The organism is Clostridium sp. J1101437_171009_A5, assembly GCF_015547905.1.
GTDB classification, from domain to species: domain Bacteria; phylum Bacillota; class Clostridia; order Oscillospirales; family Oscillospiraceae; genus Pseudoflavonifractor_A; species Pseudoflavonifractor_A gallinarum.
In genome coordinates, this window is sequence record NZ_JADMVY010000010.1 from 1 (window position 1) to 55,338 (window position 55,338).

General features: G+C 60.2%; 58 protein-coding genes, 1 tRNA gene, 2 rRNA genes and 1 other annotated feature (1 of these 62 only partly in view). Of the genes, 32 read left to right on the forward strand and 29 right to left on the reverse strand.

Annotated elements, in window-relative coordinates:
* Window positions 1–186 precede the first annotated feature (186 nt).
* From rrf (I2C21_RS12825) to I2C21_RS12865, 9 genes are all read left to right on the forward strand, one after another.
* A 5S ribosomal RNA gene (rrf, locus tag I2C21_RS12825) occupies window positions 187–302 on the forward strand.
* Window positions 303–345: 43 nt separating this feature from the next.
* Window positions 346–461 (forward strand): 5S ribosomal RNA (rrf, locus tag I2C21_RS12830).
* Between the two features lie 69 nt (window positions 462–530).
* Window positions 531–1,223, forward strand: a complete 693-nt coding sequence (sfsA, locus tag I2C21_RS12835; protein WP_195279446.1) for a DNA/RNA nuclease SfsA — start codon at window positions 531–533, stop codon at window positions 1,221–1,223.
* A gap of 17 nt (window positions 1,224–1,240) precedes the next feature.
* The gene (locus I2C21_RS12840; RefSeq protein WP_195279447.1) at window positions 1,241–1,972 is read left to right on the forward strand and encodes a M15 family metallopeptidase; all 732 of its coding nucleotides are present in this window, start codon (window positions 1,241–1,243) and stop codon (window positions 1,970–1,972) included.
* A 109-nt stretch (window positions 1,973–2,081) separates the two neighbouring features.
* Window positions 2,082–2,405, forward strand: coding sequence for a PadR family transcriptional regulator (locus I2C21_RS12845; protein ID WP_195279448.1), 324 nt, complete (start codon window positions 2,082–2,084; stop codon window positions 2,403–2,405).
* A 59-nt stretch (window positions 2,406–2,464) separates the two neighbouring features.
* A complete protein-coding gene (locus I2C21_RS12850) occupies window positions 2,465–3,655 on the forward strand; it encodes a DUF2812 domain-containing protein (protein ID WP_195279449.1) in 1,191 nt (396 codons plus the stop codon).
* 4 nt (window positions 3,656–3,659) lie between these two features.
* Window positions 3,660–4,832: a DUF2812 domain-containing protein gene (locus I2C21_RS12855; protein ID WP_195279450.1), complete on the forward strand. Its 1,173-nt coding sequence runs from the start codon at window positions 3,660–3,662 to the stop codon at window positions 4,830–4,832.
* Window positions 4,833–4,837: 5 nt separating this feature from the next.
* Entirely contained in the window at window positions 4,838–5,443 is a 606-nt protein-coding gene (locus tag I2C21_RS12860) for an FMN-dependent NADH-azoreductase (protein ID WP_193538158.1), read from the forward strand.
* Entirely contained in the window at window positions 5,440–6,447 is a 1,008-nt protein-coding gene (locus I2C21_RS12865) for an asparaginase (RefSeq protein WP_195279451.1), read from the forward strand. The genes I2C21_RS12860 and I2C21_RS12865 overlap by 4 nt, the downstream gene beginning before the upstream one ends.
* Window positions 6,448–6,549: 102 nt before the next feature.
* On the opposite strand, the gene recR is transcribed toward I2C21_RS12865, so the two are convergent.
* From recR to ilvA, 3 genes are all read right to left on the reverse strand, one after another.
* Complete coding sequence (gene recR, locus I2C21_RS12870; protein WP_101691571.1) at window positions 6,550–7,152, reverse strand: recombination mediator RecR; 603 nt, start codon at window positions 7,150–7,152, stop codon at window positions 6,550–6,552.
* Between the two features lie 27 nt (window positions 7,153–7,179).
* The gene (gene rpe / locus I2C21_RS12875) at window positions 7,180–7,824 is read right to left on the reverse strand and encodes a ribulose-phosphate 3-epimerase (protein WP_101691570.1); all 645 of its coding nucleotides are present in this window, start codon (window positions 7,822–7,824) and stop codon (window positions 7,180–7,182) included.
* A gap of 246 nt (window positions 7,825–8,070) precedes the next feature.
* Window positions 8,071–9,282 carry a threonine ammonia-lyase gene (ilvA, locus tag I2C21_RS12880; protein ID WP_101691569.1) on the reverse strand — a complete coding sequence of 404 codons (1,212 nt, stop codon included), beginning with the start codon at window positions 9,280–9,282 and terminating at the stop codon, window positions 8,071–8,073.
* A 282-nt stretch (window positions 9,283–9,564) separates the two neighbouring features.
* Between ilvA and I2C21_RS12885 the strand changes: the two genes are divergently transcribed.
* The 6 genes from I2C21_RS12885 to I2C21_RS12910 all read left to right on the forward strand — a co-directional run bounded on the left by I2C21_RS12885 (window position 9,565) and on the right by I2C21_RS12910 (window position 15,884).
* On the forward strand, window positions 9,565–10,254 hold the full coding sequence (locus I2C21_RS12885) for a 5-bromo-4-chloroindolyl phosphate hydrolysis family protein (protein WP_101691568.1): 690 nt from the start codon (window positions 9,565–9,567) through the stop codon (window positions 10,252–10,254).
* A 44-nt stretch (window positions 10,255–10,298) separates the two neighbouring features.
* Window positions 10,299–11,495: a toxic anion resistance protein gene (locus I2C21_RS12890; RefSeq protein WP_101691567.1), complete on the forward strand. Its 1,197-nt coding sequence runs from the start codon at window positions 10,299–10,301 to the stop codon at window positions 11,493–11,495.
* A 3-nt stretch (window positions 11,496–11,498) separates the two neighbouring features.
* A complete protein-coding gene (locus tag I2C21_RS12895; protein ID WP_195279452.1) occupies window positions 11,499–12,572 on the forward strand; it encodes a TPM domain-containing protein in 1,074 nt (357 codons plus the stop codon).
* Between the two features lie 117 nt (window positions 12,573–12,689).
* Window positions 12,690–13,361, forward strand: coding sequence for a response regulator transcription factor (locus tag I2C21_RS12900; RefSeq protein WP_195279453.1), 672 nt, complete (start codon window positions 12,690–12,692; stop codon window positions 13,359–13,361).
* 2 nt (window positions 13,362–13,363) lie between these two features.
* Window positions 13,364–14,992 carry a sensor histidine kinase gene (locus I2C21_RS12905; protein WP_195279454.1) on the forward strand — a complete coding sequence of 543 codons (1,629 nt, stop codon included), beginning with the start codon at window positions 13,364–13,366 and terminating at the stop codon, window positions 14,990–14,992.
* Between the two features lie 55 nt (window positions 14,993–15,047).
* On the forward strand, window positions 15,048–15,884 hold the full coding sequence (locus tag I2C21_RS12910; RefSeq protein ID WP_193538171.1) for a DUF975 family protein: 837 nt from the start codon (window positions 15,048–15,050) through the stop codon (window positions 15,882–15,884).
* Window positions 15,885–15,930: 46 nt separating this feature from the next.
* On the opposite strand, the gene I2C21_RS12915 is transcribed toward I2C21_RS12910, so the two are convergent.
* The 3 genes from I2C21_RS12915 to ilvD form a co-directional block, all read right to left on the reverse strand.
* Window positions 15,931–16,308 (reverse strand): DUF2752 domain-containing protein, encoded by a 378-nt coding sequence (locus I2C21_RS12915; RefSeq protein WP_193538174.1) that lies wholly within the window; start codon window positions 16,306–16,308, stop codon window positions 15,931–15,933.
* Window positions 16,308–16,649, reverse strand: a complete 342-nt coding sequence (locus tag I2C21_RS12920; protein WP_101691561.1) for a DUF4234 domain-containing protein — start codon at window positions 16,647–16,649, stop codon at window positions 16,308–16,310. The genes I2C21_RS12915 and I2C21_RS12920 overlap by 1 nt, the downstream gene beginning before the upstream one ends.
* Window positions 16,650–16,759: 110 nt before the next feature.
* Window positions 16,760–18,421, reverse strand: a complete 1,662-nt coding sequence (ilvD, locus tag I2C21_RS12925) for a dihydroxy-acid dehydratase (protein WP_101691560.1) — start codon at window positions 18,419–18,421, stop codon at window positions 16,760–16,762.
* A gap of 113 nt (window positions 18,422–18,534) precedes the next feature.
* Between ilvD and I2C21_RS12930 the strand changes: the two genes are divergently transcribed.
* A complete protein-coding gene (locus I2C21_RS12930) occupies window positions 18,535–19,215 on the forward strand; it encodes a FadR/GntR family transcriptional regulator (protein ID WP_101691559.1) in 681 nt (226 codons plus the stop codon).
* 43 nt (window positions 19,216–19,258) lie between these two features.
* Here the strand turns inward: I2C21_RS12930 and I2C21_RS12935 are convergent, their stop codons facing one another.
* Window positions 19,259–20,521 carry a GGDEF domain-containing protein gene (locus I2C21_RS12935; RefSeq protein WP_195279455.1) on the reverse strand — a complete coding sequence of 421 codons (1,263 nt, stop codon included), beginning with the start codon at window positions 20,519–20,521 and terminating at the stop codon, window positions 19,259–19,261.
* Between the two features lie 234 nt (window positions 20,522–20,755).
* On the opposite strand from I2C21_RS12935, the gene I2C21_RS12940 reads away from it, so the two are divergent.
* The 3 genes from I2C21_RS12940 to I2C21_RS12950 all read left to right on the forward strand — a co-directional run bounded on the left by I2C21_RS12940 (window position 20,756) and on the right by I2C21_RS12950 (window position 22,402).
* A complete protein-coding gene (locus tag I2C21_RS12940) occupies window positions 20,756–21,115 on the forward strand; it encodes a helix-turn-helix domain-containing protein (RefSeq protein ID WP_286167298.1) in 360 nt (119 codons plus the stop codon).
* A 94-nt stretch (window positions 21,116–21,209) separates the two neighbouring features.
* The gene (locus I2C21_RS12945; protein ID WP_195279456.1) at window positions 21,210–21,974 is read left to right on the forward strand and encodes a helix-turn-helix domain-containing protein; all 765 of its coding nucleotides are present in this window, start codon (window positions 21,210–21,212) and stop codon (window positions 21,972–21,974) included.
* A gap of 164 nt (window positions 21,975–22,138) precedes the next feature.
* A complete protein-coding gene (locus I2C21_RS12950; protein WP_195279457.1) occupies window positions 22,139–22,402 on the forward strand; it encodes a hypothetical protein in 264 nt (87 codons plus the stop codon).
* Between the two features lie 65 nt (window positions 22,403–22,467).
* Here I2C21_RS12950 and ilvC read toward each other — a convergent pair whose 3' ends face one another.
* The 4 genes from ilvC to ilvB form a co-directional block, all read right to left on the reverse strand.
* A complete protein-coding gene (gene ilvC, locus I2C21_RS12955; RefSeq protein ID WP_186963913.1) occupies window positions 22,468–23,487 on the reverse strand; it encodes a ketol-acid reductoisomerase in 1,020 nt (339 codons plus the stop codon).
* A 146-nt stretch (window positions 23,488–23,633) separates the two neighbouring features.
* Entirely contained in the window at window positions 23,634–24,086 is a 453-nt protein-coding gene (locus tag I2C21_RS12960; protein WP_193538178.1) for a GNAT family N-acetyltransferase, read from the reverse strand.
* A 207-nt stretch (window positions 24,087–24,293) separates the two neighbouring features.
* Window positions 24,294–24,857, reverse strand: a complete 564-nt coding sequence (gene ilvN / locus I2C21_RS12965) for an acetolactate synthase small subunit (RefSeq protein WP_101691554.1) — start codon at window positions 24,855–24,857, stop codon at window positions 24,294–24,296.
* A 15-nt stretch (window positions 24,858–24,872) separates the two neighbouring features.
* Complete coding sequence (gene ilvB, locus I2C21_RS12970; RefSeq protein WP_195279458.1) at window positions 24,873–26,582, reverse strand: biosynthetic-type acetolactate synthase large subunit; 1,710 nt, start codon at window positions 26,580–26,582, stop codon at window positions 24,873–24,875.
* A 51-nt stretch (window positions 26,583–26,633) separates the two neighbouring features.
* Window positions 26,634–26,873, reverse strand: a binding site (T-box leader).
* A 414-nt stretch (window positions 26,874–27,287) separates the two neighbouring features.
* Here ilvB and rsxC point away from each other — a divergent pair.
* The 7 genes from rsxC (at window position 27,288) to I2C21_RS13005 (ending at window position 33,545) form a co-directional block, all read left to right on the forward strand.
* On the forward strand, window positions 27,288–28,634 hold the full coding sequence (gene rsxC, locus I2C21_RS12975) for an electron transport complex subunit RsxC (RefSeq protein ID WP_101691552.1): 1,347 nt from the start codon (window positions 27,288–27,290) through the stop codon (window positions 28,632–28,634).
* Window positions 28,631–29,680: an RnfABCDGE type electron transport complex subunit D gene (locus tag I2C21_RS12980; RefSeq protein ID WP_101691551.1), complete on the forward strand. Its 1,050-nt coding sequence runs from the start codon at window positions 28,631–28,633 to the stop codon at window positions 29,678–29,680. Before rsxC ends, I2C21_RS12980 begins: the two co-directional genes overlap by 4 nt.
* Window positions 29,677–30,237: an RnfABCDGE type electron transport complex subunit G gene (locus tag I2C21_RS12985; protein ID WP_186963916.1), complete on the forward strand. Its 561-nt coding sequence runs from the start codon at window positions 29,677–29,679 to the stop codon at window positions 30,235–30,237. The genes I2C21_RS12980 and I2C21_RS12985 overlap by 4 nt, the downstream gene beginning before the upstream one ends.
* 14 nt (window positions 30,238–30,251) lie before the next feature.
* Window positions 30,252–30,899, forward strand: coding sequence for an electron transport complex subunit RsxE (gene rsxE, locus I2C21_RS12990; RefSeq protein ID WP_195279459.1), 648 nt, complete (start codon window positions 30,252–30,254; stop codon window positions 30,897–30,899).
* Window positions 30,899–31,489: an electron transport complex subunit RsxA gene (rsxA, locus tag I2C21_RS12995; protein ID WP_207730633.1), complete on the forward strand. Its 591-nt coding sequence runs from the start codon at window positions 30,899–30,901 to the stop codon at window positions 31,487–31,489. The genes rsxE and rsxA overlap by 1 nt, the downstream gene beginning before the upstream one ends.
* Before the next feature lie 15 nt (window positions 31,490–31,504).
* Complete coding sequence (locus I2C21_RS13000; RefSeq protein WP_193538184.1) at window positions 31,505–32,371, forward strand: RnfABCDGE type electron transport complex subunit B; 867 nt, start codon at window positions 31,505–31,507, stop codon at window positions 32,369–32,371.
* A 211-nt stretch (window positions 32,372–32,582) separates the two neighbouring features.
* Entirely contained in the window at window positions 32,583–33,545 is a 963-nt protein-coding gene (locus I2C21_RS13005) for a pyrimidine reductase (RefSeq protein WP_207730634.1), read from the forward strand.
* A gap of 80 nt (window positions 33,546–33,625) precedes the next feature.
* Here I2C21_RS13005 and I2C21_RS13010 read toward each other — a convergent pair whose 3' ends face one another.
* The 3 genes from I2C21_RS13010 to I2C21_RS13020 form a co-directional block, all read right to left on the reverse strand.
* Window positions 33,626–33,799 carry a DUF1540 domain-containing protein gene (locus I2C21_RS13010; RefSeq protein ID WP_101691546.1) on the reverse strand — a complete coding sequence of 58 codons (174 nt, stop codon included), beginning with the start codon at window positions 33,797–33,799 and terminating at the stop codon, window positions 33,626–33,628.
* Between the two features lie 69 nt (window positions 33,800–33,868).
* The gene (locus I2C21_RS13015) at window positions 33,869–34,642 is read right to left on the reverse strand and encodes a DUF2238 domain-containing protein (protein WP_243207995.1); all 774 of its coding nucleotides are present in this window, start codon (window positions 34,640–34,642) and stop codon (window positions 33,869–33,871) included.
* Between the two features lie 47 nt (window positions 34,643–34,689).
* The gene (locus tag I2C21_RS13020; RefSeq protein ID WP_193538191.1) at window positions 34,690–35,205 is read right to left on the reverse strand and encodes a gamma carbonic anhydrase family protein; all 516 of its coding nucleotides are present in this window, start codon (window positions 35,203–35,205) and stop codon (window positions 34,690–34,692) included.
* A 204-nt stretch (window positions 35,206–35,409) separates the two neighbouring features.
* Between I2C21_RS13020 and I2C21_RS13025 the strand changes: the two genes are divergently transcribed.
* A complete protein-coding gene (locus I2C21_RS13025) occupies window positions 35,410–35,622 on the forward strand; it encodes a hypothetical protein (protein WP_193538193.1) in 213 nt (70 codons plus the stop codon).
* 51 nt (window positions 35,623–35,673) lie between these two features.
* Here I2C21_RS13025 and I2C21_RS13030 read toward each other — a convergent pair whose 3' ends face one another.
* Complete coding sequence (locus I2C21_RS13030) at window positions 35,674–36,222, reverse strand: putative ABC transporter permease (RefSeq protein WP_193538195.1); 549 nt, start codon at window positions 36,220–36,222, stop codon at window positions 35,674–35,676.
* Window positions 36,223–36,394: 172 nt separating this feature from the next.
* Here I2C21_RS13030 and pyrB point away from each other — a divergent pair, with 172 nt between their 5' ends.
* Window positions 36,395–37,453, forward strand: coding sequence for an aspartate carbamoyltransferase (gene pyrB, locus I2C21_RS13035; RefSeq protein WP_101691541.1), 1,059 nt, complete (start codon window positions 36,395–36,397; stop codon window positions 37,451–37,453).
* 45 nt (window positions 37,454–37,498) lie between these two features.
* On the opposite strand, the gene I2C21_RS13040 is transcribed toward pyrB, so the two are convergent.
* Window positions 37,499–37,858: an arsenate reductase family protein gene (locus I2C21_RS13040; protein ID WP_193538197.1), complete on the reverse strand. Its 360-nt coding sequence runs from the start codon at window positions 37,856–37,858 to the stop codon at window positions 37,499–37,501.
* 139 nt (window positions 37,859–37,997) lie between these two features.
* On the opposite strand from I2C21_RS13040, the gene I2C21_RS13045 reads away from it, so the two are divergent.
* Window positions 37,998–38,074 (forward strand) — tRNA-Arg (locus tag I2C21_RS13045).
* A gap of 148 nt (window positions 38,075–38,222) precedes the next feature.
* On the opposite strand, the gene ppdK is transcribed toward I2C21_RS13045, so the two are convergent.
* The 12 genes from ppdK to I2C21_RS13105 all read right to left on the reverse strand — a co-directional run bounded on the left by ppdK (window position 38,223) and on the right by I2C21_RS13105 (window position 52,898).
* Entirely contained in the window at window positions 38,223–40,856 is a 2,634-nt protein-coding gene (ppdK, locus tag I2C21_RS13050; protein WP_101691539.1) for a pyruvate, phosphate dikinase, read from the reverse strand.
* Between the two features lie 277 nt (window positions 40,857–41,133).
* Window positions 41,134–41,604, reverse strand: a complete 471-nt coding sequence (locus I2C21_RS13055; protein WP_101691538.1) for a DUF4358 domain-containing protein — start codon at window positions 41,602–41,604, stop codon at window positions 41,134–41,136.
* Window positions 41,605–41,653: 49 nt separating this feature from the next.
* Window positions 41,654–42,601, reverse strand: a complete 948-nt coding sequence (locus tag I2C21_RS13060) for a GDSL-type esterase/lipase family protein (protein ID WP_195279461.1) — start codon at window positions 42,599–42,601, stop codon at window positions 41,654–41,656.
* A 30-nt stretch (window positions 42,602–42,631) separates the two neighbouring features.
* The gene (locus tag I2C21_RS13065) at window positions 42,632–43,321 is read right to left on the reverse strand and encodes a YjjG family noncanonical pyrimidine nucleotidase (RefSeq protein WP_186963922.1); all 690 of its coding nucleotides are present in this window, start codon (window positions 43,319–43,321) and stop codon (window positions 42,632–42,634) included.
* 4 nt (window positions 43,322–43,325) lie between these two features.
* Window positions 43,326–43,802, reverse strand: a complete 477-nt coding sequence (locus I2C21_RS13070; RefSeq protein ID WP_101691534.1) for a threonine/serine exporter family protein — start codon at window positions 43,800–43,802, stop codon at window positions 43,326–43,328.
* Window positions 43,803–43,815: 13 nt separating this feature from the next.
* A complete protein-coding gene (locus I2C21_RS13075; protein ID WP_207724953.1) occupies window positions 43,816–44,604 on the reverse strand; it encodes a threonine/serine exporter family protein in 789 nt (262 codons plus the stop codon).
* A gap of 140 nt (window positions 44,605–44,744) precedes the next feature.
* Window positions 44,745–45,137 (reverse strand): DUF3783 domain-containing protein, encoded by a 393-nt coding sequence (locus tag I2C21_RS13080; RefSeq protein ID WP_195279462.1) that lies wholly within the window; start codon window positions 45,135–45,137, stop codon window positions 44,745–44,747.
* Window positions 45,138–45,195: 58 nt separating this feature from the next.
* A complete protein-coding gene (locus I2C21_RS13085) occupies window positions 45,196–46,524 on the reverse strand; it encodes a putative ABC transporter permease (protein ID WP_195279463.1) in 1,329 nt (442 codons plus the stop codon).
* A gap of 27 nt (window positions 46,525–46,551) precedes the next feature.
* Entirely contained in the window at window positions 46,552–47,238 is a 687-nt protein-coding gene (gene tsaA / locus I2C21_RS13090; RefSeq protein ID WP_193538210.1) for a tRNA (N6-threonylcarbamoyladenosine(37)-N6)-methyltransferase TrmO, read from the reverse strand.
* 13 nt (window positions 47,239–47,251) lie between these two features.
* Window positions 47,252–50,641, reverse strand: a complete 3,390-nt coding sequence (locus I2C21_RS13095) for a PAS domain-containing hybrid sensor histidine kinase/response regulator (RefSeq protein WP_195279464.1) — start codon at window positions 50,639–50,641, stop codon at window positions 47,252–47,254.
* Between the two features lie 98 nt (window positions 50,642–50,739).
* The gene (gene rlmD / locus I2C21_RS13100) at window positions 50,740–52,092 is read right to left on the reverse strand and encodes a 23S rRNA (uracil(1939)-C(5))-methyltransferase RlmD (protein WP_195279465.1); all 1,353 of its coding nucleotides are present in this window, start codon (window positions 52,090–52,092) and stop codon (window positions 50,740–50,742) included.
* Window positions 52,080–52,898 (reverse strand): DUF3298 and DUF4163 domain-containing protein, encoded by an 819-nt coding sequence (locus I2C21_RS13105; RefSeq protein WP_193538245.1) that lies wholly within the window; start codon window positions 52,896–52,898, stop codon window positions 52,080–52,082. The genes rlmD and I2C21_RS13105 overlap by 13 nt, the downstream gene beginning before the upstream one ends.
* A 160-nt stretch (window positions 52,899–53,058) precedes the next feature.
* Between I2C21_RS13105 and I2C21_RS13110 the strand changes: the two genes are divergently transcribed.
* On the forward strand, window positions 53,059–53,616 hold the full coding sequence (locus I2C21_RS13110; protein ID WP_186963927.1) for a DUF2284 domain-containing protein: 558 nt from the start codon (window positions 53,059–53,061) through the stop codon (window positions 53,614–53,616).
* Here the strand turns inward: I2C21_RS13110 and I2C21_RS13115 are convergent.
* Window positions 53,613–54,095, reverse strand: a complete 483-nt coding sequence (locus I2C21_RS13115; RefSeq protein ID WP_193538247.1) for a SprT-like domain-containing protein — start codon at window positions 54,093–54,095, stop codon at window positions 53,613–53,615. The two genes, I2C21_RS13110 and I2C21_RS13115, sit on opposite strands and share 4 nt — an antisense overlap.
* A 493-nt stretch (window positions 54,096–54,588) precedes the next feature.
* Between I2C21_RS13115 and I2C21_RS13120 the strand changes: the two genes are divergently transcribed.
* Both I2C21_RS13120 and I2C21_RS13125 read left to right on the forward strand, forming a co-directional pair.
* Window positions 54,589–55,044, forward strand: a complete 456-nt coding sequence (locus I2C21_RS13120) for a tripartite tricarboxylate transporter TctB family protein (protein ID WP_328821072.1) — start codon at window positions 54,589–54,591, stop codon at window positions 55,042–55,044.
* 16 nt (window positions 55,045–55,060) lie between these two features.
* Window positions 55,061–55,338 carry the start of a tripartite tricarboxylate transporter permease gene (locus tag I2C21_RS13125; RefSeq protein ID WP_101691524.1) on the forward strand. 1,252 nt of this gene lie beyond the right edge of the window, so only the first 278 of its 1,530 coding nucleotides appear in the window; it begins with the start codon at window positions 55,061–55,063; the stop codon falls past the right edge of the window.

A 55,338-nucleotide genomic window follows, 5' to 3' on the forward strand; every position in this document is an offset into this window, starting at 1 on the left:
CCCGTTGGTCAAGCGGTTAAGACGGCGGCCTCTCACGCCGCAAACATGGGTTCGATTCCCGTACGGGTCACCAATTTTCTCTTGACAAAGAGATGAAAATTGAATATAATAGCTTATCGTTGAGAAGAACGGTAAGGAGAAGAAATAGAATTTCTTTTGCTTACTTTTCTTCTCGGAGAAAAGTAAGTTGGTGTTGATTGCGGTGAGGGTCCACCCGTTCCCATTCCGAACACGGAAGTTAAGCTCACCTGCGCCGAAAATACTTGTCTGGAGACGGACCGGGAAGATAGGTAATGCCGACACAGAACTGGACAGTCGTAAGATTGTCCAGTTCTTTTCACCAGAGTTGGTGTTGATTGCGATGAGGGTCCACCCGTTCCCATTCCGAACACGGAAGTTAAGCTCATCTGCGCCGAAGATACTTGTCTGGAGACGGACCGGGAAAATAGGTAATGCCAACACATCAGGAACGGACAGTCCATGCGACTGTCCGTTTTTTGTTTATCCTCATTTCGATAGGGGGCATCCACATGCGCTACAAACAGGTGAAGAGAGGGATCTTTCTGGCCCGCCCGAACCGCTTCATAGCCCACGTGGAAGTGGACGGCAGCATGGAGGTCGTCCATGTAAAGAACACCGGCCGCTGCCGGGAACTGCTGGTGCCCGGGGCGGTGGTCTACCTGGAGAAGGCGGACCAGCCCAAGCGTAAGACACAGTTTGATCTCATTGCGGTGGAAAAAGGTTCCCTCTTGATCAATATGGATGCCCAGGCGCCAAACCAGGTTTTCGGGGAGTGGGCCAAGGCAGGAGAATGGGTTCCGGGCTTGACGCTCCTGAAACCGGAGACAAAATTTGGCCATTCTCGCTTTGATTTTTACTGGGAGGCAGAGGACTTTTCCACCAAACGGCGCGGCTTTGTGGAAGTAAAGGGAGTTACGCTGGAAGAAAACGGCGTGGTACTCTTTCCGGATGCCCCCACGGAACGCGGTGTCAAGCATATTGAGGAGTTGATTGCCTGCCATGCGGCAGGATACGAGGCAGCCCTCTGCTTTGTGGTACAGATGGAGGGAATGAGGTGTTTCCGCCCCAATGACCGGACCCACCCGGCCTTTGGGGAAACACTGCGGCGTGCCCGGGAAGCAGGGGTACAGATTTTTGCACGGGAATGCTTGGTTTCTCCGGATAGCCTGACGCTGACAGGAAATATCCCGGTAGAGCTCTGAACGAGGGGGGGAGAGAGATGGAACTGGACATGGAACGGGTATGGAGGGACCAGCAGAGGCCCATTCCCTGGGAAGAGGACCCGGACCTGAGCGATGTACCCGCCCCACAGGACTGCGGGGAAGCCCTTCTGGATGTGACAGACCTCCATCCCCGGATTCGATTTGACCGCGCTTACCAGAAGCGGGGACTTCGCGGGGCCATGGACCGGTGTCTTATGCGGGAGGGGGTCTGGAAGAGGCTGTGCCAGGTGGTGGAGGGACTTCCAGCGTGCTATTCGCTGCTGATCTATGACTGTCTGCGGCCTTTGACCCTCCAAAAGGCCATCTATGAGGAGTTTGAGGATATTGTGCGGGCGCGTACCCCGGGCCTCCAGCCGGAAGAGGTGGAGCGGATCCTGAGTGATTTTGTGGCCAAGCCGGTCAAACGGCTCCATGCGCCCGCCCCCCATACCACGGGCGGTGCGGTGGATCTCACTCTGTGCAAAAACGGCGTCCCGCTGGACATGGGGACCGGCTTTGATGATCTGACCCCGGCAGCCCACACCCACTGGGTGGAAGAGCATCCGGAAAACCAAGCGGCTTTGGAGAACCGGCGCCTGCTCTTTCACCGGATGACCGGGGCAGGATTTATCAACTACTGCACCGAGTGGTGGCACTTTGCCTATGGAGAGCGGATGTGGGCCCACGCCCACGGGACTGCCCCCAAATATGGATTTTGTCCGGAATGTGATTTTCCGGAGGAGAGATAAAAAATCGGACTGCAAATTTGCAGTCCGATTTTTTCATGGATTGACACCTACGCTATCCTATCGTATGATAACTATAACGATATTCGATATAGTCAGGGGAGGGAAAATCGTGGCGCGAAAAAAGCTGGATACGTTGACCGAGCCCATGTACTATGTCCTGCTGTCCCTGCGGCAGGAGCGCCACGGCTACGGCATTATGCAGAACATCTCCGCGCTGACCGGAGGACGGGTGAATGTGGGAGCAGGCACCCTGTATGCCCTCTTGGAGCGCTTTGAGAAGGATGCCCTGATCTGCCGCACCCGGGTGGAGGAAAACCGGAAATACTACCGCCTGACGGAAGAGGGGGATCGTGTGCTCCGGGGGGAGTATGAGCGCATCCGCCGTCAGGCTGCTGATATGGAACGCGTTCTGCGAGAGGACGAGCAGAAGTGAAGCGGGAGCGGTACCTGGACCGGATGGAAGTCATTCTGGACAGCTGAGGAGGCGTGTGAATGAGACGAAAATTGGGCCTATTTCTCTATGAGGAGATGGACTATAAGGCGGCTGAGGACTGGCTCAACCGCCGGGCGGCGGCGGGCTGGGAGCTGGACCGGATCTGGCTCAATGTGCTGGCCTGGTTTCGGCCCAGCGGGCGGACCGATCTGCGCTACTGTGTGGACCTGCACCGAAAGCCGGATGAATACGCCCTAGATATGGAGGACTACTACCAGCTCTGCGCCGACGCCGGATGGGAGTATGTGGCCCAGAGCAGCGGCATGGCCATCTTTGCCTCCAGCCCTGTGGCCCGGCCGGTGCCCCTTCAGACCGACCGGAAGATGGAGGAGCGTACCTACTGGAAGCGTGCCATCCGTCCGGCCATCCTGGGACACCTGCTGTTGCTGGGCCTTCTGGCGGCTCTGGCGGCCCTGTGGGGCTGGCTCCAGTGGCACGGCGTGGGAAGAGCGGTGAAGCCCAGTGAGATCCTGTGCAGCACCGCCTGCCTTTTGGGGGCGCTTGGTGTTCTCTGCTGTGTGATCGGACTGCTCTGGAGTATTCCGGCCGGACTGCTCCACTGGCGGCGCTGGAAACGGGCAGTGGAGCGGGAGGAGCCGGTGGCCAGCTCCCCCTTCTGGTCCCGCTTCCGGGGCGGCGTGGGGTGGCTGGGCTGGCTGCTCATGGAGCTGTGCGTGATCTTTCAGCTGGTGGAGCTGTTCATCCCCTTCCTGGGATACAGCGGCTACGATGTGGCCGCCCACCGCCCGGAGCTGCGGGAGCGCCCTCTGGCTATGGCCGAGGAGATGGGGGTGGACCCCAATGCGGTGACGTACATCCGGGAGGAGCCGGTCTGGTCCCTGCTGGTACAGGGGATCCGATATCACGAGGACGCCCGGGAGGAAGAGGGATACCAGTTCCTCTCCTGCGACCGCTATACCTGTGTGAGCGACGGATACGCCTCCCTTCTGGTGCGGGCCATCCGATGGGAGAGTGGGCGCAGCGGGTACGAGGCATACGGACTTCTGGACTTTGTACCGGTGGAGCTGGGCCTGGATGAGAGCTGGAGCGCCCGGGACGGTTCCTTCCTCCTGCTGCGGGAGGGCTGCACGGTTGCCCTGGTGGGGGCGCATATTCTGGACGGAGGAGCGCCCGACCTGACCGGGGAGCGTATGTGGAATGCTGTCTTGGAGCGGCTGGATCTGGAGTGAAACGATGAAAAAACGGTATGCATTTTATGGCTTTCGGGATGAGGATTACCGGGCGGCTGAGACCTGGCTGGAGGGCTGGAAAGCCCGTGGCTGGGAGCTGGAGCGGGTGCTGGCCGGCTGCATCGCCGTCTTTGTGCCCTTGAGCTGCCCGGAGGTGCGCTACACGGTGGACCTGGTTCCCGCGCGCAGGCGGGAGGAGTCGCAGGAGGGCTGGGTGGAGCGACAGGCGGAATACCGTCAGCTCTGTGCCGATGCAGGCTGGGAGCAGGTGGGGGAGAGCGGGGCACAGCGGATCTACAAATCCATCCGCGGACAGAACCCTGTCCCTCTTCAGACCGACCCGGAGCTGGAGCAGGCGCGCTTCCAGCAGCAGGTGGTGCGCCCGGCGGTGGAGTCCACGGCCAGTGTCCTCGTTACGGTGGTGCTCTCCACGGTACTCTTTTTTTACGCGGAGCGGAGGGCGGTCTACTGGTTTGAGCTCCTGCTCCATCCGGGGGAGCTTCTGGCCCTGGGAATGATCGGGCTGGGGCTCCTGTGGCAGCTCTACAAGCTGTTCCATGTGTGCCGGTATGGCTGGAAGCTGCGGCGGGCCCAGGGGGAGGTCCTTCCGAGTCCCTCTCTCCGGGGCGCTCGGGTGCGGGCCTGGGGGGATGCCCTCTGGCTGCCTGTTCTGGCAGCGGCGCTGCTGAGTACCCTCTGGACGGGCAACCTGCGCACCGAGACGCCGCTGGATCCCGCACAGCTGGCAGAAGAGGGCCGGCCGGTGGTCACAGCGGCCGATCTGGGTGGAATCACCCGAACCGACGATATCATGTGGCAGGAGGGGAGCGGGCTGCTCTCCACAGTGAGTTTTGTCCAGAGCAGGGGGCTGGGAGGCATCCTCTACGTGGAGCGCTATGACGCGGCCACTTCCGCTCTGGCCGGGCGGGTGTTCCGGGAGCTAGAGCAAAAAGCGGACCAGGATGAGACTAAGGCCATACTCTGCGGCCGGGGCGAGGAGACAGCCATCCCGGTGGAGGTCTCTGGTGCGGAGGAGAGCGTGCTGTATCAATATGAGCGGGGTGAATATCTCATCCTCCGCAGCGGAAAGACGGTGGTCCGTCTTATGGCAGATTTGGACTTTACGGACCCAGCCCTTCTTGCTACAATAGTATCACAAACGAAATTAGGAGCGTGATACCGATGGCAAAGGTACTTTTCGTCAACGCCTGTGTCCGGGAGGAGAAGTCCCGCACTCTGAAGCTGGCCCGCGCCTTTCTGGCGGAGTACGCAGCCCTCCATCCGGAGGACGAGATCACCGAGCGCAATCTGATGCAGGAGCGCCTGGAGCCCCTCTATCCCGACACGCTGGAGCTTCAGGAGTCCCTGCTGGCGGCCAAGCAGACCGATCACCCCATGTTTGAGGTCTCCCACCAGTTTACCTCGGCCGACCGCATCGTCATCGCGGCCCCCTTCTGGGAGCAGTCCTTTCCCGCCCTGCTGCGGGTCTATCTGGAGCGGATCTCCGGGGTCAATCTGACCTTCTACTATGACGAGGACGGGGTGGAGCACGGCCTCTGCAAGGCGAAAAAGCTCCTCTTCATCACCACCCGGGGCGGAGATTTTTCCGCGCCGGAAGTCCAGTGGCTGGAACTGGGAGCCAGTCAGCTCAAGGTGATCTGCCATATGTTCGGCATTCCCGAGTTCCGCTGTATCGCGGCGGACGGATTGGATATCATTACAAATGACGCAGAGCAGATCATGGCTCAGGCTCTGGAGCGCTGCGTGGAAGAGGCGAAAACATTTTGAACAAACCCAAGCTCCTGCTGCTGGCGACCGGCGGCACCATTGCGTCCCAGCCCATGGAGGAGGGACTGGCCCCCGGATTGGACGGAGAGGCCCTGACCGATATGCTGCCCTCTGCGGTGCTGAAGCGGTATGAGATCACGGTGCGGGATATCCTGCGCATGGACAGCTCCAACATCCAGCCGGAGGAGTGGCAGATCATTGGACGGCATGTCTTTGCCTCCAGCCGGGAGTATGACGGCATCGTCATTACCCACGGGACCGACACCATGGCCTATACGGCCTCCATTTTGTCCTTCATGCTCCAGGGGATCTCCATCCCGGTGGTGCTCACCGGGTCCCAGCTGCCCATTGAGCATCCCCTCTCCGACGGACAGGAGAACCTGCGCCTGGCGCTGGCCATGGCGGAGAGCGGGATCGGCGGCGTATTTGTGGCCTTTAACCGTAAGATCATCCTGGGCACCCGTGCGGTCAAGACCCGCACCACCGGATTTGACGCTTTTGAGAGCGTGAATTGGCCCTATGTGGCCCAGGCCTCCGGAGGCGGACTGGACTGTACCCCGGCCGCCCTTCCCCCGCTGCGGGGTGAGGGATGTGTGCTTCGGGACGCCCTCTCCCCCCGGGTATTTTTGATGAAGCTCACCCCGGGGGTGGAGCCTGAGATTTTTGACATGCTCCTCCAGATGCACTACCGGGGCATCGTGATCGAGGCCTTCGGAGCGGGCGGCCTGCACTTTGTGCGGCGGGATCTGGTGGCCAAGCTCCAGGCAGCCGCGGCCGCAGGCGTGTCGGTGGTGGTGTGCAGCCAGTGCCTCTATGAGCCCAGTAATTTTGCGGTCTATGAGGTGGGACGCCGGGCGCTGGAGCAGGGCGTCATCCAGGGGCGGGACATGACCACCGAGGCGGCGGTCACCAAGCTCATGTGGGCCCTGGGACAGACGCAGGACCCGGAGCAGGTCCGCCGTTACTTTGAGACCAGCCTGGCCGGCGAGGTGACCCTGGAGTAATCCGCCGGGACCGTGTGATTCCAAAAGGTAATAAAGAGAAAAAATAAAACAGCCTGTGGAGGATTCCACAGGCTGTTTTGCAGTTGTATGGGAGAGTGTCCCTCAGATCTCCCGCCGTCCCTCCAGGGCGCGCATGAGGGTGGCATCGTCGGTATACTCCAGGTGGCTGCCCACCGGGATGCCGTAGGCCAGACGGGTCACTTTCACCTGGAAGGGCTTGAGGAGCCGGGAGAGGTACATGGCCGTGGCCTCTCCCTCGGTGTCGGGGTTGGTGGCCATAATGACCTCCCGCACGCCGCCGGCGGCCACCCGCTCCACCAGTTCCTTGATGTGCAGGTCGTCAGGGCCCACGTGGTTCATGGGGGAGATGACCCCGTGGAGCACATGGTAGAGGCCATCGTACTCCCGGGCGCGCTCGATGGCCACCACATCCTTGGGACTGGCCACCACACAGATGACACCCCGATCCCGCTTATCGCTGGAACAAAGGGCACAGGGGCCCTCGCCCTCGGTCAGATTCTGGCAGACCGGGCATAGAGAGATGGAGTGCTTGGCGCCTAAGAGGGCGTCTGCAAAGGCCTGTACGTCCTCGGCACTCTGGGAGAGGACGAAAAAGGCCAGGCGCTGGGCGCTCTTATGGCCGATGCCCGGCAGACGGGCGAACTGCTCCGTAAGGGTTTCCAGAGCAGGGGGAAAATACTGCATGGATGGACCTCCGATGATGGTTGAGAGTTAGCCCCGCAGAGCCGCGATGGCCATGGCGGGATCGGCCGCGCCGTAGACGGCGGAGCCGGCCACCAGGGTGTCGGCCCCGGCGGCGATGACCCGGCGGGCGGTCTCGGGATTGATGCCGCCGTCCACCTGCAGGCGGCAGGCAGGATTATACTGGCGGATCAGGGAGCGGACCTGGCTGATGGTGTCCAGCTGGTCGGCCATGAAGGACTGGCCCCCGAAGCCGGGTTCCACCGTCATGACCAGCACCATGTCCAGGTTTTCCAGGTAGGGCAGGATGGCCTTGGGAGAGGTGATGGGGCGCAGGGCCACCGCCTTCTTCACCCCGCAGTCCTCCATGACCCGCAGGGCCTGGGCAATGCCGGTGGGGCCGTCGGCCTCCAGATGGACCGAGAGGAGATCGGCGCCGGCCTTGGCAAAGTCCTCGATGTAGCGCACCGGCTTATCGATCATCAGGTGCACATCCAGGAACATGTCGGTGCATTTGCGAATGGATTTGACCACCGGGATACCAATGGTCAGATTGGGCACAAAGTGGCCGTCCATGACGTCCACGTGGAGCCAGTCGGCGGTGGAGACCCGCTTGATGTCCCGCTCCAGGTTTACAAAGTCCGCGGAGAGAATAGAAGGGGCAATTTTAATCATACTTTCATCCTCCGTTCATACCATGGAAAAGCTGTGGGGTATATACTCGTGGGAGGGCGGGCGCACCGCCCGTTCCCATTGCGCATAGGATAGTGCACGCGGCAGGGACGGCACGGCCGTCTGCACACAGAGACCGGCCGGAAGCTCTCCCCGGCCCCACGGGCCCGGAACCGGCAGGGAGCACTGTGTGCGCCGCTGGGTATAGTTGGCCGCCGGTGGGCTTCGCCGGCGGCCAACAAAGAGCGTTTACAGGACGGTATTGACCACACGGGCGTCGTAGCCCGCGGCCTTGAAGGCGTCCAGGATGGCATTTTTGTGCGCATGGCCGAAGGCCTCGGTGGTGACCCGGAGCTCTACGCCCGCCTGACGATTGATGTTGACGAACTGGTTGTGCTCCAGCTTGATGATGTTGCCGTTCTCCTGGGCCACGATGTTGGCCACCCGCACCAGCTCGCCGGGGCGGTCGGGCAGCTGCACCGAGAAGGTAAAGACCCGGCCGCGGTTGATGAGGCCGTGCTGGACCAGGGAGGAGATGGTGATCACGTCCATGTTGCCGCCGGAGAGGACAGGCACCACATTTTTCCCCTTGCAGTTGAGGTGATGGAGGGCGGCGATGGTGAGCAGGCCGGCATTTTCCACCACCATCTTGTGGCGCTCCATCATATCCAGGAAGGCGTCCACCAGCTCACTGTCGTGGATGGTGATGATGTCGTCCAGATTCTTCTGGATATAGGGGAAGATCTGGTCGCCGGGCGTCTTGACGGCCACGCCGTCGGCAATGGTGTCGATGGTGGGGAGGGTGACGATGTGACCGGCCTCCAGGCTGGCCTTCATGCTGGCGGCACCCACAGGCTCCACGCCGATGACGGTGACATTGGGATTGAGGAGCTTGGCCAGGGTGGACACGCCGGTGGCCAGTCCGCCGCCGCCGATGGGCACCAGGATGATGTCCACATCGGGCAGGTCCTGGAAGATCTCATAGGAGATGGTACCCTGGCCGGTGGCGATGGCGGGGTCGTTGAAGGGGTGTACATAGGTGAGGCCCCGCTCTTCCGCCAGCTGGGCGCACAGGGCGGCGGCATCGTCAAAGGTCTCGCCGTGCAGGATGACCTCCGCGCCGTAGTCCTTGGTGTTGTTGACCTTGACCAGCGGCGTGGTGGTGGGCATGACGATGGTGGCCTTGACGCCGGCGGCCTGGGCGGCATAGGCCACGCCCTGGGCGTGGTTGCCTGCGGAGGCGGTGATGAGGCCCCGGGCCTTCTCCTCCTCCGAGAGGGTGCTGATCTTATAGTATGCGCCGCGGATCTTGTAGGCGCCGGTGACCTGCATGTTCTCCGGCTTGATATAGACATGGTTGCCCGTGCTCTTGGAAAGGGCGGGGCTGTAAATCAGGTTGGTGTTCAGGATGACGCCGGACAATACATTGCGGGCGGCCTTGAACTCGTTGAGCGTAAGCATGAGAGACGTCCCCTTTCATTGACACAGCGGATGGGAGCCGCCTCACACAAAGGAGCGACCATGACCGTTGCGTGTATCTCCGGACCCGGAAGGCCCTGGAGCCCCAAAATAGAAGTACCGCCGCTGGGGCGGATGCACTGCATATATCATAATAATTTTTCACGCTAAAGTCAACGAGAGAAAGTGCCATTCCCGCTGGAAGCGGATGTTTCTTGACACCCCAACTGCGGAAAGGTACAATAAAACCAGCTCAAATAAGCCCCTGTTTTGGAGGATATGCAAATGGCGAAAGAAAGACGACCTTCTGTGGCCCCCATCTATGCCGTGGGCGTCACCTGGCTGATCTGGTCCCTGGTATTGCCCCTCTATCAGCCCCTGCACTGGTTTGGGGCGGCGGCGGCCTCCCTGGCGGTCTATGTGCTGGGGCGCTGTCTGATCTGGAAAGACCGGGTCCTGATCGTGCCCGACGAGCCGGAGCAGAAGGAACCGGAGGAAAAGGCAGAGACCAAGGAGGAGACGAGCGAAGATCCGGAGATCGCAGCCCTCAAAAAGGAACGGGAGCGGGCGCTGAGCGAGATGCGCCGCCTCAACGACAACATTGAGGATGCCACCATCTCGGCCCAGATCGACCACCTGGAAGAGGTGACCGGAAAGATCCTGGACTATGTGGCGCAGCACCCGGAGAAGCGCTCTCAGATCCGAAAGTTCCTCAACTACTATCTGCCCACCACCCTCAAGCTGCTCAACGCCTATGACCGGATGGGAAGTGCCGGTGTGTCGGGCACCAACATTGACGGGACCATGGGCAAGATCGAGACCATGATGGAGACCATCGTCGCCGCCTTTGACCGGCAGCTGGACGCCCTCTTTGGAGATGAGGCACTGGACATTGCCACCGACATCACCGTACTGGAGCAGATGCTGGCGGGAGAGGGTCTGAGCGGATCGGATTTTGAAACCAAACCGGAATAAAGGAAAGAAATATTACGAATTGAAATAGGAAAGGACGAATCACTATGTCGGATAAATTGGATACCATGCCGGAACTGACTCTGACGCCCACCCTGGACACCGCTGCGGCCGCCGCGCCCCAGGCTCCTGAGCTGACGCTGACGCCCCAGACGGAGGAGCAGAGCGCGGCCATGACCCAGGCCGAGCGGGACGCCAACGCGGTCAAGCTGGATGAGAGCCGTCTCACCGAGGCCGAGCGGAAGATGGTGGACGAGTTTGCCCAGAAGATCGACATCACCGACGCCAACATGGTCCTCCAGTACGGCGCGGCGGCCCAGAAGAATATCGCCGGTTTCTCGGAGAATGCCCTCAACTCGGTGCGGACCAAGGACCTGGGCGAGGTGGGACAGGCCCTCTCCTCCCTGGTGGTGGAGCTCAAGCATGTGGGCACCCCGGAGGAGAAGAAGGGGGGCATCTTTGGCTTCTTCCAGAAAAAGAAGGATGAGCTGGAGGAGATGAAGATCGCCTACTCCAAGGCGGAGACCAATGTGGACAAGATCGTCTCCATTCTGGAGCAGCACCAGGTCACCCTGATGAAGGACGTAGCCATGCTGGACCAGATGTATGAGCTCAATATGAAATACTATAAGGAGCTCACCATGTATATCCTGGCCGGGAAAAAGCGCCTCCAGCAGGTCCGGGCGGAGGACCTGGAGGCCCTTAAGCGCAAGGCCGGGGAGACCGGCGCCCAGGAGGACGCCCAGGCCTACAACGATCTGGCCAATATGTGCAGCCGCTTTGAGAAGAAGCTCCACGACCTGGAGCTGACCCGTATGATCTCGGTGCAGATGGGTCCCCAGACCCGGCTGATCCAGAACAACGACGCCCTGATGCTGGAGAAGATCCAGTCCTCGCTGGTCAACACCATCCCCCTGTGGAAGAGCCAGATGGTCCTGGCCCTGGGGCTGGAGCACTCCCGTCAGGCCACCGCGGCCCAGAGCGCCGTCACCAATATGACCAATGAACTCCTGCGGCAGAATGCGGACATGCTCAAGATGGGCACCATCGAGACCGCGCGGGAGGCCGAGCGGAGTGTGGTGGACATCCAGACCCTCCAGCACACGAATCAGCAGCTGATCTCCACCCTGGACGAGGTGATGAAGATCCAGCAGGACGGCGCCCAGAAGCGCCGGGAGGCCGAAGTGGAACTGGGACGGATCGAGGGCGAGCTCAAGCAGAAACTGCTGGAGCTGCGGGGTTAAGCCTTGGGCGCCCTGAAAAAGCGCGGCACAGCGCTGCTGCTGGCAGTGCTGATGATCCTGGCCGCCATTGGGATCGGACAGCTGCGCAAGGAACAGTATCTGCTGCCCCAGGACACCGGAGTGCCGCTGGATAACTCCCTGGACACCGGCTCGGTGAGCCGCTTTTTGGACGACCAGGCCGGGCTCCTCTCCGAAGGGGCGGAGCAGACGGTGCGGCTCTACAATGCCAACTGGGATGCCCGTTACCACAGTGTGGTGGCGCTGGTGACGGTGGAGCATACGACCTCTGGCTCTCTGGAGGAGGCGGCACAGGCGGCCGGACTGGATATGGGACTGGGCGAGGGGGATGCGATTCTCTACATCGACGCGTCCCAGGGAAGTTATTACCTCTTTCCCGGAACCGAGTTCTCCACCCTGCTCACCACCCAGGCGATGGAAGATCTGGACCGCCGGGTCCTCTCGGGCAGTGCCTGGGAGGATGGTGTCCTCAGCTTCTATCAGGGGATGGATGAGCTCTACCAGAACGCCTTCGGTACCGGGGATATGGGCACCGCGGGCTATACCACGTCGTCCAAAGCGTCGGTGGACTGGGTCTCCATGACCGTCGTTGCGGTGGCTCTTGTCTTTGTTTTGGCCTGTGTGGCCGATGAGTACCGGTATAATGAGTACCGCCGCCGCTATTATGGCGTGCCCAATCCCCCGGTGCTCTTCCGGCCCATTCTCTTCTGGCACGGACCCCGGTACGGCTGGTACCGGCGGCGGTGGAATGCCCCGCCCCCACCCCCACCGGGCGGACGCGGCCCCGGTGGATTTGGAGGTGCGGGGAACCACGGACCCAGAGGAGGCGGAACCTTCGGCGGGCGGCCCTCGGGCGGGAGCCATGGTGGCTTCGGCGGCTCCCGGAACGAACGAGGCAGCAGCTTCGGCGGAGGCAGCGGTTTCGGCGGTTCCCGGGGCGGACGAGGCGGCAGTTTCGGCGGTTCCCGGGGCGGACGAGGCGGTGGCTTCGGAGGTAGCCGAGGCGGCGGCTTTGGAGGTTCCAGAGGAGGTGGGGGCTTTGGCGGCGGACGCCGCTGAGGTCTGCGCAGAAGGAACAGGAAACGGGAGTGCTCCGGCACTCCCGTTTTTTCTGGGCGGCCACATAACTTGGACACAAGTGGATGGTATGATAGGGACGAAAGGGGGGAGAGAAATATGGAGACAGCCATTCTGCTGGCGGAGGATGAGGAGCGGCTGCGCACGGTGGTGCGGGACTACTTTGTCGCCCACGGTGTGGCGTGCCGCACGGCGGCGGACGGAGCCGAGGCGCTGGAGGCTCTGCGGGAACGGGACTATGACGCGGTGCTGCTGGATGTGATGATGCCGGGACCGGACGGCTTTGCCGTGTGCCGGGCGGTGCGGGAGCGCAGCGGGGTCCCCATCCTCTTCCTCACTGCGCTGGGAGACGAGGCCCACGCCCTGCGGGGCTATGAACTGGGGGCGGACGACTATGTGGGAAAGCCCTTTTCCCTGGCCCTTCTCTATGCCCGTACCATGGCCCTGATCCGCCGGAGCCGGGGCGGGACCCTGGGGACGACCCTGCGCTGCGGGGCCATCGGGCTGGATACCGGCACACGGACCTGTACGGTGAACGATTCGGAGATCCCGCTCTCACCCCGGGGATACGAGCTGCTGCTCTGTTTGATGCGCAACCGGGGGGTGGTCCTCAGCCGGGCACAGCTGCTGGACAAGGTGTGGGGCCTGGACTTTGAGGGAGACGAGCGGGCGGTGGACGTACAGATCAAGAACCTGCGCGCCGCCCTGGGAAGTGCCGGGCGGCAGATCCGGACCGTGTTCAAGGCGGGGTATCAGCTCAGGGAGGGATGACCATGAAGGACCGGGTATTTTGGCGCATCTTCCGCAGTGTCTTTTTGAGCTTCTTTGCCCTATGGCTCCTCCTGGTGGGGGTCCTTACCTTTCAGAATCTGGACGCCAAGCGAGACCAGGTAGAACACGCCATGGGGTCGTACGAAGAGTCTACTCTGAAAAACTGCCAGATGGTGCTGGAGGGGACGGCGGAGGAATGGGAGAAGCCGGCCATCCTGACGAACCGGATGACAAGCTACGACACGGCGGGGGCCATGGGGGTGTTCCGCCTCTACGACCAGGAGGGGACCGAGCTGGCCCGCACCCCCCTGACCTGGGGAAGCTTCTGTCTGCCGGGTACAGGGGTCTATGACCACTACCTCTGCTTTGACGCGGTGCTCAGCGAGGAGGAACACGTGGCGCTGGCAAAACGGATACGGGCCAATCCGATTTATACTCACTTCTATGGCACGGAGGGCGGACTGTACGAGGCGAGTGACAACGAGCGGGTGGGCCTGCGGGGGGAAGTCATCGGAGTGCAGGAGGGAAATGTGGTCTACCCCCAGAAGCTGGTGTACTACTATGAGGAGGGGCCTGTGGTCCTGCTGGACACGGACAGTTCCTTCTTCCAGGACAAGAGGCTCACCACCTTTCCCTTTGACGCGGCCCAGGTGAGCTCCCCCCTGGTATGGAGCAAGGACAGTCCGGAGCAGGCCCTGGCCCTCTTCCGGGCGGCCGAGGGGCGCATCGACAGTCTGTTGGACGGGAGAAAGCCGGGAAGCGATTGGACCGGCGGCGGAGGCGGCGGCCAGGGCTATGCCCGCTGCGGTCCGTCGGCAGACCAACCGGAGCTGATTTCGGCCTACGGCGTGGCCTATAATATCTGGCGGCTGGGGAGCAGAGGACTGGAATTCACCTATGGGGCCACCTTCCTCTTTCTGCTGCTGCTGGCCCTCCGGGTCAGTAAACGGCAGGCCGACACCCTGCGGCGGGAGCGCTCTCTCACCCGGGCGGCCGCCCATGAGCTCAAGACCCCGGCGGCGGTGGTGCGCTCCTACGCTGAGGCCCTGCGGGAGGACATCGTCCCGGAAAAACGGGAGGAATACCTCTCCGTGCTGATGGACGAGGCCGACCGGATGGGAGTGCTGGTGTGCGACCTGCTGGAGCTCTCCCGAATGGAGGGAGAGGAGAAGCGGCTCCTTCCGGAGGACGTGGATCTGACCGCACTGGTAGCGGGGGCGGCCCAGCGCCTGGGCCGGTCGGCGGAGGAGCAGTCCATCCGCGTTGTTCTGGATCTGGAGCCGGTCCGGATCGCGGGAGACCGGATGCGCCTGGAGCAGGTGGTGGACAATCTCCTCTCCAACGCCCTGCGGCACGCGCCGCCCGGCGGAGCGATCCGCCTCACGCTGGTCCGGTGGGACCGGATCGTACGCCTCGCCGTGGAGAACGACGGAGAGCCCATCCCGCCTGAGGACCTGGGGCAGCTCTTTGAGACCTTCTGGCGGGGTGAGAAGGAGCGGGCCCGGGCTGGAGGCTCCGGGCTGGGACTGGCGCTGGTGCGGGAGGCAGTGCGCCTCCACCATGGATTCTGCGGTGCGGAGAACATCCCCGGCGGGGTGCGCTTCTGGGTAGAGCTGCCCGGGGGTGAGTGATGCTTGCCAAGTGGGGCGGTCTATGGTATCCTGAGGACAGAAAGGAGGGGATACCATGAACTTTGACCGAATTCGTATCAAAGCGGAGGCCCGCGCCTGTTTGAGCGGAGCCAATCCCCATCCCATGCTGGTGACACTGATCTACCTGCTGCTGACCAGCGGCGTGAGTATGGGAGGAAACTATGTGATCTTCCTGCTGGCCACCGGATCGCCCCTGCGGGCCATTGAGGGCTTGCTTTTGGGAGGACAGTACCTCTCGGAGGAGCTGCTGACTGGAGCATTCCTTCTGCCGTTCCTCTTTTTCACCATTGTGATGGCGCTTTTTTCCGCTGTGCTGAGCGCAGGGTATATGGCCTACGCCATGCACCTGGCCCGGGGCCAGGAGGGAGGATTTCAGAGCCTCTTCAATATCTTCTCCATGGCTGGAAAAGTACTGCTGACCGACATCTGGCAGACGCTGTGCATGCTGCCCTGGCTGCTGCTGGGCACGGGAATCTACTGGGTGCTGGGGCTGGTCCTGATGGGAATGGGCAGTTTTGGGATTTTCCTCTTCCTGGTCCCCGGCATGATCGGTTTTCTGGTCTACTGCTTCTGGGTCATGCTGCGCTATAGCCTGACCTACTTCTTCCTGCTGGATGAGCCGGAGAGCGGTGCCCGGGAGGCTGTGCGCAACAGCGTGACCTATATGAAGGGCTGGAAGTGGGAGCTGTTCAAGCTGGAGCTCTCCTTCCTGGGGTGGCAGCTGCTCTCGGTCCTGACCCTGGGGATTCTGGGACTATGGGTGACGCCCTACTACATGGCGTCCATGGCGAATTTCTATGACTTTGTCACCGGACGTTTCCCCCGCCCGCCCAAGCAGGAGGCCCTGGACCCGCCTCTGACCTTTGAGTAATGAAAAAAACCGCCTGTGCCACTTGGCACAGGCGGTTTTCTTTGGATCAGATTTCCCACAGGTTGCGGAGCAGGCCATAGAGCAGAAGATAGGCCACACCGCACCAGATCAACTTCTGTTCCCCGGGGCTTGGCAGCCCCCGTCCGGTGCGGATATAGCGCACGGCCAGGGAGAGCAGAAGGACGGCTAAAAAGGGAAGCAGGAGCATGAGACCGGGATTGGCCTGCCAAGCTCCGGCCAGGTCCAGCCGCAGCAAGGCAAGACACATCCGCGTGACCCCACAGCCAGGGCAATTCCACCCGGTGAGGAGATGGAAGGGGCAGGGGATGGACCACCCGGTCACCAGACAGAAGGCAGCATAGGCCAGTCCGGCGGCCAACAGGAGCCCCAGACCTCGCATCAGGCGAAGGGTGCGGGCACGCATCAGGCGATCTCGTATTTATTGAGCTCGTTCTGGATCAGAGCCATCGTCACAATGGACAGACCGAACAGGTTGAGGATCAGGAAAATAATGGGCAGAGACCCGGCAGGCTCGCCGTGCTGGGCCCGGGCGTCGTCCATGGCCTCGCCCATCTTGTAGCCCCAGTAGATCCCATAGATTCCACAGGTAATGAGGTTAAACAGGAACGCCATACCGCCGGAAGTCTGATAGCGGTCCGATACGATACGGCTCTCATCGGTCAGGCAGATGAACCAGTAGATACTGTAAATACCGCAGGTAATGATGGAATAGATCACACACAGGGGGATGCTTCTCTGTTTCATATTGAACGCTCCTCTTGCTTCATGTCTTGCTTCATTCTTGCCCGTATTATACCGAAAAGATGCCAATATGACAAGTAGGGGAGCGGTTTTTAACCGCTCCCCTAGTAAAATTATTCCAGTACAGCGCCCCGTGCGGCGGAGGTGACCAGCTTGGCATACCGGGCCAGGTAGCCGGTTTTGACCTTGGGCTCGGGGCAAACCCACTTGGCACGGCGTTCTGCCAGGGTGGCCTCGTCCACTTCCAGCTGGATCTTGCAGGCGGGGATATCAATGGAGATGATGTCCCCCTCCTCCACAAAGGCGATGGGGCCGCCCAGCGCGGCTTCGGGAGAGACATGGCCGATGGAGGCGCCGCGGGTAGCGCCCGAGAAGCGGCCGTCGGTGATGAGGGCCACGCTTTCGCCCAGACCCATACCACAGATGGCGGAGGTGGGATTGAGCATTTCGCGCATGCCGGGACCGCCCTTGGGGCCCTCATAGCGGATGACCACCACATCGCCGGAGACGATCTTGCCCTCATAGATGGCGGTGATGGCCTCCTCCTCGCTGTTGAACACCCGGGCGGGGCCGGTGTGGCGCATCATCTCGGGGGCGACGGCGGAGCGCTTGACCACACAGCCCTCGGGGGCCAGGTTGCCCTTGAGGACGGCGATGCCGCCGTCGGGGGAGTAGGGGTTCTCGATGGGCCGGATGAGCTCGGGATTCCGATTCTCCACACCCGCCAGGTTCTCCTCCATGGTTTTGCCGGTGCAGGTCATAACGCTGGTGTCCAGGAGGCCGCGCTTGGTCAGCTCCTTCATCACCGCGTAGACGCCGCCTGCGCCCTCCAGATCCTCCATATAGGTATCGCCGGCAGGGGCCAGGTGACAGAGGTTGGGAGTCTTGGAGGAGATCTCGTTGGACATGTCCAGATCCAGCTCAATGCCGCACTCGTGGGCGATAGCGGGCAGATGGAGCATGGTATTGGTGGAACAGCCCAGTGCCATGTCCACCGTCTCGGCGTTGTGGAAGGCGGCGGGGGTCATGATATCCCGGGGGCGGATGTTCTTCTCCACCAGCTCCATGATCTGCATGCCCGCGTGCTTGGCCAGGCGGAGACGGGCCGACCAGACCGCGGGAATGGTGCCGTTGCCCCGCAGGCCCATGCCGATGGCCTCGGTGAGGCAGTTCATAGAGTTTGCGGTATACATGCCGGAGCAGGAGCCGCAGGTGGGACAGGCGTTGTTCTCATAGTCCTCCACGCCGGCCTCATCCAGCTTGCCCGCCTTATAGGCGCCCACCGCCTCAAACATATGGGACAGGCAGGAGCGGCGGCCGTCGTTGAGTCGGCCGGCCAGCATGGGGCCGCCGGAACAGAAGATGGTGGGGATGTTCACCCGGGCGGCCGCCATGAGAAGGCCGGGCACGTTCTTGTCGCAGTTGGGGATCATGACCAGACCGTCAAACTGATGGGCCATGGCCATGGCCTCAGTGGAGTCGGCAATGAGATCCCGGGTGACCAGGGAGTACTTCATGCCGATATGGCCCATGGCGATGCCGTCGCACACCGCAATGGCGGGGAACTCCACCGGAGTGCCGCCGGCGGCGCGGATACCGGCCTTGACGGCCTCGGCGATCTTGTCCAGATTCATATGGCCGGGAACGATCTCGTTATAGGAGCAAACCACGCCGATGAGAGGACGCTCCAGCTCCTCCTTGGTGTAGCCCAGAGCATAGAAGAGGGAGCGGTTGGGGGCGCGCTCCACACCTTTTGTCACATGATCACTGCGCATGGAAAAGACCTCCTCAAAATCGCAAACAAAGTTGTATGATGACGCTTGCGTTGTATGATAACTTATTATAAAATAAGAGCAAGAAAGATGTCAAGCAGGAGAGGGAGGCTTTTATGGAGAAAAAAAACCTGGCACAGCAGACGGCGGAGCGGCTGTATGCGCGGATCGTCCTGGAAAAACAGATCGCCCCGGGCGAGAAACTGCCCAACGAGCTGGAGCTGGCGCAGGCCCTGGGCGTGAGCCGGGCCACCCTGCGGGAGGCAGTGCGCACGCTCACGGCCCAGGGGGTGCTGGAGGTGCGCCGCGGAAAGGGCACCTTTGTCTCCCGGGAGGTGGAGGGCATTGAGGACTTTGGCTTTGGCGGTCTGAGCCGGGTGAAGGGACAACTGCGGGACCTTTTTGAACTGCGCAGCATCTTTGAGCCGGCCGCCGCCCGGCTGGCCTGCTGCCGGGCCACCGAGGGAGAACTGGCCGACATTCTGGAGCGGGGGGCCGCAGTGGAGCGGTGCATCCGGGCGGGAAAGGACCGCACCGCCGCCGACGGAGCCTTCCATGCGTCCATCGTCCGGGCCACTCACAATGAATTCCTCACCCGTTTGCTGCCCCTCATCGACCGGGCGGTCATGACCGCAGTGGAGGCGGGAGAGCATGGAGAACAGCTGGCGGAGGACACCCTGCGGGACCACGCACTGCTCCTAGAGTTTTTTGCCCGCCGGGACGGAACCGGAGCCGAGCACGCCATGGCCATCCACATGCGCCACAGTATGGACGTGATGGGACTGGAAGGGGAATAAAAGACAGGCCGGCGATTTCCGCCGGCCTGTCTTTTATGGAATATCAAATTGGAATACCGCATTCCGAGGCGCTCTTTTGGGAGCCGGAAGAGCGGAAGGGGCAGGCCACCGCCCGGTTTCGACCGGTGCGTTTGGCCTCATAGAGGGCGGTATCCGCCCGGGCGATCAGTTCTTCCAGGGTCCCATCTGATGGGATGGGGATCTCGGCACAGACTCCGGCGCTGAGGGTGACCCGGCGGCCCTCATTGTCCCAGTGAGGGAGCTGTTTCCGGGCCAGCGAGTCCACCACCCGGCGGGCGATCTCCAGGGCCTGAGCGCAGACGGGACCATAGAGAAAGAGGGCAAATTCCTCCCCGCCGTAGCGGATGATGTCCGCCTCTTTCAGCGCATCGTGATGGAGCAGGAACTGCGCCATCTGTTGGAGGAGACGGTCTCCCTGAGGATGACCGTAGCGGTCGTTGTAGCGCTTGAAGTGGTCGATATCCAGCATGATACAGGCGGCGCTCTCCCCATCCTCCCGACAGCGGCGGAACCGCTCCGCCACCGTGCGGTGCAGATAGCGGCGGTTGTGGAGTCCAGTTAGAGTATCCGACATGACCTCCTGCCGGAGAATTTGGTGGGAGCGCTGAATTTCCTCATACTGGCGCTCAATGAGCAGCTCGTCCGCCTTGAGGCGAATCTGACTTCGATAGGTATAGATGGAGAGCGCCAGAGCCAGCAGGGAGAGAAAGAGGCTGTTGATGCCGTTGCTGAAGCGCTGGTCCAGTCCGTTGGGGCAGGGGAAAAAGGGGAGCATCAGGTTGAGCAGGATAAAATCCGACAGATAGAGCAGAGCACTTTTCCAGGGGGACATCATGGAGAAAAAGGCGGTGCTCAGGACAATACAGGTGTAGACGATCAGACTGTTTACGCCCAGCTGATCATTGAGGGTGATCCCCACACTCCAGAGATTGAGAAAGACCACATAGAGATGGTATACGCCAAAATACCGGCGGATCATCTGGGGCATCTGCCGTCCCAGCTGCCTGGTATAGAGCAGCACAAAAATCGTCGCAGCCAGCAGGGAGAGGTAGAGCAGGATATAGGTCAGCCGCCGGAGATGGAGAAAGGGACCGCCGGGGCGGGTGGCCATCAACACCAGCATCACACATTCATAGAAGATGATCAGGCCCAGCAGCATGCTATGAAACCGATGGCTCTGTTGGTAGATACGGAAAAAAATAGCGTCCTGATCGTCCAGGCTGTCGGGCAATCCCAGATAAGACCGCAGCAGGTCGGTGCGGGAAATGTCATGATAAGGCTTCAATCGGCTCACCTCTGGCAGGAACATGTGGTGACAAAAATGGTAGAGGCATTATACAGGAATCCGGGAATTCCGTCAACCGCAGACAGCAAGACAGAACGCTTGTCTGCCAACCGGGTGGATGTTATATGGAGGGCGCAACCTGCGGTTGCGCCCCGGTTGGTGGACGCAACCGTACTCCTTGGAGTAGAATAGAGGAATCCTGAACGAAAGAGGTGCAAACCATATATGATGACGATGGGGATACTGATTCCGTTTTTATTGCTCCTGTGGATCGTGGTTGTTGCAGTAGTGGTTGTGGTACTCCTGGTGGCTCGAAAGAGGCGGAGCGGGAAAGGAGAGGAACAGGCGCGGCAGAGCGACACAAGTGACACGCTGGGAGAGGTGCTCAAAGCCCACCGGAAGCGCTGCGGGATGACCCAGGAGTTTGTGGCGGAAGCGGTGGGGGTGAGCCGTCAGGCGGTGAGTAAATGGGAGAGCGGACTCTCCTGCCCCAGCACCTCCAATCTGCTGACGCTGGCCAAACTGTACGGCGTATCCATGGAGCAACTGCTTCGCCAGGCGGAGGCGGAAAGGCGGGACTCCCAGGCGGAATAAAAACAGGAAAGCCTTGTGCCCCAAGGACTCTACTGCTGGTCGGTTGACGTGGGCGATCCCTCCGGATAGGATGGGGAGAGAAGGAGGGAAGCCGATGTACGAAATTGAGAAAGAGCGCTTTGGGACCTTTTTGCATCAGCTGCGCCGGGAGCGGGGCATGACGCAGAAGGAGCTGGCACAGCAGCTCTATGTATCCGACAAGGCGGTGAGCAAGTGGGAGCGTGGGTTGAGCCTGCCCGATGTGACGCTCCTTCTGCCGCTGGCCGACTGCCTGGGGGTGAGCGTCACCGAGCTGCTCCGGGGGGAACGGAACCAGACAAGGGAGCTTCCGGTGGAGGAGGTGGAGGCGCTGGTGAACGCCTCCCTGCGTCTGAGTGAGGGGGAACAGAGCGCGCGTGCGCAGCGCCGGAGGAGATGGCAGCTGGCTTTTGTCCTCTGCGCGCTGGCCGGACTGGTGCAGACCGTGCTCCTGCTGACAAGGGGTGGGTATGGCTGGACCGATCTGGAGGACACGGTGATACTGGTGGAACTGCTCTCCCTTCTCTTTGGAGCCTATCTGTGCTTTGGCGCAAAGGAGCAGCTGCCTGCCTACTATGATCAGAACCGCATCAGCAGTTACAGCGACGGGTCTTTCCGGATGAATCTGCCCGGAGTACGCTTTCATAATAGCAACTGGCCCCATATTCTGAACGCCATGCGGGGGTGGCTGCTGGGGGCGCTGGCCCTTTTTCCGGCACTGTGGTGGGGGCTCCGTCATCTGTGGCCCGGATTGGCCGGACAGGGGGAGCGTTTTCTGGCCCTGGCGGCCATGCTGGGCATGCTCCTGGCGGCGACCATCGTGGGCAAACGATACGAATAGAAATTACCATTGGAGTGACGGAAAGACCAGAAGGCCTCTCCAAAGGGTAATTGACAAGAAATAGTACTTAAATTAAAATAAAATATCCAGAAAACCTAAATTTGAGTCAAAACAGAAGCGGCTGGCAGGGGAGAGGACAAGTCATATCCGGAGGGAGGATTGCTATGCTCACGGTATGGAATCGCTGTGAATTGACCTCTTGCTGTACCATGGAAGAATGTCGGGACATTACCTCCCGTTTGCGGGAGAATCAGATCGAGTGCACCGTGAAAACGATCAACAGAAGTTCTCCGTCAGTCCTCAACAGAGGAACAAGACCGTCCTGCGGCACCCTGTTTGAGGATAACAGCTACCGCTATCGGATTTATGTGAAGCGCGCGGATCGAGAGGCGGCAAAAGAAGTGCTTGGGATCTCAGACATTCGATAAGGAGCCGCATACAAAAAGAAGCCCGGAAGGCCAATGGCCTTCCGGGCTTGTTGTTATGATGGGATTTAGTTGGAGGCAGTGTCCAGATCCTGGTCGCCGCCCCAGATCATGTTCTTGCGCAGCTCCTCGCCCACGACCTCCATCTGATGCTTCTTGAGGAGGGCGCGCTTGGAGTTGAAGAAGGTCCGGCCGTTCTTGTTCTCGGCGATCCACTTGCCGGCGAAGGTGCCGTCCTGGATGTCGGAGAGAACCGCGCGCATGCGGGCCTTGGTCTCCTCGTGGGGGATGACACGGGGACCGGAGACATACTCGCCGTACTCGGCGGTGTCGGAGATGGAGTAGTTCATCATGCCCACGCCGCCCTTGTTGATGAGGTCGATGATGAGCTTCATCTCGTGGATGCACTCGAAGTAGGCGTTCTCGGGCTCATAGCCGGCCTCCACCAGCACCTCGAAGCCGCAGCGCATCAGGTCCACCACGCCGCCGCACAGGACGGTCTGCTCACCGAAGAGGTCGGTCTCGGTCTCGTCGTGGAAGGTGGTCTCCATCACGCCGGCACGGGCGCCGCCGATACCAGCGATGTAGGCCAGAGCCAGCTTCAGAGCGTTGCCGGTGGCATTCTGCTCTACAGCCACCAGGCAGGGCACGCCCTTGCCGGCCACATACTGGGAGCGGACGGTGTGGCCGGGGCCCTTGGGGGCAGCCATAAAGACGTCCACACCGGCGGGAGGCACGATCTGGCCATAGCGGATGTTGAAGCCATGGGCGAACGCCAGGGCCTTGCCCTCGGTCATGTGGGGGGCGATCTCGCTCTTGTAGACGTCGGCCTGGACCTCGTCATTGATGAGGATCATCACGATGTCGCCCCACTGGGCGGCCTCGGCGATGGTCTTAACGGTGAGACCGGCCTTCTCCGCCTCGGCCCAGCGCTTGGAGCCTGCGCGCAGGCCCACGCACACGTCGCAGCCGGAATCCTTCAGGTTGAGGGCGTGGGCGTGTCCCTGAGAGCCGTAACCGATGATCGCGATCTTCTTACCGTCCAGGTAGCTGAGTTCGCAATCCTTCTCGTAATACATCTTAGCCATGATCATACACTCCTTTTGGTTTGAGGTGGATTATTATTGTTCCTATGATACCATGAATGGGGAAAAAAGAATGATAACTAGGTTACAATCTCGGAAAAGATTTGGGCGGCATCCCCAATGCGGGCGTGCCCTGCAGGGCACGGAAGTCAATCCAGTACTCGTTCCAACTCGATCTCATCCTCGTCTGCCCGGCCGGTAGCAGAGAAATGCAGGGTCTGGTACAGATGACAGGCGGCGGAATTTTCCGGGTTAACGGTCAGCCGGACGATGTCGGAATCTCCAAAGGGCTTAGAACGGATATAATCAAGTGCCGACTCCATGGCCGCTCGCCCATAGCCCCTGCCCTGGTACTGGGCATCAATCATCAGATGCCAAATAAAGTAAGCCTCTTCGTCGTAGTCATAGATGACCATCAGGTATCCGATCACTTGACCGGCGCGGCAGACCGCAAAAGGAGTACACTGCTTGCGGTATACATACGCCTGGGCCAGACTTCGAATAGGGTGGGATACAAATTTCTCCTGCTGGGCATCTAATTTCAGGGAAAAGCAGGCAAGAAAGTTGGATTCATCAACTTCCTGTAAGGTAATACAGTCCATATTTCCTCCTTTACAGCGGGAGGGCTAACGGATGAAAACCCTCCCTTTGGTTGACAGGAACTTGTTTTCATACAATTTCATACCTGATCTCCCCCTTTCCTTGAAGAAAGAAATATCTATATATGAAAACACAGAGGCCTCTGTGGAATTTGCTAAGGCCCATGTTTTTCGTGCGAAACGCTTGGCCTCTATCGGGGCTGGTGGCTCTTACAGGAAATTCTTGCCCAGGTTGAACTCGGCCTTTTCCTTGTTGTCGTCGCTGATGGTGTAGGCGCCGCGCTCCAGCGCCACCATGCCGGTACGGACCAGCTCCAGAATGCCGAAGGCCTCCAGCAGGCCCTGCATGGCCTCGGCCTTGTTCTCATCACCGATGAGGGCGAGGGTCAGGGATTTGAGGGAGACGTCGATGATGGACGCCCGGAAGATGTTGGCGATCTGGATGATCTCGTTGCGGATGTCGGGGGTCTCGGCCTTGACCTTGAACATGACCAGCTCCCGGCGGATGGAGCGCTCGGGCAGCAGCTCCTGCACCGAGTAGACGCAGAAGAGCTTGCTGAGCTGGTTCATGACCTGCTCGATGGTCTTGGCGTCCCCCATGACCTCAATGGTGATACGGGAGACTGCCGGGTCGTCGGTGGTGCCCACCGCCAGGGATTCGATGTTGTAGCCCTTGCGGGAGAAGAGCCGGGAGACCTGGGAGAGAACGCCGGCGGAGTTCTCCACCAGGACCGACAGGGTGTGGCGGGTGATCGTGATCGGATTGGATTTCATGGCGTTCCCCTCCTTTTAATCCAGCAGAAATTCGGTTGCGGGTGCGCCGCCGGGCACCATGGGATGGACCATGGCGTCCTTGTCGATGGCGCAGTCGATGACCCAGGCCTCACCGCTGTCCACGGCGGTGCGCAGGGCGGCCTCAAATTCTGCCTGGGTCTTGGCCCGGGCGCCGCGGAGACCATAGGCCTCTGCCAGCTTGACAAAGTCGGGGCCGCGGTCCAGGTCGGTCTGGGAGTAGCGCTCCCCGTAGATGAGGTGCTGCCACTGGCGGACCATGCCCAGCGTGCCGTTGTCGAAGATGACAATGATAACTGGGATATGATAGTGCTCCACGGTAGCCAGCTCGTGGCAGTTCATGCGGAAGCAGCCGTCGCCGGTGCAGAGCACCACGGTCTGGTCGGGATTTCCCACCTTGGCGCCCATGGCGGCCCCCAGGCCAAAGCCCATGGTGCCGAAGCCGCCCGAGGTGACCAGCTGGCCGGGACGGGAGAAGTGATAGTACTGGGCCGACCACATCTGATGCTGGCCCACGTCGGTGGCGATGATGGCCTGGCCATCGGTGACATCGGAGATGGTCTCCAGGATCTCGTGGGGGTGGAGGATACCGTCCTGGACAAAGGGGACCTCCTTGTGGGAGAAGACGAACTCCTTCCACTCGGGATAGTCGTGGGCGGGGAGTTTTTCATTGAGCAGCTCCAGCACACGTCTTGCGTCGCCGATGATGTGGTGGTCGGTCTGGACGTTCTTGTCGATCTCGGCCCGGTCGATGTCGATATGTACGATCTTGGCCTGGCTGGCAAAGGTGGCCGGATCGGTGGCCACCCGGTCGGAAAACCGGCAGCCGATGGCGATGAGCAGGTCGCACTGGCTGGAGGCGATGTTGGACGCATGGGAGCCGTGCATACCGATCATGCCGGTAAAGAGGGGGTGGTTGCCGGGACAGGCGCCGCCGCCCATGATGGTGGAGGCCACCGGTGCACCCAGGCGCTCAAAGAATCTGCGGAACTCGGGCACCGCGCCCTTGGAGCGGATGACGCCGCCGCCCACTAGAATGAGGGGACGCTTGGCCTCCTCGATCATGGAGAGGAGCTTTTCAATGTCTCCATAGTCGGGCTCAGGTGTCTTGAGGTCGTGGCTGGAGCGGCGCAGCATGGCGCCCAGGCGGCCGTGGCGGCCGTGCTCCGAGACGGGGAGGGGCTCATAGTCGGCCTCCGAGGCGGTGACATTTTTGGCAATGTCGATGAGCACCGGGCCGGGACGGCCCGAACGGGCGATGGCAAAGGCCTCCCGCACCACGTCGGCCAGCTGGTCCGGGTCCTTGACCAGGTAGTTGCACTTGGTGATGGGCATGGAGATGCCGGTAATGTCCACCTCCTGGAAGGAGTCCTTGCCGATGAGGCTTTCCACCACGTTACAGGTGATAAAGACCACCGGAGAGGAGTCGTAGTAGGCGGTGGCAATGCCGGTGGTCAGGTTGGTGGCGCCCGGTCCGGAGGTGGCAAAGCACACGCCCACCTTGCCGGTGGAGCGGGCATATCCGTCGGCGGCGTGGGAGGCGCCCTGCTCATGGGCAGTCAGAATATGGCGGATCTTGTTCTTGTATCCGTGCAGCTCCATCTCATCATAGATGTTCAGGATCGTGCCTCCGGGATAGCCAAATACCGTATCCACGCCCTGCTCCAGCAGACACTCCATTAGAATTTGGGAACATTTCATTCTCATAGGTCTAGGGCCTCCTTCATACTGGTCTATATACGCAAAACGGCCTCGTCCTGAAAGGACGAAGCCGCTATACTCCGTGGTACCACCTTAATTCGCAGAAACCATGCTCCCGCGCACTTGCTGCCCCGCTAACGGAGGGGAAACCGGCAGAGCCTACTGGCGGGGTATGTCCCCGGGTTCAACCCGCTGCTCCTGGGTGATGTTCGAGGTGCGGCGGTCCCGGGAGCTTACACCATCCGCTCCCTCTCTGCGCATTTCCACCGCTTCTACTTGCCCAGTCATCGCCTTTGACGATTCATAATTTCCGCCCGACGGAAGCCTGGAAAGAGGCCTCTGCGGCGGAGAGTGAAATTATGATAAGAATACTCCTGAGACGGACATTTGTCAACTGTGGTTTTTTACAAAGACAGCGCACTAGCGCTTTAAAGTATGGTGAAAATGGAAAGAAAAGCAAGCCAAGATCGACCTCTGGCGGAAAAAAGAGGCGATATTTTGGAACGAAAAAAAGTGATATAAGGATAAACTGAATGGTTTATAGAAAAAAGCGTAATTTTTTTGCGGAATCACTAGACTTTTTCGGCTGGCTGCGATATGATAGTATCTGTTTGAAAGTGCGGTTTCGCACGGAAAAGAGAGCGGCGGAAACGTGCCACAGTTTCCGTCCGAGACTGGCCCCGGGAGGGGCCTGATTTGTGAGGTGGACCTATGAAATTATCCTTTTATGGCGGCGTGCATCCCAATGAGCACAAGGAGCTGACCTGTACCAAGGCAGTCGAGCCGCTGCGCAAGGCCCCGGCTCAGGTGGCTCTGGCCATGTCCATGCACGTGGGAGCACCCTGCGCACCTGTGGTAAAGGTGGGCGATCAGGTGACCGTCGGTCAGAAGATCGCGGAGGTGACCGGCCTGGGCGCGCCCATCCATGCCAGCGTCTCCGGCAAGGTCGTGGCCATTGAGCCCCGTCCCTACTGCGGCGGCGGCAAGGTGATGGCGGTCGTGATCGAGAACGACTTCCAGAATACCTTTGGCTCCGAGCTGACCCCCCATCCCGACTATGAGAAGCTGACCACCGACGAGATCATCAACATCGTCAAGGAGGCCGGCATCACCGGTATGGGCGGCGCAGGCTTCCCGACCCACGTGAAGATCAGCTCCGGCATCGGCAAGGTGGACACGCTCATCGTCAACGCGGCGGAGTGTGAGCCCTATCTGACTTCCGACCACCGGCTCATGCTGGAGGATGGCGAGCGCATCATCAAGGGCCTGAAGATCCTGATGAAGACCTTCAACCTGAACAAGGCCTATATCGGCATCGAGGACAACAAGCCCGACGCCATTGAGAAGATGAAGAGCCTGGCGGACGGCGGCATCGAGATCGTGGTGTGCCGCACCCGTTACCCCCAGGGCGCAGAAAAGCAGCTCATCCAGCGCATCACCGGCCGCGAGGTGCCCCCCGGCGGACTGCCCGCCCACGTGGGCTGCGCCGTGTTCAACGCCAGCACCACCGCTGCGGTGTATGACGCCGTGGTGGAGGGCAAGCCCCTCACCCAGCGCATCGTCACCCTCACCGGCGGCGCTCTGGCTGAGCCCCGCAACGTGCTGGTGCCCTTCGGCACCCCCATTGAGCACCTGGTGGAAGAGGCCGGCGGCTTCAAGGAGACCCCCGACCGGGTCCTGCTGGGCGGCCCCATGATGGGCATTGCCGCCTACGACCTGTCCGCCTGCACCATCAAGGGCAACAACGGCGTGCTGTGCATGACCAAGGCCGAGGCGGCAGAGCATGTGGAGAATCCCACCTGCATCCGCTGCGGACGCTGCGTCAACGTCTGTCCCATGCACCTGACCCCTGTGTACATGCACCTGTATGCCGAGAAGCGCCGCTGGGATGAGGCCGAGGGCCTGCACCTGATGGACTGCATCGAGTGCGGTTCCTGTAACTACATCTGCCCTGCCCGTGTGCCCCTGGTCCAGTCCTTCCGGATGGCCAAGTTCGAGATCCGCACCCTGGCCATGAAGCGTAAGGCCGAGGCAGAGAAGGAGGCTAAGAAAGCATGATTGACACCAAGAATCTGAAGCTCTCCGTGGCTTCCTCCCCCCATGTCTGTTCCCCGGTGAACACCAGCCGGCTGATGCTGGATGTGCTCATCGCTCTGGTTCCCGCCCTGTGTATGGCGGTGTATGTCTTTGGTCCCCGCGCCCTGACCATGACCGTGGTGTCGGTGCTGGGCTGTGAATTCTTCGAGTGGGGCTACCGCAAGCTCCTGAAAAAGCCCTCGGCCAACGGAGATTTCTCCGCCGCCGTTACCGGCGTGCTGTTGGCCTTTGTCTGCCCCGTGACGCTGCCCTACTGGACCCTCCTGATCGGCGACTTCTTCGCCATCGTGGTGGTCAAGCAGCTCTTCGGCGGCCTGGGTCAGAACTTTATGAACCCCGCGCTGGGCGGCCGTGCCTTCCTGATGATGTGCTACCCCATCGCCATGACCACCTGGGTGCTGCCCGGTGTGAAGAACTGGGCGGGCGTCTTTTCCGCCGCTGACGCGGTGACCGGCGCCACCCCCATGGCCTCTCTGCACGCCCATCTGGATGTGGCCACCGGCACCAATGTGCACACCCTGCCTGCCGACGGTCTGGCCAACCTCTTTGTGGGCAACGTGGGCGGCTGCCTGGGTGAGGTCTCCGCGCTACTCCTGCTGCTGGGCGGCATCTACCTCATCTGGCGCGGCGTCATCCGCGCCCGCATCCCCGTGGCTTATCTCGCCACCGTGGCGGTGCTCTGCTTCCTCTTCCCCCAGGGCGGCATTGCCCGGGTGGACTGGATGCTCTACAACCTGTGCGGCGGCGGTCTGATGCTGGGCGCCTTCTTCATGGCGACCGACTATGTGACCAGCCCCGTGACTAAGATGGGCGAGATCTACTTCGGCATTGGCTGCGGCCTGCTGACCATCTTCATCCGCTACTTCGGCGGCTATCCCGAGGGTGTCAGCTATGCCATCCTGCTGATGAACATCTGCGTGTGGCTGCTGGATAAGGCCGGAAAGCCCGGCCGCTTCGGCGTCACCAAGGAAATGAAGGCCAAGGCAAAGGAGGGCGCGGCGAAATGAGTGAGATCGTGATGAACAAAAAGAAAGAGCCGAGCCTGGCCATGCTGGTTGTGGTTCTGACCGCTATCAGCCTGATCACCGCCCTGCTGCTGGGTGCGGTCAATATGGTCACCGCGCCTCAGATTAAGCTGAACACCGAGAAAAAGACCGCGGAGGCCATGCAGGCCGTGCTCCCCACGGAGGACGGCGTCTACACCCCCGTGGAGTACACCGGAGAAGATTCCACCGTGCAGGCCGTGTACCAGGCCGGCGACGCCGGCTATGTGGTCCAGGTCAAGCCCGCCACCTCCTTCAGCGGTACGCTGAGCGTGATGGTTGGTGTTGGGACCGACGGCACCTGCACCGGCATCTCCATCGTTGAGACCGGTGAGACCTCCGGTCTGGGCTCCAATGCCGGCAAGCCGGATTGGCAGGCCCAGTTCGTGGGTAAGAGCGGTAAGGTCTCCGTCACCAAGGACGGCGGCGAGATCAACGCCCTCACCGGCGCCACCATCACCTCCCGCGGCGTGTGCGAGAGCGTCACCAGTGCGCTGGCGGCCGCCGCCAGCCTGGGCTAAGGAGGGCACAGAACATGAATGTGAAAAAGCAATTTCTGGACGGTCTGATCTTCCAGAACCCCGTTACCGTACAGCTGCTTGGTATGTGCTCCGTGATGGCCATTACCACCAGCCTCTTCAACGGTCTGGGTATGGGCGTATCCGTGCTCATCATCCTGACCTGCGCCAATATCGTTATCTCCCTGCTGCGCAAGATCATCCCCAGCAAGGTGCGTATCGCCTGCTACATCGTCGTGATCGCCGGGTTCGTGACCATCGTGGACCTGCTGCTCAAGGCCTATCTCCCCAGCCTGTCCGAGAGCCTGGGCCTCTTCATTCCCCTGATCGTGGTGAACTGTATCATCCTGGGCCGTGCCGAGTCCTTCGCCTCCAAGAACGGCGTGGCGGCCTCCGCCCTGGATGGTATCTTCCAGGGTCTGGGCTACACCGTGATCCTGGTCATCATGTGTGTGATCCGTGAGTTCCTGGGCAACGGCACCTTTGGCGGCGGCATCCTCAACGGCGGCGACGGCATCCGCATCCTGCCCGAGGGGATTCCCGCGCTGGGCATGGTGCTGCCGGTGGGCGGCTTCCTGACCCTGGCCGTGGTAATCGCTACCATGCAGTATTTCCTCAATAAGCCCAAGAAGGGCAGCGACAAGAAAGAGGAGGTGGCCAAGTAATGCTGAGTTTCACCGAACTCTTTGGCATCGCGCTGGGCGCAATTCTGGTCAACAACTTCATTTTCGCCCAGTTCCTGGGCATCTGCCCCTTCATGGGCGTGTCCAAGAAGATCGATACCGCCCTGGGTATGGGCATGGCCGTTATCTTCGTCATGGGCGTGGCCAGCGCCGTGTGCTGGCCCATCAACCACTTCATTCTGGAGAAGTTCAATCTGGTCTTTATGCAGACCGTGACCTACATCCTGGTCATCGCCTCCCTGGTGCAGTTCGTGGAGATGTTCCTCCAGAAGGCTATGCCTTCTCTGTATGAGGCCCTGGGCGTGTACCTGCCCCTCATCACCACCAACTGCGCCGTGCTGGGCGTGGTGCTCCAGAATACCCAGAACAGCTATGGCTTCATCGAGAGCCTGGTCTACGGCGTCACTGGCGGCGTGGGCTTCCTGCTGGCCATCGTGCTCTTTGCCAGTGTGCGGGAGCGGCTGGAGTTTGCCGAGTGCCCCAAGGCCTTTGAGGGCTTCCCCATCGCGCTGGTGACCGCCGGCCTGCTGGCCCTGGCCTTCCTGGGCTTCTCCGGCCTGAAGGTATTTTAAGGGAGGCTGGAAAGAATGAACACTGTTATTGCTGCTGTTGTCGTGCTCGGCGTGCTGGGCGCGATCTTCGGTCTGATCCTGGCCTATGCCTCCAAGGCCTTTGCCGTGGAGAAGGACCCCCGTGAAGAGGCCATTTCTGCCTGCCTGCCCGGCGCCAACTGCGGCGGCTGCGGCTATCCCGGCTGCAGCGGCTATGCCGCTGCCGTGGTGGCTGGTAAGGCTGCCACCAACTGCTGTGCTGCCGGCGGCGACGCCGTGGCGGCCCAGATCGCCGAGATCATGGGCGTGAAGGCTGAGGCCTCCGCCAAGATGATTGCCCAAGTGCAGTGCACCGGCGGCTGCCGTGGCCACGAGCAGTACGAGTATGTGGGTATCCACGACTGTGCTGCTGCCGCCCGCCTGCCCGGCGGCGGCCCTGCCGGCTGCTCCTTCGGCTGCCTGGGCTTCGGCACCTGTGAGGCCGTGTGTCCCTTTGACGCCATCCACGTGGTGGACGGCGTGGCCAAGGTGGACGAGGAGAAGTGTAAGGCCTGTAAGAAGTGCGTGGACGCCTGTCCCCGCCACATCATCCTGCTGGCTCCCTACAAGACCAAGCGCCACGTGGCCATCACCTGTTCCTCCAAGGACAAGGGTGCTGACGTGCGCAAGGTGTGCGACAACGGCTGTATCGGCTGTGGTCTGTGCGCCAAGGCCTGCCCCAAGGAAGCCATCACTGTGGACAAGAATCTGGCTGTCATTGACTATGACAAGTGCGTGGGCTGCGGCCTGTGCGCCCAGAAGTGTCCCCGCAAGCTCATCACTGTGGACGGAAAGGTCCCCGAGGTGAAGCCCGCCGCCCCCAAGGCGGCCCCCGCTGCTGCCAAGCCTGAGGCAGCGGAGTAAAATCTGCAATTTGTACGACCAGCCCCGGACGATTGTCCGGGGCTGGTCGTATTTATTTGTCTGTTTTAATTGGAAAAATTTTCATTAGTACTACTAATGCGTTGAAAACTTGAATTTTATGCTATAAAATCAAAATATAACCGCAAAAATAGAATGATTTGCGGAATTTAAGCGCGGAAGGATGAAACGGTAGATGGAGAAGTTTGTAACGATGGATTTTCCGGTAGAGCAGATCCGGCTGACACCCCTGATGCGTGATGAAGAGGCATTGGCGGCCATTCGGGCCATTTCCCCCGACGCACCCACGCCGGAGAAAATTCGTCAGGTGTATGGCGATGTGTATTTTCCCCCGGCGCCCGCGGACCGGCCCTATCTGTTTGCCTCGATTGTGGAGTCGGTGGACGGAAAGATTTCCTTTACCGACGACCGGCATGGCGAAAAGATTGCGGGAAATAATTTCCGGGACCCCGATGGGGCGCTGGCCGACTTTTGGGTACTGAATATGCTGCGCTTTTATGCGGATGGCGTGATCATCGGGGCGCGGACACTGCATACCAACGAGGTGATGTGGGCCAACTGCTTTGATGAGGAGCTTGCCAGCCTGCGCACCACGCAGATGGGGAAGAAGCACTACTGTCCGGCCCATATCGTGGTCTCTTTTGACGGCACGGATCTTCTCTTTGACCATATGCTCTTTGATGTGGACGCCCCTGTGGTGGTGGCGACTTCTCCGGATGGCTTGGAGTATGTCCGGGCCCATTGTCCCTGGAGCTTCCGGGCACTGGGGCCCTACACCAGCGCGGAAGAGGTGGACGTGGACGCGGTACAGGCGGCCACCGCATCCGGAGAGCGAATCGTTCTGGCCACGGGAACGGGAGCGGTTACCGACGGGCTTGCCATGCTGAAGGTACTCAGGTATCTGGGGATGGAGCGTGTGATGGTGGAGTCCCCCTCCTATATGACCTATCTCATGAGCATTGAGGCTATGGATGAGATGTTTATGAACTATTCCACCGTGTTTGCCGCAGGACAGGTGGGGTTTGGTGCGTTTCTGCATTTTGGTGCGGAGGAGCATCCCCACTCGGACTTCCTCTCCATTGCGCTGCATGAAAAGAACTTCATCTGCACCCGGCAGAAGATGATCTACGGACTGCACCGCGGCGCGGAAAAATAAGTAGAAACGTCCCCGGTTCCCACACAATGGGAACCGGGGACGTTTGCGTCAGGCCGGAGCAGCCTCCGGACTCAGCGGCCTCAGCCTCTGCTGCGCAGCTGGAACGAGGCGCACTCGGTGGAGTCGCAGCTCTTGGGAGCGGCGGCGCCGCAGCAGCCCACCTTGATCTCGTTGAGGGTGCAGCAGTTCTGCTCGCAGTGATGCGCACAGCTGGAGACGGAGCACTTGATGTTGTGATTGACCTGGTTGTTCATAACGCATTTCCTCCTTTGCGGTGATGATCTTAGTATATCCGCACAGGAGAGAAGCATACGTACCGGGCATTATTTTTTTGGTTCGGAACTGGGGGTTTCGGGAAGCACTTGGGGGATGAAGCGCCGGGCGAAGCGGCCCTTGCCCCGGGACTTTACATAGAAGTAGCCAATGAAGGAAAAGACCACTGCGCCGATAAAATTCACGAACAGGTCCTTCATGGTATCCAGAATGCCGATATCCAGATAGCCTCCCAGGCCCAGCGGGATCTCGCTTCCATCCGCGGTGACCACAATGACGTCGGTGATATTATGGATGGCCGTGGGGACATTGCCGCCGTTGGGGTCCAGCATGACCGAGGAGATGGTGTTTACGACGGTATCCTTCTGCATATCCAGATGGAAAAACACGTCCATGGTGCACTCAAAGAACTCCCACAGCACGCCGATGGTCATGGAGAAGCAGAAGGCCATTATGGCCAGATACAGGGGCGAGAGGGAGAAGGAGAGCCGCTCATGCCGGTTGAGGATATCCAGCAGGGAGAAGCCAATGGCGGCGCAGAGAAAGCCGTTGAGGGTGTGGAGCATAGTATCCCAGTAGGGGATGGAGATGTAGTAGGCACGGATTTCACCCAAAATTTCCGCGGCAAAAATAAAGAGGAGAATGATGACTTCCAGCGTGTCGGGCAGATCGATCTGGATCTTCCGCTCAATAAAGCTGGGAACCAGAAACAGGATCAGGGTCAGGATACACAGGAAGACATTTTCAAAGTTCCCGTTGAAAAACTGGGCGATCATAACCCAAATTACCAGAAACCGGAGAATTTGATAAAGACGGGCCACCATGGGGGAACTTTTCACCTGGGCGCGGAACGAGGAATCACGCCAACGTTTCATCGGGAGCCCTCCGCCGAAAGCTGGAGGGAGAGATGCTCATATTCCCGGGCGGACTCCAGGTTGCCCGCCTTTTCCTCCTCTGTGAGCGCACGGCGGACTTTGGCGGGAGAGCCCATGACCAGACTGCCCGCCGGAATCACCGTGTTCTGGGTCACCAGGGCCCCGGCAGCCACGAGAGAGTCCTCGCCAATCACACAGCCGTTGAGGAGGGTCGCGCCCATGCCGATGACACAGCGATCGCCCACCGTACAGCCGTGCAGGATCGCCCCGTGGCCCACGGTCACGTCCTGACCGACCTGAACGGGGAATCCCTCGTCTCCATGCACCATGCAGCCATCCTGAAGGTTGGAGCCGGCCCCGACATGGATGGTGGTGGTATCGGCGCGGAGGACCGCACCATACCAGACACTGGAGCGCGCCTCCAGGGTGACCTGTCCCACCAGGGTGGCATTTTCCGCGACCCGGGCATCGGGATGGAGCTGGGGTGTATGTCCTTCAAAGGATTTGATCATATGTGAATTCCTCCGTTCTTGGATTGCGGCATGTGGACAAGGCCGGACAGGGCCGTTGAGCCGCCAGACCGTCACTTTTATTATAATGCGTATGCGAGAAAGCCGCAAGCCTGGGAAAAAGAGGACGAGTCCGCAGGGGCGCGTGTAAAATTTGATTTGGGTCGTGCATAGAGTGAGGTATCACCACAACAGGAGGAATGTACCATGGACTTAAAGCACAATCAGATCACGGTGGGGCAGCTGCTGGCAGATCCCCGGAGCCGGAGCGTCCTGCAAAAAAAGCTGCCCGCCGTCCTCAAGCATCCCCTTACCGGAGCGGCCAATACCGTGACCTTGGAGCAGCTGCTGGCCTTTGCGGGAGCCTATCTGCCGCAGAAGAAGATCGATGAGGTAATGGAAGCGCTGCAGAAAGCCTGAGCAAAGACGTTTGATATGGGGAGGGGCGGAGCTTCCGCCCCTCTCTCTGCATCAGGAGTCGCGCAAAGGCAGTCTGGAAACACGGCGATACCAGCACAGAATGTCGGTGCTGTGGGTGCGCCGCAGGAGGACCAGCGTAAGGGCTCCGTCCAGCAGAAGCAGACATGCCGCAAGGGGCCATAAAAAAGACGGAATGAGCGCGGTAAACTGAGCGACCAGCGGGTGAAGAACACGGACCGCACCCACACCGAGCATGCCCCAAAAGATAGAAAAGAGCAGGCATACCCTGCCGTGGAGCTGGAAGGGGAGATGCCGGTAATCCCAGAAATGTACTCCGGTCAGCCGTTCATAGAAGAGGGACATGAGATACTCTGCTCCGGTTGCGGCCAAAGCGGAGCCAAAAAACAGGAGAAGATTACTCTGGCGGACAGGGGCGGGGAGCGCCAGAATCCACAGTGCACCCAGACCATAGACCGGGCAGAGAGGCAGGAGAAAAAAGCACTTTCGATCCCGCTTGGACTGGTGTGTTGCCCGCGCAAAAAGCACTTCCAGACAGAAGCCCAGGAAACTATAAATCCCAAAATACCAAAACCATTCCACGTCGAATTCCTCCTCCGGCCCGTTTTGTCTAGCATGACCGGGGGAAAGAAAAAAATACAGGCGAGATTTTGGCAAAATGGCAAGAAAGAAAATGGCTCGAGATTCTTGTCGAGTTCCTTAAAATGTGGTAAGATAATACGAAAAAAATACGACAAGGAATGGAGAAGATGGTATGCGACATCTGATCGATTTTGGGGATCTGTCTCGGGCGGAGTGGGAAGCGCTGTACAAGAGCACCAGTGCTATTATTGACCACCCCGCCGATTTTATGGATGTGTGTCGGGGTCGTGTGGCCTCCACACTTTTTTTTGAGCCTTCTACCCGGACCAACTTTTCCTTCCAGACCGCCATGCTGCGGGTGGGCGGAACGGTGTTTGGCTTTGCCGATCCCAAATCCTCCTCGGTGGCAAAGGGCGAGTGCCTGAAGGACACCATCAAGATGGTGTCCGGCTATGCCGACGTGGTTATCATGCGTAACCCCCGGGAGGGCGCGGCCAAAGCCGCTTCCCTGTATTCCGATGTGCCTGTGATCAATGCAGGCGACGGCGGACACATGCACCCCACCCAGACCACGACCGATCTGACCACCATTACCCGGATGCTGGGCGGTGTGGATGGCATCTCCATCGGTCTGTGCGGTGACCTGAAGAACGGCCGTACGGTCCACTCCCTCATCAAGGCGCTGGCCAAGTTCGACAATGTGAAGTTCTACCTCATCTCTCCCCGCGAGCTGGCCATCCCGGAGTATATCCGTGCCTTCATGAAGGAGAAGAACCTGTGGAGCGTGGAGGTTACCGGTCTGGAGAACGTCATTCCCCAGCTGGATGTCCTCTATATGACCCGTATCCAGCGGGAGCGTTTTGTGGACCCCCTGGAGTACGAGCGCAACAAGGGTATCTATGTCCTGACCAAGCGCAAGCTGGAGCGGGCCCGCAAGAACATGCTGGTCATGCATCCCCTGCCCCGTGTGGATGAGATCGCCCTGGACGTGGACGACGATCCCCGTGCAGCCTATTTTGAGCAGGCCCGGTACGGCATGTTCTCCCGTATGGCTCTGCTGGCGGACCTGGCCAACCAGCCCCGCATCAAGCCGGAGGCGGTGGAGATCGGTACGACTCCGGTCTGCTCCAATCCCCGCTGCATTACCCAGACCGACCCCTATCTGCCCCCCCTGGTCAAGCAGAACGGCGGTGTGGATTGCTGTGCCTACTGCGACGCAGCCCTGCATTAATTGAGAAAAACCGGCGCGCGGAATGTTTTCCGTGCGCCGGTTTTGTTATTCCTGTATTCCAAGCCGGTCAGCCCAGTCGGGCGCCTTGAAGCCCACCAGAACAAAGTCTTCCGCGATGAGCATGGGGCGTTTGACCAGCATTCCGTCCGAGGCAAGCAGAGCGTATTGCTCTTCTTCCGGCATGGAAGGAAGGCGGTCCTTGAGTTCCAGGGCCCGGTACTGAAGGCCGCTGGTGTTGAAAAAGCGCTTGAGGGGCAAACCACTGCGGCTGTGCCAGTCTTTCAACTCGCTGAGGGAGGGATTGTCCAGCTTAATATCCCGCAGGGTGTAGGAAACGCCATGGGCATCCAGCCAGGCCTTGGCCTTTTGGCAGGTGGTACACTTGGGGTAGCAGAGAAAGATCATGTTGTTTCACTCCTTTTTCTCTACTTTAACGGAGAATCCCAAAACTTGCAAGAGGAAGCTGGAAAGAAATCCGCAAAGAGCCCTTTACAAAATGAGGAAAGCCTGCTATAATAATTGGGTACTTGGGAAAAGTTCATATGCGTCCGTAGCGCAATTGGATAGCGCATCAGATTCCGGTTCTGAGGGTTGGGGGTTCGAGTCCCTTCGGGCGTGCCAGAGCGAGAGCCTGTAACTGCATTGGTTACAGGCTTTTTTTGCATTTATATTTAGCTGCGCCGGGGAAAAATTCACTGACCGGCAGCATGAAAAAAGGAGTGGCGCTGCTGATGCAGCGCCACTCCGATTACTATCTTATATTGTGCGATTACCGCGGATTTTTGATAGCGGCCTGGGCAGCAGCCAGACGGGCAATAGGCACACGATAGGGAGAGCAGGAGACATAGTTCAGTCCCACGCGGTGGCAGAACTCCACGCTGGTGGGATCGCCGCCGTGCTCGCCGCAGATGCCCAGGTGCATTTCGGGACGGACCGAGCGGCCCAGCTTGACGGCCATGTCGACCAGCTTGCCAACACCCTTCTGATCCAGGTGGGCGAAGGGATCGGACTCGTAGACCTTCTTGTCATAGTAATAGCTGAGGAACTTGGCAGCATCATCACGGCTGAAGCCGAAGGTCATCTGGGTCAGATCGTTGGTGCCGAAGGAGAAGAACTCGGCCTCCTTGGCGATCTCGTCCGCCGTGAGAGCGGCGCGGGGGATCTCGATCATGGTGCCCACTTCATACTTCATGGACAGACCGGACTCGGCAATCAGCTTGTCAGCGACGGCAACCACCACGTCCTTGACGTACTTGAGCTCCTTGACCTCGCCCACCAGGGGGATCATCATCTCGGGGACCATGGTCCAATCGGGATGCTTCTTCTGCACGTTCAGGGCGGCAGTAATGATAGCGGTAGCCTGCATCTCGGCGATTTCGGGATAGGAGACAGCCAGGCGGCAACCGCGGTGACCCATCATGGGGTTAAACTCGTGGAGGCTGCTGATGACATTGTGGAGCTTTTCCACGGTGATGCCCATCTCGTTGGCGATCTCCCGGATATCCTCTTCCTTAGTGGGAAGGAACTCATGCAGCGGGGGATCCAGGAAGCGGATGACCACCGGATGGCCCTCCATAGCCTCATAGATGCCCTCAAAATCGCTCTGCTGGAAGGGGAGGAGCTTCGCCAGAGCGCGGCGGCGGTCGGCCTCGTTGTCGGCCACGATCATCTCGCGCATGGCCTTGATGCGGCTCTCCTCAAAGAACATGTGCTCCGTACGGCACAGACCGATGCCCTGGGCGCCAAAGGCGCGGCCCTGGCGGGCGTCAGTGGGGGTATCGGCATTGGTGTAGACTTCCAGCTGGCGGTAGCGGTCAGCCCACTCCATGAAACGGCCGAAGTCGCCGGAGGAGACATCGGCGGGAACGGTGGGGATGGCCTCACCGTAAATGTTGCCAGTAGAGCCGTCCAGAGAGATGTACTGGCCCTCCTGATAGACCTTGCCGCCCAGCTCAAACTGCTTCTTGGCGTAGTCCACCACGATCTCACCGCAGCCGGAAACACAGCAAGTGCCCATGCCGCGGGCCACCACGGCGGCGTGAGAGGTCATGCCGCCGCGAACGGTCAGGATACCCTTGGCCGCGTGCATGCCCTCGATATCCTCAGGAGAGGTCTCCAGGCGGACCAGGATGACCTGCTCGCCACGGTCGGTCCACTCCTTGGCGTCCTCGGCGGTAAAGACCACCTTGCCGCAGGCAGCGCCGGGAGAGGCGGCCAGGCCCTTGCCGATGGGCACTGCCTTCTTGAGGGCGTCGGCATCGAACTGGGGATGGAGCAGGGAGTCCAGCTGCTTGGGCTCCACGCGGAGGACGGCCTCCTTCTCGGTGATGGCACCCTCGTCCACCAGATCCACCGCGATCTTCAGGGCGGCGGCGGCGGTACGCTTGCCGTTGCGGGTCTGGAGCATATAGAGCTTGCCATTTTCAATGGTAAACTCCATATCCTGCATGTCCTTATAGTGCTGCTCCAGCTTGGAGGCGATGGCGGCGAACTGGTTGTAGACCTCGGGCATCTCCTCCTGGAGCTTGGAGATATTGCTGGGAGTGCGGACACCGGCCACCACGTCTTCGCCCTGAGCGTTGATGAGGTACTCGCCGAACAGGTGCTTTTCGCCGGTGGCGGGGTTGCGGGTGAAGGCCACGCCGGTACCGGAGGTGCTGCCGAAGTTGCCGAAGACCATGGACTGCACGTTGACGGCGGTGCCCCAGTCATAGGGGATCTCGTTCATGCGGCGATAGACGTTGGCGCGGTCGTTATCCCAGGAGCGGAAGACGGCCTTTACCGCCTCCATCAGCTGCTGCTTGGGGTCCTGGGGGAAGTCCTCGCCCTTCTCGTCCTTGTAGAAGGCCTTGAAGCGCTCCACCAGGGTCTTCATATCCTCGGTATCCAGATCGATGTCGTGTACGACGCCCTTTTTGGCCTTGACATCATCGATGATCTCCTCAAAGCGGCTCTTGGAGAGCTCCATGACCACGTCGGAGAACATCTGGATAAAGCGGCGGTAGGAGTCATAGGCAAAGCGGGGATTTTTCGATTTTTCAGCCAGGCCCACCACGACGCTGTCGTTGAGGCCCAGGTTCAGGATGGTGTCCATCATGCCGGGCATGGAGGCACGGGCGCCGGAGCGCACCGAGACCAGCAGAGGATTGGAGGCGTTGCCAAACTGCTTTCCGGTGGTCTCCTCCAGTTTGGAGAGGTACTCCAGGATCTCAGCCTGGATCTCCGGGGCGATGGCACGGCCATCCTCATAATAACGAGTGCAGGCCTCGGTGGTTACGGTAAAGCCCTGGGGTACAGGCATACCGAGATTGGTCATCTCGGCCAGGTTGGCGCCTTTACCGCCCAGCAGCTCACGCATTTTGCCGTTGCCTTCACTGAACTGATAAACATATTTGTGGCCCATGTGACATTCCTCCTCAAAGCTTTGACACTTTGCATTATAGCATTTTCACAAAAGAATGCAAGTAAAACTGTCAAAAATTATATATAGTCTAAAAAGAGACAGAGATATTCATTTAATTGCACAGAAAAGAAAAAAAGCGCCTTTTCTTGGATGAGGATTGCAAAAGCAGGTGCCGAAAGCCTGTATGATTTGGAAAAAGAGGAAGGAAAAGATAGGTATAAAAAAGCGGCCTGGTAGAGAATGGCACATTCTCCACCAGGCCGTATCAAAATTCTGCTTACTTCAGGGCGTCCAGCGCCTTTTGCGCGGCATCCGCATCGGCGGCCACTGCCAGCAGGACGGAGTTGCCCCGCTGCTCCAAAATAGCGTTGTCCAGCTTGGAGACCTCGTCGGGCTGGTAATTCTCCAGCGCCTCCTTCTGGTCCGCGACCCGCTGGGTCAGAGCGTCCAGGGCACTCTTCGCGGCATCCTCATCCACCAGGGTGAAGACGGCGATCTCTTCCGCGCCGGCGGTGGGCGTGGTGTAGACGGCACATCCGGTCACATCGGCGCTGTCAATGGCGTAGAGAGTCCCGCAGGCCAGGTCCTGGGACATGGACTCCAGAGGCTCAGAAAAGGCGCCGGAGTCCTGAAGGGCTTGGGCCGTGGCCGCAGGATCAAAGGGGGTGGCAGCTTTTCCGCCGCAGGCAGAGAGCAGGAGACAGAGGGCAGCCAGAGGAAGAAGCCGCCGGAAGAGGGAGGGACGCATGGAGCAAGACTTCCTTTCTATTGTTATAGTGTCATGTAGGTCACATGGGTTACAGGAGAGCGGGGTCCACGGTGTGATTCATCAGATAGGTGAGCCAGGTCTTGTACCAGCTGGTGGTGAAATGCACGCCATCCACGGTGTTTTCCTGGGCCAGGATCCCGTCGGAGTTGGAGAGGGCAGAGGCCACATCCAGCAGAACCACCTGCTTCTCCTCGGCGAGCTGCTCAAAGATGCCGTTGTAGACGGCGACCTTGTCGTTGTTTACATAAGAGGGCCAGTTTTTGGCGCAGAGCGTGGGATTGACCGGCACCTGATTCTGGAGATAGATAATGGCATTGGGCTGGGTTTCCTGGATGTGATCGATGAGGGCGGCAAATTTGTCGTGGAAGCCCTGGTCGTCGTAATAGCCCAGCTCGTTGATGCCGAGAGAGATGTACACCTTGCTGTACTTCCCGGCCTCGGCGGAGAGCGCGTCCACAATGGAATATTTCTGCCCGTTGATGGTGATGAGCTTTTTGGGATTCTCCTGCATCACGTCAAAAATGGTGATGCCCTTATAGCAGTAGAAGGAGGCGCCCTCAATACCGCTGTAAAGCTGGAGACCCTCGGTACGGGAATCCCCGATAAAGAGCGCGTCGGAGAAATAGGACATATCGACCGGGTCGGAGGCGGGAGCCGGCTTGGTATAGTCGTAGGTACCGTTACCGGCAGGCGCAGGGGACTCGGCAGCAGGTGCGGGGGTGGGAGAAGCCTGGGGCGCGGCGCTCAGCGCGGCAGGAGGCGGCGTGGCAACGGAAGGGGCCACCGGAGTCACGGAGGGAGCGGCCGCAGAAGGGGAGGGGGTGGGACTGGAGGAAGAGGGGGAATCCGACGAAAATGCGCGGGTCAGCGTAGGCGCCAGCAGCAGTCCTGCGCAGACCACCAGGCCGGCGGCCAGCAGAGGGAGAGAGGGACGCCGGGGCGGGCGGCGGTAAGAGGAACGCTTGACGTTAGACATGGGATATGTACCTCATTTCAGGAAATAAAATCAGCACAGGAGCAGCGTGCGCAGCGCGTCAAAATCCGATACCTCAAATGTGGGGAACGGGCCGTTGGGATTGGGAAGCTTCCGGGGATTGTACCAGATGGTGTCAAGACCCGCGTTGATCCCGCCCTGAATATCGGAGAGCAGATTATCCCCTACCACGACAGTACGGGCATGGGACGGGATATGCAGGTCCTGAAGGACTGCATCAAAAAAGGCCTTTTGGGGCTTGCTCACGCCCAGTTCGCCGGAAATATACAGTCCGGAAAAGAGAGGCGGGAGGGGCGAGGCATAGAAGCGGCCCCGCTGGGCATGGGAGACACCGTTGGTGACAATGGCCAGGGTGCAGTGGGGCGCAAGGGCGCGGCAGAGGGCCTCTGCACCGGGAAGCAGATCGCTCCCCTCGGCCAGGCGGTCCAGATAGAAGCGGTTGAATTCCTCCGGATCGTCCTCTCCGCCCATCACACGGGAAAAGACGGCAAAGCGCTCCCGCAGGAGGGTATCCTTGTCAATGGTGCCCAGATCAAACCGGTGCCAGAGCGCCCGATTCACGGAGAGATAGAGCTGCTCCGTCAGGTCATTGAAGGGATAGCCGTGGGCCTCCAGCGCAGCCTGGAGCGCCCGGCGCTCGGCCAGATCGAAGTCAAACAGGGTGTTGTCCGCATCAAAGAGCACATAGTCGTAGCGGGGCAAGAGATCATCTCCTTTGCGCGGAAGTCCGCCTGGTCCGGCGGCAGAAGAGGGTCCACATACGCATGATGGAGGTCACCAGCAGGATGCCCAGCGCCAGCGCGCCGGCCAGGCTCAGCGTCTCCATTCCCTGCTGAAGGAAGAGGGCGGTCTCACCGTGGACGGCATACTCCATCGTATAGTAGATGCCGGCGCCCGGGACCAGAGGGAAAATCGAGATCAGAAGATAGGAAGTGGCGGGACATTTGCGCACCCGGGCCATCCCCTCGCAGTAAGCGGTGAGGGCCAGGGAGGCCAGAAAATACCGCACGACCTCACCCGGGAACCAGGGGGCGGAGAGCAGATAGACCAGCCAGCCTACCGCGCCGCCCAGGGCGGAAATGGGGATCTCACGGCCGTGGATATTGAAGGAGACGGCAAAGGCCACGCAGCCCACAAAGGCGTAGAGACAGGGGAGAAAGTAGGAGAAGGTGAACAGTTCCAACACATCCACCCCCTTAGACCGCCGGAGCCAGGCTCAGAACAAAGCCGGTTCCCAGTGCGATGGCGGTGGCGATGAGGAGGGCCTCCACCACTTTGTTGACCCCCGAGGTCAGATCGCCGGCCATGATATCCCGCATGGCATTGGTAAAGGCGATCCCCGGCACCAGGATCATCAGCGCGCCGATGGTGATAAAGTCCGGATTGTGTCCCAGACCCATGCCCACCAGAACCAGTGCGCACAGGGCAGCTACCGCTCCGGCGGCCATGGTGCGCACAAAGGAGTTGGCGCCAAGGGGGCCCAGCAGCCGGAGACACAGCCCGATGGCCACGCCGCACAGTCCGCCGCAGATGCCGTCGGTCCAGTCCCCGCCAAAAAACAGAGAATATGCCCCTCCGCCCACAAAATAGGCCAGGAGCATCACGGGAAAGGGGTAGACGAAGTGCCGGGCGGAGATGGCCTCCATGCGTTTCAGGGCCTCCTCCAGCGGGGGAGGGGACTGTACGATGTTCCGGCAGAATTCGTTGTAGGACTCCAGAAGCGAGATGTCCGTTCCGTGGGCGGGGATCCGCCGCACCCGTGTGCTGGCGTGCCCTGCGGTATCGGTGAGACTGACGATCAGGCAGTTGGGAATGGCAAAGACCTCGCCGGTCTCCACACCGTATGCCCGCAGAATGTATTGTACGGATTCCTCCACCCGGTAGATCTCGGCTCCCGTCTCCATCAGACGGAAGCCAAGCTCGGTGGCCAGATCCAGAAGCTGGTCATAATTGATGCTCAAAGTGCGCCGCACCTGCCTTTCCATAGACTGACGGCAGGGGTAAGCCCTGCGTCCGATCGCTACCGAACACTAAGCTTACCTCTTTTTGACGCACGGGACAAGTAAAAAGTTGTTTTTGAGAAAAATTTTATAATCTTGCTTAATAAAATAGAGGATTGTCGAAGTCAATCGGGAGAATTGCCATCTTCGATGGCCTGCCGCTCCTTACAGAGCTCCTGATAGAGCTGATAGAAAGACCAGGAGGCATTTCCAGGGGTCAGGACGGCCTTGTAGACCGAGCGGGGGATCCCGGCCTTGCGCAGGGCGGCCAGCGTCTGATCCAGCGCACGCCCCGGAAGGCCGGAGAAGACCAGAATGCTCTCCTCAATGGAAACAGGATCGGCAGCGGGAGGGGACGGTACTTCCAGACCTGCAAAGGAGCCCACCGCCTGTCCCAATTCTTCCGTGGAGATCAGCTTGATCCGCAGACCCATACGGATGAAAACGAGGCGGGCTTTCGCGGCTTCCTGCGGGGTGGAAGCGTTATAATAGAGGACAAGTCCCTGGGATTTGGGCATGAAGAAGACCTCCTGGCACAATAGATTTTCCACAACGGAGCCGTAAAATGTGGAGAATTCAGTTTACAATTTCAGCCTTTGGATAGATCCGTTCCATCCGTGCGTCGGGGAAGCGGGCATCCAGGAAAGCGGTCACGGCATTCTGAGGGGCATCCGGCTGAGTCTGGCGCTGGGAGTAGCGGGCCAGCGCCAGGGCGGAGAGGGACATATTGCACACCATAAAGACCAGAAGGACCCAGGTTCCCACACGGCCCCAGCGGATGGGAATGCGCTCGATGAGAAGGGAGAGCGGGGGATAGATGTACTTGAGCCAGACCACCGCGGCGATCCCCCAGAAGAAGCAGAAGAGCAGATTGATCCGCCCGCCCAGGTTGAAGGGGAGATGGCTGTAATCCCAGAAGATGGTGCCGAAGACCAGCTCGGTAAAGACGCTGCACACATATTCATAGGCGCCGCCCAGGATGGTACCGGCCAAAAAGATGGAGCCGTCGCTCTTATCCTTGTATTTATAGAGGGCCGCGGTGAGCATGACTGCGCCCAGTCCCCACACCACGCTGAAGGGGCCCCAGACCACGCTGGAACGGCTCATCCACCAGCCAAGGGTAAAGCGGCAGAAGACCGTCTCAATGATATCGCCCAAAAAGGCGGCGATGACAAAGAGCCACACCAGCTTGTGAAAGCAGCAGCCCTGTGCAAAGACAAGGGACTTTTCCCGGCGGTTAGCTTCCTTCTGTGTTTTGACGATTTTTTCGGTTTCCAGGTTGGGATAGGCGTGGATCACACGGCGCTGAATGCGTCCGGTAATGGCATTTCCGAACTGATTGGACAGATTGCGGAAGTCCTCCTCCAGTTCGGTGAGCTTTTTGACCCGGAAGCGCAGCTGGAGGACCGAGACCAGGGAGAGCAGGAAGTCCAGCCCCACCAGTCCGTAGACCACAGCCAGAATGGTCTGGCCGACGGAACGGGGGATGAGCTGTGTCAGATGCAGAAGAAGGGGATTCCCCAGCCGGATGCATACCACGGCCAGGGCGCCCCAGAGGGCCAGAAGGGGAACCGAGATATACCCCTCAAACTGAAAACGGTGCTGGGTGAAGTCCCACCACTTCCGGTGAAAAATGCGCTCCAGCAAGAAGCCGGTCACAAAGATCAGGAAGGCGGAGAGTACTGCGCCGCCCAGGAAGAGGAAGAAGAGGTTTTGGGCAAGTTCCGGGAGAAAAATGGAAAAGAGGACGGCGGCCGTGCCATAGATGGGGCACAGGGGCAAGTTGAGGAAACCGGTGTTGATAAACGCATGTTTGCGCAGGGAGGACGCCACGACGCCGGCACACCAGCCCAAAAGGGAGTAGAGCAGGAAGAGCCAGAGAAGTTGATAGAGGGAATAGGTCATAAAGACTCCTTTTCAGTGTGCCCCGGGTCAGCAGGGGCGGACATGGCGGACGGTGAGGACGCCTTCCCAAATGGTAAATTGGATATCCCATCCGGCGAAGGCCAGGCCGTAGAGACGGTCGGAATCCTTCTGATAGCTGGGACGGGGATCCCGGGAGAGCACCCCCAGGAGGGCGGAGCGGTGTGCCTCGGGGATCTGCTCCAGAAGAGCGGGGGGAAACTCCACCTCCAGTCTGCGCTCGTCGAGACCGGAAGTAAAGCCGCCCGCGGCATCCGGATGGAGGTCGGTGGCGATATAGGGCTTGATGTCATAGATGGGCGTGCCGTCCATCAGGTCAGCCCCGGCCACCTGGAGTACGGGGCCCAGCTCCGGATGGTGTTCCACGCCCAGAAGGCGCACGGAGGAGAGCCCGATGGGGTTGGGGCGGAAGGGAGAGCGGGTGGCAAACACACCCATCCGCCGGTTGCCGCCCAGACGGGGCGGGCGGACGGTGGGGGACCAGTTCTCCCGTACCGCACCGGAAAACTGCCAGATCAGCCAGATGTGGGAAAAGGCCTCCAAACCCCGCAGGGCGTCGGGATTGCGGTATTCCGGCTCAAAGACCACCGTCCCGCGCAGTTCTTCCACCAGACCACTCTGACGGGGGATGCCGAATTTCGTGGGGAACTGGGTGTGGATGTGGGCGATGACATGGATGGAATGAGTATCAGACATAGTATCCCTCGTTTCACGGTTGGGCGTCGGTACGCCCTCTGGCCACGTCGCGGAGCAGGGCGGCGAGCTTTTCAAATTCCACGGGTTTGGCGATGTGGCCGTTCATACCTGCCGACATGGCCTCGGAGACATCGCTGGCAAAGGCGTTTGCAGTCATGGCGATGATGGGAACGCTGGAGGCGTCGGGGCGGTCCAGCGCCCGGATGGCCCGGGCGGCCTCGTAGCCGTTCATCACCGGCATCTGGATGTCCATGAGCAGGGCGAAATAGGTCCCCGGCGGGGTGGCCTGGAACCGCTCCAGAGCGACCTGCCCGTTTTCCGCCACATCTACCAGAAGACCCTTTTCCTCCAGAATGGTGGCTGCGATCTCCTGGTTGAGCTCGTTATCCTCCACCAGCAGTACGCGCTGCCCGTCAAAGTGGACCTCCTGGGCCTGTTGTCTGTGATGGCGGGCCGACGAGGTGAGTACGGCGCGCAGATTGTGGGGCTGAAGGGGCTTGGAGACAAAGAGGTCCACACCGGTCTCCCGGGCTTCTGTCTCGATATCACTCCAGTCATAGACGGACATGACGGCCACCAAGGTCTCGCCGCCGGTCAGGGTGCGGATCCGCCGTACGGTCTCGACGCCGTCCATGCCCGGCATTTTCCAGTCCACCAGAACAATGTCGTAGTGCTGCTGTTTTTCCAGCTCGTGTTCCAGCATGCTCAGGGCCTTGGCGCCGCTGCCGGCGATCTGAGCCGTGACCCCCATCTGGGAGAGAAGGGTGACAGCCTGTTCCAGAACGGTGGAGTCGTCATCCACCACCAGGACCCGCAGGTCCACGGGGAGATCATCCTCGGCAAAGCCGGATTGGACATCGGGATATTTCAGGGGGATCTCCACCGTAAAACAGCTTCCCTTGCCAAATTCACTCTCCACAGAGATATTGCCGTTCATGAGATGGACCAGGTTTTGGGTAATGGCCAGGCCCAGGCCGCTGCCCACCCGGGCGTCGGTCTGGCGATCCTGGGAAAAGGCGTCGAAGATATGGGACAAAAAGTCCTGCGTAATGCCGATGCCGTCATCCTGCACCTGGAAGGTGAGCAGATCGGAATCCGCCGTCAGCCGTTTGCAGTCGGCGCGGAAGGAGATATGGCCATGCTCGGGCGTATACTTCAGGGCGTTTCCGAGCAGGTTCATCAGGATCTGATGGAAGCGCAGGGCGTCGCCGGTATAGGTGCGCCGCAGCTGGGGAGAGACGGTCATGCGAAACTCCTGCTCTTTGAGCAGGGCCTGGGAGGAGCACACCGCGTTCAGATCCTCGATCAGCTGTAACAGATCAAAGGGCTCCTGCGCAATGGAGAGCTTGCCGCATTCAATGCGGGAGAGATCCAGAATATCGTTGATGAGTGAGAGAAGATACCGGGAGGAAGAGGTGATCTTCTGCAGACAGTCGGCGATTTTTTCCGGTTCCTCCAGGTGGGAGGAGGCAATGGTGGTCATGCCGATGATGGCGTTCATAGGTGTCCGGATGTCATGGCTCATCCGGGAGAGAAAGTCCGTCTTGGCGTCGTTGGCCTGTTCGGCCAGCTTGAGGGCGTCTCGCAGGGCCTGCTGCCGGCGTTCCTGTTCGGCCTTCTGCGCCTCGATATCCTTGAGGTAGAGCATGATGCGCAGAACATGCTCCTCCCGCTCCACCAGCTGGACCTGGAGGCTGAACCAGTGGTATTCACCGGAGACGAGAAGGTTGGGCGCCTCCATGGAGCACTCCTGCCCACCGCTGAGAAAGAACTCCAGCAGCCGTTCCTGGGTGAATTGGGCCAGGAAGCGCTCCCGGTAATCCGGATGGACAAAATGGTCAGCCACCGTCTGGATGTGCTCGGACAGGGTAACACCGCTCTCCATGGGGGTGAGGCCCCCCTCCGACTCCTTCCAGATAATCAGATCACCGGAATAGAGCTCTGCCTCATAGATGGCATCATAGAACCGGCTCACCGCGCTGGAGAAGCGGCGGTTGGCCCGCCGGTTTTCCTCCAGAGCCTCCGCCAATTGGTGCTGGGCGGTCTGGATCTGGGCCTTTGGCTCGTCAATGAGGCGGAAGGTGCCGATCACCCGGGTGATCTCCCCGCCGTCCAGAAGCGGATTTCCCTGGAGCAGATACCAGTGGGGCTCGGCCTCCTGGTAGGGGATAATGCGGACCTCAGCCTGCCGGAGACTGCCGCACAGGACTTGTTGGAGCCGCTCCAGGTCTGCACCGGAACAGCGTTCCCGCTGCACGATATCGCCAAGATATCCGGGAATGGCAAGGCTGGATTCGCCCTGGCTGTATTGGATACAGAGGTGGTCCTGATGGGGGAAGTACTCAAAGACGATGTCGGCGGCCCCTTCCGCCACCAGGCGGTACTTGGCCCGCTCCTGTTCCAGCGCCTCCACAGCTTCGTGGCGCAGAGTGATATCCAGCAGCAGGAAGAGATAGACCGGATATCCGCCGTCCTCCTCCACACAGGTCCCCTCGCACTGGACCCAGATGGAGCGGCCATCCCGGCACAGCATGGGAAATTCCAGCGAGATGGGCAGGCGGCGCCGGGCCTTGCTGTGGATTTCTGAGAGAATATGGGCCCGGTATTCGTGGAGGATACTGTGCCCCATACCCTTGTGGGGCGGGGTACCGAACATCTCCAGGAAGGTGGAACTTCCGCCCAGGAAGGTAGTCTGTTCGTCGATCCGGAACTTGGCCACCCCGCCGGGGAGAGAGTCGTAGAGCGCCCGCTGCTCGGCGGCATGCCGTCTGGCAGCCATGGTCTGGTGCTGGGTGCGGCCGGTGAGCAGGACGCGGTCCGGACCGCAGGCGGCGGGGGAGAGGGGCAGCAGGGTGAGGACGGCATGGTGCTCGCTGCCGTCGCTTTGCTTCAGATCCAGCTCCAGCGGGGGGAGGGGAGCGGTCAGTGCCTGACGCAGCTGCTCCGGGGAGAGAAAATGCTCCAGCAGAGAGACACGGTCCGAGGAGACCTGGCTGCACAGCTGCGTGCGCAGCTCTTCTAATGTGCCCCGCTGACCCGAGAGAGCGGGCGGACAGATGCAATATGTGCCCGCGGTAAGGTCCAGCACGTAGGAAAACAGATCGCAGCAGGCGGAGAGTGCCGATACCGGTACCGTACCGGTACAGGGGGAGGAAGTGTCCCCCACCTCCCGCGGAAGTGTGCGGGAGAGCATCTCCGCCTCGGTGTCGTCCTGCCAGTGAATGGGCGCGACAGAGGCGTCCGGAAAGGCGGGACAGGGACTTCCGGGCATCAGTTCGGGTGTCAGGGCAGCGGCGGCCTGATTGCGGAAAAGAAGTTCCCGGGTCTGGGGATGGACGATGTAGACCGCAGTGGTCTTCAGGCCGTCCAGAATCTCCGTGAGAGAAGAGCGGGGATTTGTCATAGCAGTACCTCCATGGGCACACAGCAAAAGTCCGGGATAGGCCGGCCCGGAAGGCGCTGCGAAGTATCAGTGAATGTAGTTGAGGCGGAGCGGTTGACTCAGCGGCTGGCCCGGATGAGCTGACAGACCGTCTCCACATGGGCGGTACGGGGGAACATATCCACGGCCACGGCCTTCTGGGTGGAATAACCGCACTGGGCAAAACGGGCCAGATCCCGTGCCAGCGTGGCGGGATCACAGGAGACATAGACGATGCGCTGGGGAGCCATGGAGGCCACCGTCTCCACCACGTCCTCCCGCAGGCCCTTCCGCGGGGGGTCCACACACACCACATCGGGGCGGAGTCCCTCCTGGGCCAGGCGGCGGGCGGCCTCACCGGCATCTCCGCACAGGAAGCGGGCGTTGGTGATGCCGTTGCGCTGGGCGTTGGCCTGGGCGTCCCGGATGGCCTCCGGGACCACCTCAGCGCCGATGATGGAGCGGGCCTTTCCGGCCATGGTCAGACCGATGGTGCCGATGCCACAGTAGAGATCCAGAACGGTTTCCGTTCCGGTGAGGGCCGCAAATTCGGCCGCTTTGCCATAGAGGATCTCGGTCTGCTCCGGATTGACCTGATAAAAGGAGGGAACGGACAGGCGGAAGGTAAGTCCGCAGAGGGTGTCGTCCAAAAAGTCATTTCCCCACAATGTGCGGTAGGAGTCACCGAGGATGACGTTGCTGCGCTTCTCGTTGACGCCCAGTACGACACCGATCAGGCCGGGCTCGGCGCTGCGCAGGGCCTGCACCAGCTCCTCCTCGTGGGGGACACTGGTTCCGTTGACCAGAAGGCAGAAGAGAGACTGGCCGCGGCGGTTGGTGCGGACATAGACATGGCGTACCAGGCCCTTGCCGCTCTTCTCCTGATAGGCGGGGATGCGGAAGGCGGTCATCCACTCCTTGGCGGCGGTGCGCAGCCGGGCGGCCGCTTCGCTCTGGAGAAGGCAGTCGGCTACATCGGTGACAGTATGGGTCCCGGCCTGATAGAATCCGATCCGGGGACCGGGACAGACGGGGAACTGTGCCTTGTTGCGGTAGCGCTCGGGATGGGCCGCGCCCAAGATCTCCTCCACCGACAGATCCAGTCCGCCGATGCGGCGCAGAGCATCTTCTACCCGCTGGCGCTTGGCGGAGAGCTCCTCCGCATAGGTCATGTGGCGAAAACGGCAGCCGCCGCACTGGGCGTCATAGGGACAGTCAGGGGTCAGCCGGTTGGGGGAGGGAGTCAGGACCTCCACCACATGGCCCCAGACCGCGGTGCGTCCCACCTTGTCCAGGTAGACCCGGCAGGTCTCACCCCGCAGGCCGCCCGCCACAAAGACGGCCGCGCCGTCCAGACGGGCGACGCCGGCGCCGTCGCTGGAATAGGCGTCGACAGTCAGTGTTTGTATGGTGTGTTCCATCATCCGATCCATGAGACAAGATACTCCTTCAAGGCAGAATAGGGGACGGGGATCTCCACGGGGCTGTTGTTGGCGCCCAGATCCCCGGATTGGAACCAGAAAACGAATCCATCCTTGGTCAGATAGAAGTTCTCCGGCTGAAAAGCGGCCTGGAGCTGTGCTTTCTCCACGCCCTGCTGCATCAGTCCGGCAGCCGTATCCGAGGCGAGAATATACTCCAGCGCCTGTTCCGAGGCGGCAATGGCGTCGGTAAAGCACTGGGTAAAGGTCAGCGAGGCACCGGTGGTCAGGTCAAAGAGCTCCCCCATACGGAAGACAGTGGGGTGCGCGGTCCCCTCCGAGGAGGCATAAAATTCCCGGGCAAAGGAGATGACCTGCTCATTCTGATAGAGGGAGGTGTAGGTCATTTCCTCTTTCATGGGCTGAAACGGAAGCCCGAGAGGACCGGAGAGCTCATAGTCACTGAGGGCGTCCTGGGCGGTGGTGGCGGTAGTATTGTCCAGAAGAGCCTGTCCCTCAGCGGCATACCAGGCGGAAATGGCGGCGAGGGCGGGGGACTCGGATTTATTTTCGAAATCCGGCAGAGTATAGGACACCGACAGTACGGTGGTGCCGTCGTCGGCCGTGTAGTCCTGGGTAAAGACCTGCTCGGAGAGAACAGGTGCAACATAGGTATAGGTGGGGGTGGGAGAGGGGGTGGGGGGAGCCGAAGGTGTGGGAACTGGTGCCGTGGAAGAAGACGGAGCAGGCGCTTTGGGAGAACAGGACACCAGGGCCAACAGCAGAGCGGTCAGCGGGAGAAGTGCGGATCGTTTCATACAGATCTCCTTTCCGGTGCGGCAAAGCCCGCACCTTAAGAGCGCTAGAATATCTTATTATACTCTTCATCTGAGCTGGCGTAAATGGGCAAAGCTTGCATATGGGGGAAAAGAGCAGTAAAATAAAAAATATAAAATAAATTAGGGAGGGACGGTCGCGATGGACTGGTGCAAAAAGGCGCAGGAATTTGGGTTTGAGCATGTGGGAGTGGTGCGTGCACAGGACCTGGAGTGTCTGCCGGAGGTGCGGGATATGTGTGCGGCAGGCCGGTGCGGGGCCTTTGGTACCCGGTGGACCTGCCCTCCCGGCTGCGGAAGTCTGGAGGAGTGCGCGGCCCGGCTGAAGGAATACGGGGAGGGCGTGCTGGTACAGAGTACCGGCATGCTGGACGACCCCTTTGACGCAGACACCATGATGGAGACAGAGCGGATCCACAAGGAGCGCTTTGCCGCCCTGGCAGAGGCGGCCCGGGCGGAGGAAGCCGACTGCCTGCCCCTGGGGGCTGGGACCTGCCAGCTGTGTGCTCAGTGTACCTATCCGGATGCGCCCTGCCGCTTCCCCCAGCGGGCGGTCATCTCCATGGAGGCCTTTGGACTGCTGGTATCCAGCGCCTGCGAGCGGGCCAGCGTACCCTATTACTACGGACCCAACACCATTACCTATACCAGCTGCGTTCTCTTTCACGGGAAGTGTGCGACAGATACGCCAAACGGCTAAAAGCGCAGCGCCAGTTTGCCGCCGCAGCGGCAGCGATAGCGCTCCGGGTGCTGGGTCAGGCGGGAGGCGCGGGAGCGGGGGAATTCCCGGCCGCAGGAGAGACAGACCACCAAGTGACGCACCGGCTTTTCGTCGGCAAGCCCCAGAGAACTGGGGAGTGCGGTGCGGGTGATGGAGTAGCCGTAAGCGGCATTCATTTGCCCAGCATAGCGCTGCCAGAGCGGCCCGTGGTTCTGGCAGCCGGGACAGGTATGGAGCAGCTCGTGGGCCAGTGTCTGGCGGATGGCCCACTCCGGCGCATCCAGAAGGCGGTGGGTCAATTCAATGTGGTATGCTCCGTCCCGAAAGAAGCAGCGGCCAAATCGGGTGAGTGCCCGGGTGTTGATGTGCACGTGGGGGACGATCTGAGCAGAGATCGGGATGCTCAGAGCATGTGCCTCCTGCTGTACCTGGAGCAGGAGCCTGTCAAATGGATGCAAAAGATCCCCTCCTTTTGGAGTATGATACCATGTGCTTCGGTGAAACAGAAGTGGGTAGAGGGATCCTTTTTTTACACAGAAGTTAAATGAAACGAGTTGAAACGTATATGTTTCAACTCGTTTCATTTTTTGAAACAAATTGTGAAACAAAATGAAGCAATTGTTCCAAAGCGCAACTCCATAAAAAAATTGAAAACTTTTTGTTAAGAATTTCTGGGAGGAAATATAAGGACATTTTTTGAAAAGACACAGGATAATTTGTACAAAAAGCACCGAAAGAAAAAAGAGAAGTTTGAAAAAATGGGAGATTGGCACAGGCGTTGCTTTTTTATTTGGGCAGAATGAGGCCCGCGGGAGGGTCTTGACCGCCTGCAACTGCATCGGAGGAGGGTAATGTACAGTCGATATGTGGGAGCAGGCAAACTCCGGCGACTCCGCCGGACGGCTGGGGCCATAGGAGCACCGGCCGGAAGCAAGAGAGGAGAGATAGAACGTGGAGAAAAAGAAACTCAACACACGGGCACTGATCCCGGTAGTCACTGCCATTGTGGCCATCGTGTTCATTGCAGTCGGCATGATCGACTTTGGATTTTGGGACGCGGGTCCTACCCCTGGATTTTTCCCCATCATCATTGCGGTCGTCCTGCTGCTGGCCAGCATCGCCAGCTTTATCCAGGTGGCCCGGGATAAGGACGGGAAGGACGTTCAGTATAACCGTGCGGAGCTGATGGTCATTCTGGGCGCCGCCGGTATCATCATCGGCAGCATGGTGATCGGTCTGATCCTGAGCTGCCTGGTGTACCTGGTGCTGTGGCTCAAGCTGGTGGAGCATGCACCCTGGAAGCATGTGATCATCATTGAGGCCATTCTGGCCGCCATCATCATCGGCGTGTTTGTGGTCTGGCTGCAGGTTCAGTTCCCCATGGGCCTGTTTGAGCTCTTCATGTAAGGAGGTCTGAAAAAGTATGGAAAACTTTGCAATGCTGTTTGCCGGATTTCAGACCGTTCTGGATCCCGTAAACATCGGCGCCTGTATGCTGGGCGCTATCCTGGGCCTGGTGGTCGGCGCCATGCCCGGTATCGGCAGCCTGGCCGGCGTGGCTCTGCTGCTCCCCCTCACCTATAAGTTCAATCCCACCACCGCGATCATCATGCTGGGCGCCCTCTATTACTCCAACATGTACGGCGGCTCCTTCAGCGCCATCCTGCTGAACATCCCCGGCGATACCCCCGCAATTACGAC

Bases quoted from the DNA above. Each gene is read 5' to 3' on its own strand.
- I2C21_RS12980 (WP_101691551.1), top strand. From the start codon at position 28,631: ATGATTGACACCAAGAATCTGAAGCTCTCCGTGGCTTCCTCCCCCCAT.
- I2C21_RS13055 (WP_101691538.1), bottom strand. From the start codon at position 41,604: ATGCGTCCCTCCCTCTTCCGGCGGCTTCTTCCTCTGGCTGCCCTCTGT.
- I2C21_RS12960 (WP_193538178.1), bottom strand. From the start codon at position 24,086: ATGGACTGTATTACCTTACAGGAAGTTGATGAATCCAACTTTCTTGCC.
- I2C21_RS12950 (WP_195279457.1), top strand. From the start codon at position 22,139: ATGCTCACGGTATGGAATCGCTGTGAATTGACCTCTTGCTGTACCATG.
- ilvA (WP_101691569.1), bottom strand. From the start codon at position 9,282: ATGCTTACGCTCAACGAGTTCAAGGCCGCCCGCAATGTATTGTCCGGC.
- I2C21_RS12840 (WP_195279447.1), top strand. From the start codon at position 1,241: ATGGAACTGGACATGGAACGGGTATGGAGGGACCAGCAGAGGCCCATT.
- ilvD (WP_101691560.1), bottom strand. From the start codon at position 18,421: ATGCGCAGTGATCATGTGACAAAAGGTGTGGAGCGCGCCCCCAACCGC.
- I2C21_RS12940 (WP_286167298.1), top strand. From the start codon at position 20,756: ATGGGGATACTGATTCCGTTTTTATTGCTCCTGTGGATCGTGGTTGTT.
- recR (WP_101691571.1), bottom strand. From the start codon at position 7,152: ATGCAGTATTTTCCCCCTGCTCTGGAAACCCTTACGGAGCAGTTCGCC.
- I2C21_RS13015 (WP_243207995.1), bottom strand. From the start codon at position 34,642: ATGGTGGCCCGTCTTTATCAAATTCTCCGGTTTCTGGTAATTTGGGTT.
- I2C21_RS12930 (WP_101691559.1), top strand. From the start codon at position 18,535: ATGGAGAAAAAAAACCTGGCACAGCAGACGGCGGAGCGGCTGTATGCG.
- I2C21_RS13025 (WP_193538193.1), top strand. From the start codon at position 35,410: ATGGACTTAAAGCACAATCAGATCACGGTGGGGCAGCTGCTGGCAGAT.
- I2C21_RS13095 (WP_195279464.1), bottom strand. From the start codon at position 50,641: ATGACAAATCCCCGCTCTTCTCTCACGGAGATTCTGGACGGCCTGAAG.
- I2C21_RS12905 (WP_195279454.1), top strand. From the start codon at position 13,364: ATGAAGGACCGGGTATTTTGGCGCATCTTCCGCAGTGTCTTTTTGAGC.
- I2C21_RS12985 (WP_186963916.1), top strand. From the start codon at position 29,677: ATGAGTGAGATCGTGATGAACAAAAAGAAAGAGCCGAGCCTGGCCATG.
- tsaA (WP_193538210.1), bottom strand. From the start codon at position 47,238: ATGTCTGATACTCATTCCATCCATGTCATCGCCCACATCCACACCCAG.
- I2C21_RS12860 (WP_193538158.1), top strand. From the start codon at position 4,838: ATGGCAAAGGTACTTTTCGTCAACGCCTGTGTCCGGGAGGAGAAGTCC.
- sfsA (WP_195279446.1), top strand. From the start codon at position 531: ATGCGCTACAAACAGGTGAAGAGAGGGATCTTTCTGGCCCGCCCGAAC.
- ppdK (WP_101691539.1), bottom strand. From the start codon at position 40,856: ATGGGCCACAAATATGTTTATCAGTTCAGTGAAGGCAACGGCAAAATG.
- rsxA (WP_207730633.1), top strand. From the start codon at position 30,899: ATGCTGAGTTTCACCGAACTCTTTGGCATCGCGCTGGGCGCAATTCTG.
- I2C21_RS12945 (WP_195279456.1), top strand. From the start codon at position 21,210: ATGTACGAAATTGAGAAAGAGCGCTTTGGGACCTTTTTGCATCAGCTG.
- I2C21_RS12850 (WP_195279449.1), top strand. From the start codon at position 2,465: ATGAGACGAAAATTGGGCCTATTTCTCTATGAGGAGATGGACTATAAG.
- I2C21_RS13010 (WP_101691546.1), bottom strand. From the start codon at position 33,799: ATGAACAACCAGGTCAATCACAACATCAAGTGCTCCGTCTCCAGCTGT.
- I2C21_RS12890 (WP_101691567.1), top strand. From the start codon at position 10,299: ATGTCGGATAAATTGGATACCATGCCGGAACTGACTCTGACGCCCACC.
- I2C21_RS12900 (WP_195279453.1), top strand. From the start codon at position 12,690: ATGGAGACAGCCATTCTGCTGGCGGAGGATGAGGAGCGGCTGCGCACG.
- rsxC (WP_101691552.1), top strand. From the start codon at position 27,288: ATGAAATTATCCTTTTATGGCGGCGTGCATCCCAATGAGCACAAGGAG.
- ilvN (WP_101691554.1), bottom strand. From the start codon at position 24,857: ATGAAATCCAATCCGATCACGATCACCCGCCACACCCTGTCGGTCCTG.
- I2C21_RS12920 (WP_101691561.1), bottom strand. From the start codon at position 16,649: ATGAAACAGAGAAGCATCCCCCTGTGTGTGATCTATTCCATCATTACC.
- I2C21_RS12915 (WP_193538174.1), bottom strand. From the start codon at position 16,308: ATGCGTGCCCGCACCCTTCGCCTGATGCGAGGTCTGGGGCTCCTGTTG.
- I2C21_RS13075 (WP_207724953.1), bottom strand. From the start codon at position 44,604: ATGGAAAGGCAGGTGCGGCGCACTTTGAGCATCAATTATGACCAGCTT.
- rpe (WP_101691570.1), bottom strand. From the start codon at position 7,824: ATGATTAAAATTGCCCCTTCTATTCTCTCCGCGGACTTTGTAAACCTG.
- I2C21_RS12885 (WP_101691568.1), top strand. From the start codon at position 9,565: ATGGCGAAAGAAAGACGACCTTCTGTGGCCCCCATCTATGCCGTGGGC.
- I2C21_RS13005 (WP_207730634.1), top strand. From the start codon at position 32,583: ATGGATTTTCCGGTAGAGCAGATCCGGCTGACACCCCTGATGCGTGAT.
- I2C21_RS13000 (WP_193538184.1), top strand. From the start codon at position 31,505: ATGAACACTGTTATTGCTGCTGTTGTCGTGCTCGGCGTGCTGGGCGCG.
- I2C21_RS13085 (WP_195279463.1), bottom strand. From the start codon at position 46,524: ATGACCTATTCCCTCTATCAACTTCTCTGGCTCTTCCTGCTCTACTCC.
- rsxE (WP_195279459.1), top strand. From the start codon at position 30,252: ATGAATGTGAAAAAGCAATTTCTGGACGGTCTGATCTTCCAGAACCCC.
- I2C21_RS13110 (WP_186963927.1), top strand. From the start codon at position 53,059: ATGGACTGGTGCAAAAAGGCGCAGGAATTTGGGTTTGAGCATGTGGGA.
- pyrB (WP_101691541.1), top strand. From the start codon at position 36,395: ATGCGACATCTGATCGATTTTGGGGATCTGTCTCGGGCGGAGTGGGAA.
- rlmD (WP_195279465.1), bottom strand. From the start codon at position 52,092: ATGGATCGGATGATGGAACACACCATACAAACACTGACTGTCGACGCC.
- I2C21_RS13040 (WP_193538197.1), bottom strand. From the start codon at position 37,858: ATGATCTTTCTCTGCTACCCCAAGTGTACCACCTGCCAAAAGGCCAAG.
- I2C21_RS13105 (WP_193538245.1), bottom strand. From the start codon at position 52,898: ATGAAACGATCCGCACTTCTCCCGCTGACCGCTCTGCTGTTGGCCCTG.
- I2C21_RS12855 (WP_195279450.1), top strand. From the start codon at position 3,660: ATGAAAAAACGGTATGCATTTTATGGCTTTCGGGATGAGGATTACCGG.
- ilvB (WP_195279458.1), bottom strand. From the start codon at position 26,582: ATGAGAATGAAATGTTCCCAAATTCTAATGGAGTGTCTGCTGGAGCAG.
- I2C21_RS13060 (WP_195279461.1), bottom strand. From the start codon at position 42,601: ATGTCTAACGTCAAGCGTTCCTCTTACCGCCGCCCGCCCCGGCGTCCC.
- ilvC (WP_186963913.1), bottom strand. From the start codon at position 23,487: ATGGCTAAGATGTATTACGAGAAGGATTGCGAACTCAGCTACCTGGAC.
- I2C21_RS12910 (WP_193538171.1), top strand. From the start codon at position 15,048: ATGAACTTTGACCGAATTCGTATCAAAGCGGAGGCCCGCGCCTGTTTG.
- I2C21_RS13020 (WP_193538191.1), bottom strand. From the start codon at position 35,205: ATGATCAAATCCTTTGAAGGACATACACCCCAGCTCCATCCCGATGCC.
- I2C21_RS13080 (WP_195279462.1), bottom strand. From the start codon at position 45,137: ATGCCCAAATCCCAGGGACTTGTCCTCTATTATAACGCTTCCACCCCG.